The sequence below is a fragment of the Achromobacter insuavis genome (assembly GCF_902859645.1).
GTDB classification, from domain to species: Bacteria; Pseudomonadota; Gammaproteobacteria; order Burkholderiales; family Burkholderiaceae_B; genus Achromobacter; species Achromobacter insuavis.
This window is the reverse complement of record NZ_CADIJR010000028.1, coordinates 1-57,671: the sequence shown is the minus strand read 5'-3', so window position 1 is coordinate 57,671 and position 57,671 is coordinate 1. Positions and strand designations below refer to the sequence as shown.

Sequence of the window (57,671 nt, the reverse complement as noted above, 5' to 3'; positions counted from 1 at the left end):
TGTTCGGCTTCCGGCATGGCGCAGCCGGTGATGACATCGTCGATGCGCGCCGGATCCAGCCACGGCGTCTGCTTGAGCGCGCCCTGCAGCGCGGCCGCCAGCATGTCGTCGGGCCGGGTCGTGGCATACACCCCATTACGCTTGCCCACCGGCAACCGCGTCGCCGCAACGATGTAAGCCTCTTGAATCTGCTTGCTCATATCAATTCCTCGTATCCATAACAGTCACCCTACGTCCATCACGGTTTCTCACTAGCGGGGCCGCGCGGATCCGGCTCCGCCGGTCCGCCACCGGCGCCCCTGGGGGAGGCGCCGAAGGCGCTAGGGGGGGTCTAGTTCCGCAATGGCTTGCCGGTGTCCAGGGTGTGGCGGATGCGGGCCTGGGTCTCGGGCGTGCGCAGCAGCGCCACGAATTCCTTGCGCTCGACCGCCAGCAGCCATTCCTCGTCGACCTTGGCGCCGGTCTCGATCTCGCCGCCGCACAGCGCCACCGCGGCGCTGCGGGCCACGCGGTAGTCGTGGGCGCTGATCATGCCGCCCTCGCGCATGTTGACCAGCACCATCTCGAAGTTGGCGATGCCGTTGCGGCCGGCCACCGGCACGCCCTGCAGCCGCGGCGGCGGCACGTAGCCGGCGGTGGCGGCGGCGCGCGCCTGGCCGATGGCCACGAACAGCAGCTCGCCGGGATGGAACAGCACGATGTCCTGTTCGCGCGCGAAGCCCAGTTCGACGGCTTCGATGGCGCTCTTGGCGACCCGCGCCATGGCGATGGTCTGGAACACCGGCTGCAGGAACGGGAACACCTCGCCCGGCGTGGCGGTGGTGGCCGCCAGCGCCGCGGCGCGGCCGGCGAATTCCTTGCTGCCGCCGCCGGCCGGGATCAGGCCGACGCCGGCCTCGACCAGGCCGATGTAGCTTTCGAGCGCCAGCACGCGATGCGAGGCGTGCATCAGGAACTCGCAGCCGCCGCCCAGCGCCATGCCCTGCACGGCCGCCACGGTGGGGATCTGCGCGTACTTGAAGGACTGCGAGGTGCGCTGGAATTTCTCGACGGTGGCTTCCAGCATGTCCCATTGGCCCGCGGCGCAGGCTTCCGAGACCTGTTGCAGGTTGGCGCCCACGGCGAACGGCGCGTCATGCCAGATCACCAGGCCGTCGAACTCGCGCTCGGCGCGGGCCACGGCCTGCAGGATGCCTTCCAGCACCTCGGCGCCCAGCGTGTGGTTCTTGGAGGTGACCGACAGGATGGCGATGCCGGCGTCGACCTCGGGCAGGTTCCACAGGCGCACGCCTTCGTTTTCCCAGACCGTGACGCCGCGGTCGTCGGCGCCTTCGCCGAATACGCGCTCGGGGAACAGCTGGCGCTGGTAGACCGGCAGCGCCGAGCGCGGGTGCAGCTTGCCGCTGCGGGCGGAATACGAGCCGGCGGGCGTGTGCACGCCCTGGCGGTCCGGTTCCAGCGCCCAGGCGGGCAGCGGCGCGTCGCTCATGGCGCGGCCGGCGGCGATGTCCTCGGCCACGGCGCGGGCGATGGCCTGCCAGCCGGCGGCCTGCCAGGTCTCGAACGGACCCTGGGCCCAGCCGAAGCCCCAGCGCATGGCCAGGTCGAGGTCACGGGCGTTGTCGGCCACCTGGCCGAGCTGCGCCGCGCTGTAGTGGAAGATGTCGCGGAACAGGCTCCACAGGAACTGGGCCTGCGGATGCTCGCTGGCGCGCAGCGCGGCGAAGCGCTTGGCCGGATCGCGTTCCTTGAGCAGCGCGGCGACCTCGTCGGCCAGCTTGCCGGCGCTGGGGCGGTAGTCCTGCGCCTGCAGGTCCAGCACCTGGATTTCGCGGCCGGCCTTGCGGTAGACGCCGGCGCCGCTCTTCTGGCCCAGCGCGCCCTTGGAGATCAGGGCCGACAGCCAGGCGGGCAGCGTGAAATAGCGGTGCCAGGGATCGTCCGGCAGGTTCTTGTCCATGGTGCCGACCACGTGGGCCAGCGTGTCCAGGCCGACCACGTCGGCGGTGCGGTAGGTGGCGCTCTTGGGACGGCCGATCTTCGGGCCGGTGAGGGCGTCGACCTCGTCGAAGCCCAGTCCCAGGCGCTGGGTGTGGTGCATGGCCGCCAGGATCGAGAACACGCCGATGCGGTTGGCGACGAAATTGGGGGTGTCGAGCGCGCGGATCACGCCCTTGCCCAGCGTGGAGGTCAGCCAGGTCTCGAGCTGGTCCAGCACCGGCGCCTGGGTGTGCGAGGTGGCGATGATTTCCACCAGGCGCATGTAGCGCGGCGGATTGAAGAAGTGGATGCCGCAGAAGCGGTCGCGCAGGGCCGCCGGCAGGGCGTTGGCCAGCGCGTCGATCGACAGGCCGGAGGTATTGGAGGCGATGATGGCGCCGGGCGCGACGTGCGGCGCGATGCGCTCGTACAGCGCGGTCTTCCAGTCCATGCGCTCGGCGATGGCTTCGATGATCAGGTCGCAGCCGCGCAGCTGTTCGATATGGTCGTCGTAGTTGGCCGGGGTGATCAGGGCCAGGCGGGCGGGGCTGGCCAGCGGCGCCGGCTCGAGCTTCTTCAGGCCGGCCAGCGCTTTCTTGACGATGCCGTTGCGGTCGCCTTCGGGCGCCGCGAGATCGAACAGCGTGACGGGCACGCCGGCATTGGCCAGGTGGGCGGCGATCTGCGCGCCCATGACGCCGGCACCCAGCACGGCGACGTGTTTGACGACGAACTTGCTCAAGGAAGTCTCCTGAAAATGCGGGCGGAAGACGGGACCGGCCCGTCATCCGCCCCGGCAGGGCTAGAAGCGGGACGACAGTTGCAGGCCGAAGATGTGGCCGCTGCTGTCATAGGTGCCCGCGACGCGGCCCTTGGTCAGCTGGTTGCCGGACGTGGTGTCGATGTCCGTCTTGCGCAGGTAGAGATAGGTGTAGCCCAGATCGAGCGTGGTGTTCTTGGTGGCCTGCCACTGCACGCCGGTCGAGAACCAGTAGCGGTCGTTGTCGGGCAGCGAGGTCGGACGGTCTTCGGCCTTGTGGACCGGTGACTGATCGTAGGCCAGGCCGAACTTCCACTTCCAGTCGGGCGCGAACTTGTAGGACGTACCCACGGCGATGCGCCACGTGTCGCGGAAGTTCAGCGGCAGGTCGTCATCGCGCGCGCCGGTGCCGGAGTTGCGGATCTTCAGGTCGGGGATGCTGCTCCAGCCGGTCCACGAGATGTCGCCCAGCAGTTCCCATTTCTCGTTGAGCTGGTGGGTGGCGCTCAGGATCAGGGTGTCGGGCAGGTCGACCGAGGCCTTGGCGTCGAACGAGACCGACTGGCCGGTCGGGCCGATGTTGTCGATATCGGTATCGCCCTTGGCGGTGTGCTTGATCTTGGAGCGGTACGACAGGCCGATGCGGGTGTCTTCGGTGGGCTGCAGCATGAAGCCCACGTTCCAGCCCCACGCGTCGCCCTTCAGGTTGAGGTCGGCGTCGCCGTTGGTGATGAAGGTGCCGCCGCCGGGCAGGGCCACGGGCACCACGGTCTTCTTCTTGTAGGTGGCGTCGATGTGCTGCCAGTTGACGCCGAAGCCCATCGAGAATTTGTCGTTGACCTTGTAGGCGATCGACGGGTTGACGTTGATGGTCTTGATCTCGAACTTGTTCGAGTGGTACTGGCCTTCCCAGCCCTTGTCGTACTCGGTCATCAGGCCGAACGGGGCGCCGACGCCCAGGCCGATGAACCACTTCTCGCTCAGCTGCCACGAGCCGTACAGATTGGGCACGACGCCCAGGTTGCCGGCATCGCCGCCGTCGCCGCCGGTGGGACGGGTGCCGCCCAGCGCGGTCGGATTGCGGCTGTTGCCGTTGTCCGAAAACTTGAACGAGGGCTTGATCAGATTGACGCCGCCCGAGACATTGATGCCCGGCAGGTAGGTCATGCCCGCCGGGTTGTAGTAGATGATGCTGGCGTTTTCCGGATTTGCCGCCGAGCCCGCGTAAGCGTTGCCCAGGCCGCTGGCATTCTGCTCAAGGAGCTGAAAGCCGGCGCCGTGGGCGGCGCTGGTGGCGCCCAGGCCGACCACAATGGCGGACAGGGTGCTCAGGGACAATGAACGTCTGCTCATGGTACTGCCTCCTCATGTTGGATAGGTATGTCTCTATGGCACTGCCGGTCTCGTCGTCCCGGTCTATCCGGCTCAAGGGTATCCCGGCCGGTCTGTTGCTGCGCTAGGCACTGCGACTGCTTTGGTAATGCAGGGGTCCGCCCGTGAATGGCGCGAACCCGGTTCCGAAAATCACGCCGGCATCGGCCAGGTCGGCGTCGGCGACCACGCCGGCCTCGACCCGCTCGCGGGTGGCGTCGATCAAAGGCTGGATCAGGCGTTCGGCAAGGCCGGCTGGCGCCTGGCCGGGCTGGCCTTCCTTGACCGGCTTGCCGTCGCGCCAGGCGTAGAAGCCGCGGCCGCTCTTCTTGCCCAGGTCGCCGCGCGCCAGCTTCTCGGCCAGGCAGCGCGGCGGCTCGGCGCCGCCGGCCAGTTCCTGGCCCGCCGCGCGGGCGATGTCCAGGCCGACGGTGTCGGCCAGTTCCAGCGGCCCCATGGGCATGCCGAACGCCACCATGGCCGAGTCCACCGTGGCGGGCGACAGGCCTTCGTCGACGCTGCGCATGGCCTGCAGCATATAGGGCGCCAGCACCGCGTTGACCAGGAAGCCGGGCGCGCTGCGCACCGGCAGCGCGAGCTTGCCGATCTGGCCGACGAAGGCGCAGGCGCGCGCCAGCGTGGCCTCGGCGGTGCCATCGGCGTGCACCACTTCCACCAGCGGCATCTTGGCGACCGGATTGAAGAAGTGGATGCCCACCAGCCGTTCGGGCCGGGCCAGGCCGCCGCGCAGCGTTTCCAGCGACAGGCTGGAGGTGTTGGTGGCCAGCAGCGCGTCGGCCTTCATGCGGGGTTCCAGAGCCTGGTACAGGCCGCGCTTGGCCTCGGGGTTCTCGCTGATGGCCTCGATCACCAGATCGGCCAGCGGCACGCCGCCGCCGGCGGGGTCGGGCACCAGCCGGTCGAAAGCCGCGCGGGCGGCGCGGCGGTCCTTCAGGCGGCGCGAGAACAGCGTCGCGGCGCGCTTGATGGCGGGCGCGATGCGGGCCATGTCCTGGTCCTGCAGCGTCACGGTCATGCCCTTGAGCGCGCACCAGGCGGCGATGTCGCCGCCCATCACGCCGGCGCCCACCACGTGCACGTGGCGCACCGGCGGGGCGCCGGCCTGGCGGCCGTTGGCCTTGAGGCGTTCCTGCAGGCGGAACACGCGCAGCAGGTTGCGCGCGGTGTCCGAGGCAATGATGCCGTCGATCAGCGCCGGGGCCTGCAGGGCGTTGCCGCCGTGTTTTTCCCACAGGTCGACGATGGCGGGCGCGGCCGGGTAGTGGCGCAGCGGATCCTTGGCGGCGATCTGCTTGCGGGCGCGGTTGGCGGCCACCGCCTTGAGCGGCCAGCGGTTCAGCCAGGCGCCCAGGCCGCGCGCGCGGCGCGGCGGCTTGCCGGATAGCACCATGCCGCGCGCCGCGGCCTGCAGCAGGCGGGTCGGCACGCGCGCATCGACCAGCCCCAGCGTGGCGGCACGGCGCGCGTCGGCGCCGCGGCCGGTCAGCATCATGTCGAGCGCGGCGGGCGCGCCGATCAGCGCGGGCAGGCGCAGCATGCCGCCCCAGCCGGGGAAGATGCCCAGCATGACTTCGGGCAGCGCCAGCGAGGCGCCGGGCGCGTCCTCCACCAGCCGGTAGCGGCAGGCCAGCGCGAGTTCCAGGCCGCCGCCCAGGCAATGGCCCTGGATCAGCGCCAGCGTCGGATAGCGCACCGCCGCCAGGCGGTTGAACAGGTTCCAGCCGCGCGCCACCAGGGCGCGGCCCTGTTCCGGCGTGTTCAGTTCGGCGAATTCGTTGACGTCGGCGCCGACGATGAAGCCGGTCGGCTTGCCCGAGCGGATCACCAGGCCCTTGGGCGGCTGCGCGTCGAGCGCATCCAGCACCGTCGCCAGTTCGGCCATGGTGTCGGCGGACAGCGCGTTGACGGCGCTGCCGGCGCGGTCGAACGTCAGCCACGCCAGGCCGTCGGCGTCGCGGTCCAGGCGCCAATGGGAGAGCGAATCCAGCGTGGTCATTGGCGGTCCTCCAGGGTTTCGACCAGCATGGCGCCGCCGAGGCCGCCGCCGATGCAGATGGCGGCCATGCCGCGCCGCGCGCCGCGGCGCTTGAGCGCGTCCAGCAGGTGCAGCACGATGCGGGCGCCGGAGGCGCCGACCGGATGGCCGATGGCGATGGCGCCGCCGTCCACGTTCAGGCGGGCAGGGTCGAGCGCGCCCCAGGCCGGCGTGCCGAAGTGCTCCTGGCAATAGGCGTCGTCCTGCCAGGCCGCCAGGCAGCCTAGCACCTGGGCGGCGAAGGCCTCGTTGATTTCCCACAAGTCCAGGTCATTGAGGCCCAGGCCGTGGCGCTGCAGGATCGGGGTGGCGGCGTGCACCGGGCCCAGGCCCATCATGGCCGGGTCGAGGCCGGCCCACTGGCTGTCGACGATGCGGCCCAGCGGTTGCAGGTTCCAGCGCCGCACCGCCTCTTCGGAGGCCAGCACCAGCATCGCGGCGCCGTCGGTGACCTGCGAGCTGTTGCCGGCGGTGATGTTGCCCCAGGGCTTGTCGAACACCGGCTTGAGCTTGGCCAGCTTGTCGGGGGTGGAATCGGCGCGCACGCCGTCGTCCTCGGCGTACAGCTTGCCCTGGGTGTCGATCAGCGGCGCGATCTCGGCGAAGGCGCCGGCCTCGCGGCCGGCCAGCGCGCGCGCGTGGCTCTGCGCCGAATAGGCGTCCATGGCCTGGCGGCTGATGCCGAAGCGGGTGGCGACGTTTTCGGCGGTCTGGCCCATGGACAGGCCCACCACCGGGTCGGTCAGGCCCTTGAGCAGGCCGATGACCGGCGCCAGGTGGCGCAGGCGCAGGCGGCCGAGCGTGGCGAGCTTGGCGCCGAGGCCGCGCGCGGCGTACCAGCCGGCCAGCCAGCGCACCATGTCGTCGGAAAACAGCACCGGCGCGCGCGACAGCGCGTCGACGCCGCCGGCCAGCACCAGCTGCGAGCGTCCGGTCTGGATGTTGGCGATGGCCGAGTCCAGCGCCTGCATGCCCGAGGCGCAGTTGCGCATCACGGTCCAGCCGGGCACCTTGTCGCCGCAGCCCAGGCGCAGGGCGATCACGCGGCCGATGTTGACTTCGTCGGGCGACGGCGCGGCGCAGCCCACGATGACCTCGTCCAGGTCCGTGGGCGTGTAGGGTTGGCGCAACAGCAGGCCGCGGCCGGCCTGCACGGCCAGGTCGCCGGCCGCGAATGGGCCGGGGCCCGTGCGCGCCTTCAGGAAGGGCGTGCGGGCGCCGTCGACCACGTATACCGGTTTGAATGCCATCCGATCTCCTCTGCGTGTTGACTGGGGCCCTCAGGCGGCCTTGCGTTCGGCCGCCGGCTTGACCGCGCCGGTGGCGCCGAGGTCAAAGGGGAAATCATCCACTTTCACCACGGTATCGCGCAAGGCATTACGGCGCTTGACCACCGCATATTCTTCGGCGGTGATGCCGCCGGCGGCAAAGGCGGCGTCGGCCAGGTCGCGCACGTTGGCCTGCGGGTTGCCCTCGAGCGCGCCGCTTTTCTCGAATTCGCGGATCTTCGACTCGATCGGTTCGGCTTCGAGCGTGGCCGCCAGCGCCTGCTCGATCGCGCCGACCGGTTCGTCGGCGGTGGCGGGCAGGTGGCAGCCGGCGGTCAGGCGGTCGCGGGTCGCGCCCGGGTTGATCAGCAGCCGCGCCACGTCCTGGCCCAGCTGGTCGGACGGCAGCGACTGCGGCCGGCCCCAGGGGAAGACGATGCGGCGCAAGCTCCACGCCACCACGCGGTTGGGATAGTTTTCCAGCACGCCGTCGATGGCGTCCTGCAGGCGGAACAGCGCGTCCTGCACCGACCAGTGCACCAGCGGCGCGTCGGCGTCCTGGCGGCCTTCGTCCTCGAAGCGCTTGAGCGCGGCGCTGGCCAGGTACATCTGCGACAGGATGTCGCCCAGGCGCGCCGACAGGCGTTCGCGGCGCTTGAGGCTGCCGCCCAGCACCAGCATCGAGGTGTCGGCCAGCAGCGCGAAGGCGGCCGAATAGCGGCTCAGCAGCTGGTAGTAGCGCTTCATCGCGGGCGCGACGTCGGCGTCGATGCCGACGAAGCGGCCGCCGGTCAGCGACGTGCCCAGCGTGCGCAGTTTGTTGCGCGTCACGAAACCGACATGGCCCCAGAAGGCGCGGTCGAAATCGATCAGGCCCTGCTTGCGGTCGGGCGACTGCGCCGCGCGCATCTCGGCCAGCACATAGGGATGGCAGCGGATCGCGCCCTGGCCGAAGATGATCAGGCTGCGCGTCAGGATGTTGGCGCCTTCCACGGTGATGCCGATGGGGATCTGCTGGTAGGCGCGGCCCAGGAAGTTGGACGGCCCCAGGCAGATGCCCTTGCCGCCGATCACGTCCATGCCGTCATTGACGACCTGGCGCGCGCGCTCGGTGACGTGGTATTTGACGATGGCCGACACCACCGAGGGCTTCTCGCCCAGGTCGACGGCGCCGGCGGTCATGCTGCGGGCGGCGTCCATCATGTAGGTGTGGCCGCCGATGCGGGCCAGCGCTTCCTCGACCCCTTCGAACTTGCCGACCGGGGTGCGGAACTGGCTGCGCACGCGGGCGTAGCCGCCGACGGCGCGCGCGGTCAGCTTGGACATGCCGGTGTTGGACGAGGGCAGCGAGATCGAGCGGCCGGCCGCCAGGCATTCCATCAGCATGCGCCAGCCCTGGCCGGCCATGGCCGGGCCGCCGATGATGAAGTCCAGCGGCATGAAGACGTCGTGGCCGCGGGTCGGACCGTTCATGAACATGGCGTTCAGCGGGAAGTGGCGGCGGCCGGTGTCCACGCCCGGGTGGTCGTGCGGCACCAGCGCGCAGGTGATGCCCAGGTCCTTCTTGCCGCCCAGCAGGCCGTCCGGGTCGTACAGGCGGAAGGCCAGGCCCAGCAGCGTGCAGACCGGCGCCAGCGTGATGTAGCGCTTGTCCCAGCTGACGCGCATGCCGATCACTTCGCGGCCCTGCCATTCGCCCTTGCAGACGATGCCGCTATCGGGGATGGCGGCGGCGTCGGAACCGGCCCACGGGCTGGTCAGCGCGAAGGCCGGCACTTCCTCGCCGCGCGCCAGGCGCGGCAGGTAGTGGTTCTTCTGTTCGTCGGTGCCGTAGTGCAGCAGCAGTTCGGCGGGGCCGAGCGAGTTGGGCACCATCACCGACACCGCCAGCGCCGACGAGCGCGTCGACAGCTTGGTCACGATCTCGGAGTGGGCATAGGCCGAGAACGCCAGGCCGCCGTATTCCTTGGGGATGATCATGCCGAGAAAGCCGCTGCGCTTGAGGTAGTCCCAGACCTCGGCGGGCAGGTCGAAGCGTTCCTGCGTGATGTTCCAGTCGTTGACCATGCGGCAGGCCTCTTCGGCCTGGTGGTCGAGGAAGTGCTGCTCCTCGTCGGTCAGGCGCGGGCGCGGGTAGGCCAGCATGCGCTTCCAGTCGGGGCGGCCGCGGAACAGCTCGCCTTCCCACCACACCGTGCCGGCTTCGAGCGCGTCATGCTCGGTGTCCGACATCTGCGGCAGCACCTTGCGGTAGAGATTGAAGATCGGCGCCGACAGCAAGGCCCGCCTGACCGGGCGCACGCCCAGCAGGACGACGGCCAGCAGCGCGATGACGATCAGCGCGACGATGACTGCGTTCATTTCCTTGTCTCCTTTCTCGAATTCTCTGGAACCGCCGCACCGCGCTGACCTCGGGGCATGCCCTAGGTGGCGGGATGCTGCGGCAGGGGAGCGCGCAGGCCGCCGAGCAGGAAGCTCATCAGGCGGGGCAGCAGCAGCTCGGGGTTGTCGGGTTGCTCGGCTTCGTCCAGCGTCCAGCCGGTCACCGAGCGCAACAGGTCGGTGCCGATGATGGCGTAGGAGGTGGCGCCAAGCATGAATTGGAAACGCCACACGATCTCGGCGCGCGGCACGTCGGGCAGCGCGGCGAAGAAGGCATTGCGGTAGCGCTCGAGCACGTCGGCGTATTCCTCTGCGAACAGCGCGCGGATGAAGCCGGCCGGGTCGGTCATGGTGCGCTCGAGCAGCGGCAGGAAGGTGCTGCCGGCCTGTTCGGGATCGGCGGCCAGCCGCAGCAGCGTGCCGAAGAAGGCGTCGACGATCTGCGACGGCTTGAGCGGCTTGCCCTGGGCCTGCGCCTCCAGTTCGTCCAGCAGCCGCAGGCGTTCGCGGTTGAGGACTTCCAGGCGGCGCTTGAGCACGGCCTGCACCAGCGATTCCTTGGAACCGAAGTGGTAGTTGACCGAGGCCAGGTTGACGCCCGCCGCGCCGGTGATCTGGCGCATCGACGTGCCGTCGTGCCCCTGCTGCGCGAACAGGGCTTCGGCGGTGTCCAGGATCGATTCGCGGGTGCTGGAGGATCTGAGTTCTTGCATCGGGTTGAATTCAAACGTTCGTTTGAAAGAAGTATGCGCAAAAGATGACAAGGATGCGATCCCGGCAATCCCGAATAGGGTTTACCCCTAAAAATGGAGGGCATCCCGCCCGTCCGGCGGAGCCTGGCGCGGCGCTCGTTCCTTTGCATGAGGGCCCCTGCGGTTGGCCGAGGAGGAGCGCGCCGCGTCGTCCAAAAGGCCCTGCGCCGTTTGTCCTCGGACGTGCGCCCTAGGATGAAAGCCGTCTGGAAGGTCGGGCCGAAACGCCGCAGTATCACTGCGAGGACTTGAGAGCGTGGCACCGTGGATGCGCCTGGCGAGCCCGATCGCCGTTCCGGTGCCGCAGGCCATATCGACCTGACACAGGAGCAGGAGACATGAAGACCTACAGAGTGGGGCTGTTGATCGACGGGACCGACCAGCCCGGCTGGATCCACGACATGGCTGAGTGGCTCGCGCGCAGCCAGGATTTCGAACTGTCCGCACTGCTGGTCTTGGAGAAAGATACCGCCGATCGCGCGCCGCGACTGGGCGCCAAGGCGTTGTTCGGCACGCTGTCGCGGCTCGAATCGCGGCTGCTGCCAGCGCGGCAGCGGCAGATGCTGGCCTGCCGTGATCTGCGCGACGGCCTGCCCGCATCGACCGCCGTGCTGACCCTGCCGGCCGGCCCGCGGGACAGTGGGCGCGATGACGGCGTGGCGGCGCTGGGGCTGGACCTGGTGATCATGCTGGGCGCGCTGCCGCCGCCGCCGCGCGCGCGGGTGGCGGGCTGGGCGCGGCACGGCACCTGGCGGCTCAGTTATTCCGACATCGCCGTGTCCACCAGCCGCTACGCGGGTTTCTGGGAGGTCTACCAGCGCGAGGACCACACCACGGTGAAGCTTTGGCGCATGGGCGCGAGCGCGGATGAGGACGCGCTGCTGGACCAGCGCAGTTTCAATACCGAGGTGTTCTGGCTGAAGAACCAGACCCGCGCGTTCAGCCTGGGCAACTTCATGGTCTACGACGCGCTGCTGGCGCTGGCGCGCGCGCGGCCGGGCGCGGCGCCACCCGGCATGCAGATCATGAGCGGCCAGCGGCGCGACGATCCGGCGGAGTGGGACAGCGCCGCCTACATCGCGCGCCAGGCCTGGTTAATGACCGATTTGATTGTGCGGCGCGTCATGGGACGCAATGTGCGCTGGCGCATCGGTATGTTCGCGTCGACCCGGCAGCAGGCGGTGGTATCCGAGGCCATGGTGTTGCAACCACCCAAGGGGCGTTTTTTCGCGGATCCGTTCGTTTATATGCGGGGCGAGAATCCATATATATTTTTCGAAGATTACGATTTTCACTCGCGCAAGGGTACGATCTCCGTCGCCACCTATGAAAATGGGGCTTTCCAGCTGTTGGGGACGGCCTTGAATCTGCCTTACCATTTATCGTTTCCGTATATATTTGAATATGAAGGAACCACCTACATGGTGCCGGAAACGTGCGGAAATCGCAGTATAGAATTATGGAAATGCATCGAATTTCCATTGAAATGGGAATTGGATTTGACGCTGATGACCGATGTTTCGGCGGTCGATACCATTATTTTCAAACGTGGCGAATACTGGTGGCTATTAACCAATATCGACCGCGCCGACGGCCAGAATCACTGCGATGAATTGTTCGCGTTCTTCGCCGACTCGCCGCGCTCGAGCCACTGGACGCCACACGCCTGCAACCCCATCGTGCGCAACCCGATGCGGGCCCGCAACGCCGGAATCGTTGTCTCTCCTGGCGGAGAGGTGATCCGCTGCGCCCAGTACCAGGGCTTCTGCCACTACGGCAAGGGCGTCTCGCTCAACCGGATCGAAGAGCTGTCGCCGTCGACCTACGTCGAGACCGATGGCGAAATCCATTACGCCGGCTTCCTGAAAAAACGCCATGCTTCAATGCACCATTGGCATCATCAGGGTGGTCATACGGTATTCGACTTCGCGTATATGGAGTAAATGACGCAAGCTACCGGAAAATAAAAGTGTTACCTATATTTCGTTTGCGGCGGAAGGCCACGGGCATAATGTGTCGGTGGAAACATATAGACAAGTCTGCCGCCGAATCTGGCCAAGTCTTGCCTGCATTTCCGCTGGCGCCGGTCGCGCCCCTTCCCATCTGTGAGCGCCCTGGATACGGCCCTGCCGGCGTCGCCCCGCAGGCGTGGCAGCGGCCTGCCAAGCGGCTCTCCGTCCGGGCGGGGTCGGTGAAAACCCTAGCGGATAAAAGGATGAGAGGGGTGCCTCATCCTGTTTTATGAGAACGTTTACGGCTAACGAATGATTTCTGTTTTTGTCGGATTATATCGCTTGCCAACGTCTTGATTTTGCCAATTTCGAACCATAAGATGGGTTCATGCCATCCGTTATGTTGGCTACGAAAGTCTCCCAGCCCAAATGGCCCGGTGCAGCGTCATTAGATATTCCGGGAATCGCGGACCACCCCGCGGGGTTGGAAAAAAAATAGTCTTCAGCACAGCGAAGATCCCTTCTAGGCCTGTTGAACAACCGGGAGGAAACCATGGCCAAGATGGTCCTGATTGAAGCCCATCCGCTCCTGCGGCTGGGTTTGTGGCAGATTCTGAGCAAGTTGGACGATGTGTGGGAAATCGAGGGAATGGGGTTGGCCGATGTCTCGAAGGCCAACGGGGCGCATGCCGGCGCAGATCTTCTGATCTACGGCTTGCCGGTGGACAGCGAGGAAGCCTGGAGCACGCTGCATGAGATCCAGCGTGAACTCAGCCCGAAGCGCATCCTGCTCTTGACCGATGTCATGCCGCTGCCGATGCCGGTGCAGGGCCTGCCCGGCGCCAGCGTCTACGGTTGTCTGATGAAGACGGCCTCGGTGGAGATCCTGGAAGCGGCCATCCGCCTGGTCATGGCGGGCGGGCAGTGCTTCCCGAGCGAGCAGGCGTTGCAGATGCCGGCGCAGGCCAGCTGCGTGTTGCCGGCGCGCGAGGCCGACGACGCCGGCAAGGGCACCATGCCGATCAGCGCCGGCGCGCAGTTGCTGCAGATCACGCCGCGCCAGTACGAGGTGCTGGTGCTGCTGGCCAGGGGCTATCCCATCAAGACGGTCAGCCGCATGCTCAACATCTCGGTGGCCACCGCGAAGACGCATGCCTGCACGCTGTACCAACGCCTGCACGTCAAGAACAAGGGTGAAGCCGTGTACGCCGCGCTGCAACGCGGCGCCACGCTGGAATGGCATGAACCCAATGGTCGCGACGTGGACGCCGGGCAGCTGTACGGGCGCAAGCTGGGCTGACGCGCCGGGGCAGCCGGCCCCGGTTCGCGCCGCCTGCCCGGCGGTGCGAGGCCCTCGCCCTGCGGTCCGGCGGGATGCTCCCCCGCCATCCCGCCTAGGGCATTCACTGCAGCATCGGCGGTCGCCGTGCCGCAGCATTCCTCCTCCAATCATCCTCCTGCACGAGATTCAGCGAACGTAGCCGCTGATAGCATGGGTTGTGTCCGCAAGCATGGGTTGAGACGGCGAATCACAATGCCCGCCCGAGCAACCCCCCGCGGCGGACGAGATTCCCGTGAGCCGGGTGACGCGCCTGATCCGTCGTCGCTGCCGTGCGCCGCCTTGCCATGGGAACCGTGTCTGGGCCCTGTGTCACAAGGTTCCCCCCGGGATGACAACCGTTCTGATCGAAGACTACGCGCTGCTTCGTGTCGCTATCCAGCATGTGTTGGAGCGCGTGCGCAATGCCGAGGACATCCTGGCGATCTCGCCAGCCCATCTCTTGAACATGCCCGGCTCGATCAACCGGCCGGTGGAATTGCTGGTTGTCGGCTGCAGCGGCGTGGCCGAGCCCGACATCGGCCTGCTGTCGCAGGCGATGGCGCTGTTCATGCCGCGCCTGGTGCTGGCGCTGTACTCCGTGCTGGACCAGAGCGTCATGGCGGCCTGCGCCCGGGCCGGCGTGGCCGGCTACCTGCCCAAGGCCTCCAGCCCCGATGCGCTGGCGGCCGCCGTCAGCCTGGTGCTGGCGGGCGGGGAGTGTTATCCGCAGCCAGCGGCGCGCCTGCTGGGCGCCTCGCAGAACCCGGTGCAGGAATTGCGCGAGCTGACGCAGCGGCAGGAGGAGATCCTGCAATTGCTGGTGCAGGGCAAGACCATGCGAGAGATCGGCCAGCACGTGGGCATTTCGGTGGCCACCGTGAAGAGCCATGCGCGCACCCTGTACTGGAAGCTGAATGCGCGCAATCAGGCCGAGGCGGCCTACATCGCCGTGCAGATGGGCTTGGTGCGCGGCAGCGGCAAGCCTGGCGACTCCACATGAAATCCACCCATTGAACAATGGCGGCGCGCCCGGGAGCGCGCCGCCATGGATGCCGTCTGGTCGAGAGAGGGGCTCGTCAGCGGCCGCTGTCGCGGCGCACGGCGCTGGCGGGGCTGGGCGCGGCCGGCGCGGCGACGGGATCGACCACCGCGGCGAATTCCCGTTCGGCGGCCGCCAGCACCGCGTCGATGTGCAGATAGCGCAGCGCGTGGCGGCGCGCGGCGGTGCCGAGGGTTTCGCGGATCTGCGCGTTGTTGGCCAGCTTGCGCACCGCCTCGGCCATGGCCGCGGCATCCTCGGGCGGCGTGACCAGGCCGCAGTGCGCCACCACGCCGGCCAGCTCGGTGCCGCGCGCGGCGCCGCACACCACCGGTCGGCCGCTGGCCAGCATGCCGGTCAGCTTGGACGGCATGACCAGGTCGGCGGCGCCGGCGCGCTGCGGCAGCAGGTGGATGTCGGCGGTGTTCAGCAGCGCGCCCAGGCGTTCGCACGGCTGCAGGTCGAGAAAGCGCACCCGCGCCAGGCCCTCGCACTGCGCCTGCAGCGGCGCGCGTTCGGGGCCCTGGCCGCAGAACACGAACCACAGGCGCGGCTCGTGTTGCAGCAGCCGCGCCACCTGCGCCAGCGTCTGCAGGCCCTGCTTGCCGCCCATGTTGCCCGAGTACAGCGCCACCACCGCGTCGGCCGGAATGCCGAGCTCGGCGCGCAGGTTGCCGGCGCGATCGGGGGCGATGGCGTTGACGTCGATCCAGTTGGGCAGCAGCACCGCGCGTTGCGGGTCGATGCCCTTGTACAGCGCCAGGTCCTGCATGCGCCGCGAAATCGTCGAGACGCGGTCGAAGCGCCGCATCAGCCAACGTTCGGCGCGCTGCACCAGACCGCGCAGCCGCGCGCCCTTGAGCAGGCCCAGGTCGAAGGCGGCGTCCACCTCGTAGTCCTGGATGTGCAGCCAGGCGCGCGCGCCGCACAGCCGCGCCGCCAGCCATGCGGCCGGCGCGCAGAAGAGGGCGGGCTCGACCACGAGGATCAGGTCCGGCCGGCCGGCCGCCGCCCGCAGCAGCGACGGCAGGCTGGAGAGCGCGAAGCTGGCCAGGTGCACCAGGCGCTTGGCGCCGCCGGGCTTGCGCGGCACCCACAAGGGCGCGCGCCGGACGTCGACGCCGGCGCGCGTCTCGCGGCGGTAGCGGCCGGCCTGATAGCCGTCGTGGACCTGCCATTGGGGGTAGTAGGGCGGGGCGGTGACCACGCTGACCTGGTGGCCGCGGGCGGCCAGCCATTCGGCCATTTCCGCGTTGTACTTGCCGATGCCGGTCAGTTCCGGCGCGTAGTTGATGCTGTACAGAAGGATCTTCATGCTGGCGGCTCCACGCGGGGTTTGACGGGACGGCAGGGGTTGCCCAGGCACACCATGGCCGGCGGCAGGTTGCGGAACACCGAGCTGCGCGCGCCGACCACGGCCTCGCGGCCGATGGTGACGCCGGGGCCGACGAACACGTCGGTGGCGACCCAGGCGCCGTCCTCGATGCGGACGGCGCGTTCGCGCAGCGGGAAGTCGGGCTTGCCGGCGTCGTGGTCGGCCGCGCACAGGTAGCTGCGCTGCGACACCACGGCATGGGCGCCGATATGGATCGGTCCCAGGCTGTAGATCACCGTGTCGTCGCCGATCCAGGCGTAGTCGCCGATTTCCACCTTCCACGGATAGGTCACGGTGGCGCTGGGCCGGATCAGGACCTTGCGGCCGACGCGGGCGCCAAAGCAGCGCAGCAGCCAGCGCCGAAAGCCATAGGCCACCTGCGGCGACCAGCGGAACAGCGACCCCTGCACCAGCCACCACAGCTGCACCGTCAACGCCGAGCGGCCGCGCTGGCCGGGCGCCAGGGCGAACTGGTCGAGCCGCTGCAGGGCGCTCATTTGGCGGCTCCGGCGACCGTTCCCCCTTGTTGGCGTTCGGGCACGGCCAGCCGCGCCTTGCGGATTTCCTCGGTCTTGATGCGGATCTGCCAGTAGTACATGGCGCGGGCGATGGCGTAGTCGAAGCCGGCGCGGCCGTCGAGGAAGCCCAGGCGCAGCACGTAGGAATGCAGGAACGAGATCGGCGCCTTGAACGGCATGGCCTGGAACACGCGCTTGAGCAGCGCGCGCGCGCCGACGTTGGCCTCGCGCGGGTCGTTCATCAGGCCCTTGATGCGCAGGTTGGCCTCCCAGTCGGAGTAGCGGTTGTGCTTGTCGAAGTAGTGGTAGAGCGAGTCGTGGTCGTTGTGCACCATGCGCGCCCGCAGCGCGAAGGTCTCGCCCTGCACCTGGGGCTGGTAGTGGCCCTCGACCTCCCACATGTGGGCCACGTCCAGGTCGTCGTAGTCGAGAAAGCGCGAACGGTCGCGCGCCAGCAGCGCCAGCTTGTAGACGCGATGGCCGTGGCGCAGCTTCCTGCCGCAGAACACGTAGTCGAACGGCACGAAGGCGCCGCCGGCGCCGGCGGCGAAGCGCGGCAGCGCGGCGCGGATCTCGGCCGCCAGCTCGGGCGTCATCTCCTCGTCGGCGTCGACGTACAGCACCACCGGGTGGGTGAAGGGCAGTTGCTCCAGGCACCACTGCTTCTTCTTGGGGTACTTGCCGTTCCACTGGAAGTTGCTGACCTTGGCGCCGAGCGCGGCGGCCATGGCGCAGGTGGCGTCGGTGCTGTTGGAATCGACCACGAAGACTTCGTCGAAGTCGGCCAGCGCCTTCAGGCACTTGGCGATGTTGCGTTCCTCGTTCTTGGTCATGACGACCACGGATACCGGTATCTTGGACATGATGCTTTCCTTTCAGGAGGCGCCGCGCCGCATCAGCGGCTGGAACAGCTCGATGACGTCGCGGCAGTGCCGCTCCAGTGAAAAGGCGTCGGCGCGCCCGGGGCCGTCGGCCGCCAGTCTCGCGCGCATGTCGCCGTCGTAGGCCAGGCGGCGCACCGCCGCGGCCAGGGCCGCCGCGTCGCCCACCGGCACCAGCAGCCCGTAGCGGCCGGCGTCGAGGATCTCGGCCGGCCCGTGCGGACAATCGGTGGAGATGACGGGAACCCCCAGGCACAGGGCCTCGACCAGCACGTTGCCGAAGCTCTCGCGCACCGAGGTCAGCGCGAAAGCGCCGGCGCCGGCGATCACGGGAAACGGGTTGTCGATGTGGCCGGCCAGCGTCACCGGGCTGCGCGAGACGCGCGCGTCGATGCGCTTTTGCAGGGCGGCGTGTTCCGAGCCCTCGCCCAGGATGGTGAAGCGGATGCCGGGGTCGTCCAGCAGCGCGGCGGCGTCGATCAGGGTGGCATAGTCCTTGACGGCCTCCAGGCGGCCGACCGCGACCACGTGGTACGGCGTGGCCACCGGTTCGGACCCCGGCGGCGTCGCGCTCTGCTCGCGCACGTCGTCCAGCGGCACGCCGTTGTAGATGGTGCGCACCTTGCCGCGCAGCGGCGGGAACATGCTGACCAGGTCTTCCTTGACGCCGCGCGATACGCCGACGACGGCGTCGTGGCGCCGGTAGGTCTGGCTCACCAGCCAGCACTTGAGCCGCCGCATGCGCGAGGCGCCGTAATGGATGGCGGGGCTGCTGTGTTCGAAGGCGACGGTGGCGAACTTGCCGCGCAGCAGTTTCTTGGCCAGCACCACCAGCATGTTGCACAGCAGGCCGTGCGAGCAGACGATGGCGGGGCGGTCGCGGCGGATCTGCGCCAGCAGCCGCCAGAACGCCACCGGCAGCATCAGCCGCAGCGAGGTGGGCGATTCGATCACCGGCAGGGCCCGCGTCACGCGCGGATTGGCGACCGGGTATTCACGGTTGCGCGAACGCAGCAGGAACAGCGCGGCGTCCACGCCCCGTTCGGGCAGGGCATCGGCGATGAAGGCGACGCATCTTCCAACGCCGCCGTGCAGGTCGGGCGCGACGAACAGGACATCAGGCATGGGGCAGTACTCGCGGTGACGCCCGGTGCGTGGTGTCCGGACGGGGGCTGGGAGCCGCGGGTGCGGGCGTGGGCACGGGCATGGCCCGGGCATTGCGGATGAGCGACAGGCAGTAGCACAGCAGGAAGCCGGTGAAGGCGGTCTTGGGGGCGTACGCCAGGCCCCCCGAGAGCGAGTCGATGAAGATGTAGATCGGCGCCGTGGCGAGCAAGTAGCGCCGGTGCAGTTCGAGTCCGGGATGGGCGTAGCGCCGGAACAGCGACAGCAGCAGGATCAGCAACGGCGGCAGCATGATCATCACCGTGCCGACGATGCCGAACTTCATCAGGTAGAAGGCCCACGAGTTGTGCGCGAAGGTGCTCAGCTCGAAGCCGTTCTCGCCCATCACCCAGCTGCGAAAGCCGGCGCCCTTGCCGAACACCGGGCTTTCGGCGAACGAGTCCATCTGGCCCTGCATCTCCTGGATGCGGGCGCCGTAGCTGGAGTCCTCGTCCAGCCGCTCGACGCTGAAGACGCGGTTGGTCAGCACGTCCAGGTAGCCGATGCTGGCGAACACCAGGATGCCGGCCACGGCGGCCGGCGCGAAGATCATCACCACCCGGCGGCGCACATCGGAACCAGCCGCCAGCATCACCGCCAGCAGCACCGACACCATCAACTGCAGGTACTGGCTGCGGTTCAGCGAGAACACCAGCGCCAGCAGCATGTACACCGTCAGCGCGTAGGCCTTGGGGCCGGACACGTTGAGCGTCTTGCGGAAGTACAGCAGCGACACCACGCCGAACGGAATCGCCCAGACGCCGAGCCGCACGTTGCGCAGCGGGTTGGCGACGCTGAAGCCCTGCAACTGCTCCAGCAGCATCAGCGTGGCCACGGCCAGGCACGCCGCCACGATGTACTTCTGCAGCAGCGCGTAGGCCGCCGGACTGTCGATGTCCTTGTAGCAAAGGAACGGCACGCTCAGGAAATAGAACACGATGCGCAGGTCGCGCGCGACGTCGCCGGTCTCGATGCCGGGATGATGCAGCGACACCAGCAGCAGGTAGATCACCGTCAGCACCTGCAGGCCCAGCAGCATGCCGAGCGTGCCGCGCGGCAGGGCGTAGGCGGCGGGGTCCGCCAGCCGCAGCGCCTTGACCACCAGGATGGCGACGAACAGCACGTCGAACGGCGACAGCTTGAAGCTGCCCACCCCGAGGATGAAGTGGTCGTCGTTCAGCGCCAGCGCGGTGAAGGCGAACAGGCCCAGCAGGTGCAGCGTGGAAAGACGGCGGTGCGGATGCATGGCGGCTCCATGGCTGGGTGGGGTCAGTGCGCGGCCCAGTCGTCGCGTCCGAACAGCTTGATGGCCAGTTTCTCGACCAGGTACGACAGGTCGCCCTGGCGTGCGTGCGCCGCCACCTGCGAGGCGCGGCACGACAGGCCGAACAGCTTGCCCATGCCCGGTTCGGTGCGGCGGATGCGCTCGACGATCTGCTGGCGCTCCTCCAGCAGCACGTCCTGCATCAGCGCGGTCTTGGTCTCGTCATGGGCGGTGTAAACGCCCATCGCGTCCGGCACGATCTGGTTGCGGCCCTCGCGCAGCAGGCGGCTCCACAGTTCCAGGTCCATGCAGTAGCGCATGCTTTCCTGCAGCAGGCCGTGCTTGAGCAGCAGGTCGCGGCGGAAGATCGCCGACTGGTTCGGGATCGAGGCCTTGACCACGGTCAGCGTGCCGCGGTTGACGGGGGTGTAGTGGATCTTGCGGAAGATGTGGTTGTCGGCGTCGGCCACGAACAGGTTGCCGCTGACGATCGGCGCCCGGCCCCGCGCCGCCGCCGCGCCCAGCTTGCGCAGCGCGCCCGGGTAGTACAGGTCGTCGGAGTTCTGCCAGCCGACGTAGTCGCCGGTGGCGCGCTCGAAGCCCTTGTTGATGGCGTGCGACTGGCCGCGGTCAGGCGCGCTTTCCCAGTGGGTCAGGTAGCGCTCGTACTTGCGGATGATGTCGACGCTGCCATCGGTCGAGCCGCCATCGATGATGATGTACTCCAGCCGCGGATAGCCCTGGTTGAGCACCGACACGATGGTGCGTTCCAGGAAGCGGGCCTGGTTGAACGAGGGGGTCACGATGGTCAGCTTGGGCAACAGGCCGCCGGCGATCGGCGCGGGCGGGCGCAGCTCGCTCACGAAGTCGATCAGTTGACGCGAGTACTCGTTGTGACGCTTGCGCATATAAGACCTCAGCATGTTCACTACCGGGTGGCCGCAGGCATTGCGCCCGGGTAGTCGGGCCGGGATTGACGGATGGCGAGCGCCACGCCGGCCAGCGTGATCGCCGCATAGGCCATGCGGCCCCAGGCCGCGGCGTGCTCGCCCGCCGCTTGCACCAGGACGGCCATGACGCACAGCATGGCCAGGCCGCCCAGGCCGTTGAGAATGGCGACCGCGCGCGAATTGCCCAGCCCGAGCAGGGAAAAATGCGCCGCGGCATTCAGCGACAGCAGCCCGGAGGCGGCGATCAGCAGGCGGAAGGTGCCCAGGTGGCCTGCGGCCACCGCGTGGCCCAGCAGCAGGTCCAGCAGCGGCTGGCTGACCGCCAGCACCGCCACGGTGGCGCCGGCCGACAGCAGCAGGTTCCACCACATCAGGCGGCGGATTTCCTCTTCGGCGGCGCCGGGGTGCGGCGGCGCGGCGGCCAGGCGGCTGACGCGCGGCATGGCCTTCTGGAAGATCGCCACCGACGCGGTGTGGATCATCTGGCCGACCTGCACGCCGACCGTGTAGATGGCCAGCGCGGCCGGCCCCATCAGGCTGCCCACCAGCACCCGGTCGACCGAGCCGAACGCCAGCGCGCTCAGGCTGTTGAGCCAGGACCAGCGCGAGAACTTGAACGCCGCCAGCATGGCGCCGCGGTCGCGCACCGGGCGCACCAGCGCATGGCCGTAGCGGCGCGCGAACACGCGCATCTTGACCGAGCCGGCCAGCAGCAGGCCGACGGCCTGGGCCAGGCCGGTCCAGGTGGGCGAGGCGGTCAGCCAGGCGGTGGCGCAGGCCAGGGCCATGGTGCCGCTGCGGCTGAAGACCTCGCACAGCGCGGTGGCGCGGAAGTCCTCGCGGCCCTTCAGGCAGCCGGACATCAGCTGGTCGTATTGCTGCGTCAGGTAGACGGCCAGCGCCGGCATGGCCAGCAGCGTCACGGCCACGCCGCCGAAGGTGGCGGCGGGCCAGCCCAGCCACACCACGCCCCACAGCAGCGCCGCGGCCGCCGTCACCACGCCGAGCGCGCAGCCGATCAGCGACATGGCGACGCCAGCCGCGCGGTAGGCGCCGCCCGGTTCGTGCATGCGTTCGGACACCAGCTTGGTGGCGGTCACGGCGGCGCCCAGGTTGGCGGCGTTGCCGAAGCCGGCCAGCGCGATGATCATCGAGTACTGGCCGAAGCCCACCGTACCCAGCTGGCGGAACAGGATGGGCAGCGCCACCAGCGCCGCGACCGGGCCGATGCCATATTCCACCAGCCCCCAGAACGAGGCATTGCCGGCGACGTGCTGCCTGATGAGTCGGTACATCGGTAGGCCTGTGCTCGGTTGGCGTGGCGCTCAGGCCACGGGCAGCGGCGGACGCACCTGCTCGCGCAGGAAATGGCCATAGGCCAGCGTCACCCCATGGGTCAATGAGATCTCCGGTTTCCAGCCCAGCGCGCGCACCCTGGACGAGTCCATCAGCTTGCGCGGGGTGCCGTCGGGCTTGCTGGCGTCGTAGACGATGCTGCCCTGGTAGCCGACCACCTGCGCCACCACCCGCGCCAGTTCGGCGATGGACAGGTCCTGGCCGGCGCCGATGTTGTACATGCCCTCGGCCGACGGCGTTTCCATCAGCATCACGCAGGCCCGCGCCAGATCGTCGACGTACAGGAATTCGCGCAGCGGCTTGCCGCTGCCCCACAGCGTCACGCTGTCGTCGCCGGCCTCGCGGCCTTCGTGGAACTTGCGGATCAGCGCCGGCAGCACGTGGCTGCTGTGCAGGTCGTAGTTGTCGTGCGGGCCATACAGGTTGGTCGGCATGGCGCAGACGAAGTGCGCGCCGTATTCGCGCTGGTAGGCCTCGCACAGCTTCAGGCCGGCGATCTTGGCGATGGCGTAGGGCTCGTTGGTGGCTTCCAGCGGGCCGGTCAGCAGCGCGTCCTCGCGCAGCGGCTGCGCCGCGTCGCGCGGATAGATGCAGGACGAGCCCAGGAACAGCAGCTTGCGCACGCCGGCCGCGTAGGCGGCGCGGATCACGTTGCACTGGATCATCAGGTTGCGGTAGAGGAAGTCCACCGGATGGTTCTGGTTGGCCAGGATGCCGCCGACCTTGGCGGCCGCCAGGTACACCACGTCGACCGGCGTGGTCGAGAAGAAGCGGTGCACCTGGTTCTGGTTCTCCAGGTCCAGTTCGCTGTGGCTGCGCGTGATGACCTGGCGGTAGCCGCGCCCCTGGAGCTCGCGCACCAGCGCCGCGCCCACCATGCCGCGATGGCCGGCCACGAACACGCGTTGATCCTGATGGCTCATGGCGGGCTACTCCTTGTAGGCGTAGATTTCGTAGCCGTTCTGCTCCACCAGGGCATCGCGGCGCGCGTCCTTCAGGTCGCTCTCGACCATCTCCTTGACCAGCTGGGCGAAGGTGGTGCGGGGCGACCAGCCCAGCTTTTCGCGCGCCTTGGTCGGATCGCCCAGCAGGGTCTCGACCTCGGTCGGGCGGAAGTAGCGCGGGTCGACCCGCACGATCACCTGGCCGGCCTTGATGTCGTGCACCGGGCTGAACAGCACCGTGGCCGTCTCGTTCAGGCCTTCGCCCTCCCACGCCAGCAGGATGCCCAGTTCGCGCGCGGCGGTATTGATGAACTCGCGCACGCTGTACTGCATGCCGGTGGCGATGACGTAGTCCTCCGGCGTGTCCTGCTGCAGCATCAGCCACTGCATTTCGACGTAGTCGCGCGCATGGCCCCAGTCGCGCAGCGCCGACAGGTTGCCCAGGTACAGGCATTCCTGCAGGCCCAGCACGATGCGGGCCAGGCCGCGGGTGATCTTGCGCGTCACGAAGGTCTCGCCGCGCTTGGGCGATTCGTGGTTGAACAGGATCCCGTTGCAGGCATACATGCCGTAGGCCTCGCGGTAGTTCACGCTGATCCAGTAGGCGTACAGCTTGGCCGCGGCGTAGGGGCTGCGGGGATAGAACGGCGTGCTTTCGCGCTGCGGCGTTTCCTGCACCAGCCCGTACAGCTCGGAGGTCGAGGCCTGGTAGAAGCGCGCCTTGTCCTCCAGCTTGAGGATGCGGATGGCTTCCAGCAGGCGCAGGGTGCCCAGGCCGTCGGCGTTGGCGGTGTACTCCGGCTCTTCGAACGACACCCCGACGTGGCTCTGCGCCGCCAGGTTGTAGATCTCGTCGGGTTGCACCGATTGCACGATGCGGATCAGGCTGCAGGAGTCGGTCATGTCGCCGTGGTGCAGCACGAAGTTGCGCGGCTGGTCATGCGGATCCTGGTACAGGTGATCGATGCGCGCGGTATTGAACAGCGACGCGCGCCGCTTGATGCCATGGACTTCATAGCCCTTGGCCAGCAGGAACTCGGCCAGGTATGCGCCGTCCTGTCCGGTGACGCCGGTAATCAGTGCCCGTTTTGGCATGGTTTTATCCTTAAGACTTAGTCACTGCACGAAAGGAGCCGAAGGCTGCGGAACCGATGTTCAACGAGATTACTGTCGCACCCGCCGCGGAGATATCGGCCAGAAGGTCTAAGAGATCAGCTTGTCGATAGGCAAAAAAGGACTGGATGGTTTCGTCCAGCGCGCCCAGCGCCGTCACCGTCGCCAATGCCGTCAACGCGGGCCGGCGACGCACCGAGGCGTAGATCAGCACCGTCAGAAAGGCGTAGGCCGCAAGGTGCAGGCGCTTGTCGCCGAAGGTGGCCGACATTTCGGCCGCCAGGCCCGGCAGGTTGCCCACCGTGACCAGCGTCAGGAAGAACAGCGCCGCCGCGGGCAGGCAGACCCGCGCCACGCCCTGGCGCCAGAAGGAGGAGGCCGCGCGCCGGGGCTCAGACACGGCCGTACATATCCTGGAAACGGACGATGTCGTCCTCGCCCAGATAGGCGCCGGATTGCACCTCGATGATCTCCAGCGGGATCTTGCCGGGGTTCTCCAGGCTGTGGACCTCGCCCAGCGGAATGTAGGTCGACTGGTTCTCGGTCAGCAGGTACTGCTTGTCGCCGTTGTAGATGCGCGCGGTGCCCGACACCACCACCCAGTGCTCGGCGCGGTGATGGTGCATCTGCGACGACAGGCGCGCGCCCGGCTTCACGGTGATGCGCTTGACCTGGTAGCGCGGTCCCTGGCCCACCGAGTCGTAGGAGCCCCACGGCCGCTGCACTTCGCGGTGATGGTTCATCTCGCTGCGGTGCTGGACCTTGAAAGCCTCCACCAGCCGCTTGACGTCCTGCGAGCGGGACTTGTGCGCCACCAGCACGGCGTCGGCCGTTTCGATCACCACGATGTCGTCCAGTCCCACCGAGGCCACCAGCCGGCTGGTCGAATGGATGAGGCAGTTGCGCGAGTCCTCGACCATCACGTCGCCGCTGGTGGAATTGCCCTCGGCCGTCTTGCGGGCGATGCCCCAGACCGCGTCCCAGGCGCCGACGTCGCTCCACGGCGCGGCCAGCGGGATGACCACGGCGCTGTCGGTGCGTTCCATGATGGCGTAGTCCATCGAGTCGCTGGGGCAGGCCTCGAAGGCCGGGCCGTCCAGCTGGAACAGGCTGTTCTCGCCATGGCCGGCGGTCACCGCCGCGCGCACCTGCTCCAGGATGCGCGGCGCCAGCCGCTCCATTTCGGCCAGGAACACCGAGGCCTGGAAGGCGAACATGCCGCTGTTCCAGTAGTAGCTGCCGGTCTCGATGAAGCGCTGCGCCACTTCGGGCGAGGGCTTCTCGACAAAGCGGCGCACGCGCCGCGCCGGCGCCAGCGCGTCGGACTCGGCCGCCTGGATGTAACCGTAGCCGCTCAGCGGCGCCGTCGGCGTGATGCCGAAGGTCACCAGGGCGCCCTGGCGCGCGGCCTGGTAGGCCTCGGCGAAGGCGGCGGCCAGCACCGGGCCGTCCTCCAGCACGTGGTCGGACGGCATGATCAGCATGACCGGGTCCTCGCCGTCGCGCATCGCCCGCAGCGTGGCGGCGACGATGGCGGGCGCGGTGTTGCGGGCGTGCGGTTCGAGCACGATCTCGGCATCCTGGATGCCCAGTTCCTGCGCCTGCTCGGCCGCGATGTAACGGTGGGCGTCGTTGCACACCAGCATCGGCCGCGCCTGGGCGCCGGCCGAGCCGAGCCGCAGCAGGGTGTTCTGCAGCAAGCTGCGGTCATCGGTCAAACGGATGAACTGCTTCGGCAGCAGCTCGCGCGACAGGGGCCACAGGCGCGAACCCGAGCCGCCGCAGAGAATGACGGCCCGATAGGGGGGGTGGGGGTGGGTCATGGCGCTGACTCCTTGAAGTAGGCCTGGGTGTTCGGATGCGCGCCGGGATCGGTGGCGATGGCCGCCGGGGACTGCCAGCGGTAGCGGCGGTGCTGGCCCAGCGGCAGGCTGGCGGTGTCCAGCGTCAGGTCGGCCTCGTAGGCGAGGACGACGTAATGGGTGGCGCGGCCGGGCTCGCCGGCGAAATTGGTGTCATAGAAGTGTTCGTACACGCCGCGCGGCCGCCAGGCGTGAGGCGGCAGCGTCACGCCCAGTTCCTCGCGGGCGATGCGCTGCAGCGCGCGAGCCAGCGTCTCATTCTTGCGGATGCGGCCGCCGGGCACGAACCAGGCGCCCTGGGCCGGCGGATTGCTGCGCAGCCCGGTCAGGTAACGGCCCTCGGCGTCGCGCAGCAGCAGGTCGATGGACACCAGCGGCAGCATCTCCACCGCGCGGCGGAAGTCGTCCTCGGCCAGCAGGCCGGGGGCCGGCGCGGCCGGGCCGGGCGCGAAGCGCACGCGCGCCGGGACGATCAGGGGCCAGCCGAGCGGTTCAGTAGACATTTCGGCCCGTCCATCCGGAGACCGCCGTGCGGGCGATGATGATCAGGTCCATCCGGAACGTCCAGTGCTGGATGTAATAGATGTCGTGCTCGACGCGGTCGCTCATCTTGCGCAGCGTGTCGGTCTGGCCGCGCAGGCCGTTGACCTGGGCCCAGCCGGTGATGCCCGGCTTGACGCGGTGGCGCATCATGTAGCGCTGCACCAGGTCCTTGTAGAGCTCGTTGTGCTCCAGCGCGTGCGGGCGCGGGCCGACCACCGACATGTCGCCGCGCAGCACGTTCAGGAACTGCGGCAGTTCGTCCAGGCTGGTGCGGCGCAGGAAGCCGCCGATGCGGGTGATGCGGGCGTCGTTGCGGGTGGCCTGGGTGACCACGCCGTGCTCCTGGTGCACGGTCATGGTGCGGAACTTGTAGACGTGGAACACCTTGCCGTCCACGCCCAGGCGCGGCTGGGTGAACAGCACCGGGCCGCGCGAGGTCAGCTTCACCAGGCAGGCCACCGTCAGCATCACCGGCGACAGCCCCACCAGCGCGCACAGCGCGAAGGCGCGGTCGAAGGCTTCCTTGGCCAGGCCGCGCACGCCGGCGGCCGGCAGGCTGTTGAGCTGGATGGCGGGCAGGCCGAGGAATTCGCCGATGCGGTGGCCCAGCAGCTGGATCGACATCACGTCGGGGATCCAGCGGATGTCGACCAGGTCGTTGCGCAGGTGGTAGAGCACTTCGCGCAATTCCTGGCCGGCCTCCATCGGCAGCACGATCCAGACTTCTCGCACGTCGTTCTCGCGCACGAAGCCGTGCAACGCATCCAGCTCGTGCAGGCGCCGGACTTGCGGCGGCAGGTTCTCGTGGGCTTCGGCGTAGATGCCGGCGACCTCGTAGCCGGCCTCGCGGTAGCGTTCGACGCGGCGCCACAGGTCGTGGCCGAGCGCGCCGAAGCCGACCAGCAGCACGCGCTTGCGGTCCAGGCCGCGGTCGCGCGCCGCGCCCAGGACGGTGTAGGCCGCCAGGCGCACCCCGGCCAGCGCCAGGGCGACGGAGCCGAACCAGGTCGCCGCCCACAAGCGCGATACCGCCGCGCTCTGATGCATGAGAAAACTGACCAGGATGCCCAGCGCGAACACCAGGGCCCACGCCGCCAGGCTGCGCACCACCAGGTCGGTCAGGCGGCGGCCGCGCCAGGAGACATAGAGACGGAAGGCCGGGAACAGCGCGATGACGCCCAGGCCGCACAGGTAGATCAGGAACAGGTGGATCTGCGGAGGATCCGCCATCGCCTCATCCGAGAACTTCAGCTCGGTGACGGCGAGGCCGCAGATGATGACGATCGCGGCATCCAACAGCCGGTACAGATAGCTGGATCGATTCGATCTCGCCGACGTGTCCGTAAGGGACGGGTCCATCGCGTACTCCTTTGTTCGGGGAGTCGCCCTGCGGCCGCGCGAAAAACAACGGTGCACCGCCGCAAAGCATGTGGCTACCGTCGAAATCTTATTGAGTGCCCGGCGCACCCGAAACCTCCAAACGATGTAGGAGAAGGCTTAGGGCATCCGTCGAATGTGCGGGGGCTGGAAAAGAGAGTGGAATGTCGCAACCCGTTACGCATCGGGCTCCTTTCCAAGCAACGAAGTCATTCACAGTGGATTCGCCATGACGACATTTTTCGGAACGTTGAGCCGAGCCATCGCAGCCATTGCGCTCGTGTCCTCGCTGGGCGCCTGCGCCCTTTCTCCCGGCATGACCTTTGACGCCAAGCACCTGGTCGATCCCCTGGATCCGAACTCGGTGGCGCAGATCAAGGAGATCACGCCCTCCCTGGTGCTGGACGACAACCGCGCGCGTCAGGCGCTGCTGGACAACGACGGCGTTTCGCGGCTGGTCGACAAGGCCGAGCCCTATCGCATCGGCCCCGGGGACATCCTCTCGATCGTGGTCTGGGATCACCCCGAGCTCGTGCTTCCGACGCAAACCTACGCCATTGGCACTGGGGTGACCGAACTAGCCTTCGGGGACACCGCATCGGGCATTCCGGGGTATACGGTCTCCTCCACTGGATATATCCAATTTCCCTATACGGGACTGCTGAAAGTGGCGGGGTTGACTGAACTTCAGGCGCGCAATCTCATAGTCAATAGTTCGGGCAAATACATCCAGGACCCGCAGATCACGGTGCGCGTGCTGGGCTACCGCAGCAAGCGGGTCTACGTCGAAGGCGAGGTGAAGACGCCAGGCACGGTGGCGATCAACGACATTCCCATGACCTTGCTGGAAGCGATCAACCGCGCGGGCGGCGTACTGCCCACGGGTGACCGCAGCAGCGTCTATGTCATCCGCGAAGGCAAGAAGACGCGCGTGAATCTGCCCGCGCTGATCGACCGCGGCCAGGACTTGAACCAGGTCATGCTGAAGTCGGGCGACATCGTCCGGGTGACCCCGAGGGATGACAGCAAGGTGTTCGTGACCGGCGAAGTGACTACGCCGGCCACCATCGTGATGCGCGATGGCAGGTTGACGTTGAACGAGGCGCTGGGCGTGGCGGGAGGGCCCAACCAGCTGACCGCGGACTCGTCGCAAGTGTTCGTGGTGCGCAGCACCGAGCAGGCCACGCCGCTGGTGTTCCACCTGAATGCCGCCTCGCCGCAGGCTTACGCGGTGGCGGAGAAGTTCGAGTTGCAACCCAAGGATGTCGTCTTCGTGGATACGGCTGGACTGGTGCGGTGGAACCGCTTCATCAGCAATCTGTTCCCGAGCGCACAAACGGTACAGACCGTGCATTCCATCAAGTAACCCTGGAGAGCTGCATGCCGTTGCCCATCGAATCGTTCGAGCCCTCCGTCCCGGCTCGCCAGCAGGAAACCCCGCTGTCCTCGCACGTGGACGCCATCTTCTCCAACCGTTGGCTGATCATCGCCATCACCCTGATCGCGCTGCTGGGGGCCGTCGCCTACGTCATGGTGACCCCCTCGGTCTATTCGGCCGACATCATCGTCCAGGTGGAGGAGGAGCTGCCGCAAGGCCAGAACCGCAGCCTGCTGGGCGACGTCTCGGCCATCTTCGACACCAAGGCCGAGACCTCCGGCGAAATGGAGGTGCTGCGCTCGCGCATGGTGGTGGGGCCGGCCGTCGACAAGTTCATGCTGTACATCCACGCCAAGCCGCGCTATTTCCCGGTGGTGGGCGAGTGGCTGGCGCAGCGCCACGAAAGCCTGCCGTATCCGTCCGGGCTACCCCGCGGCGGCTACGCCTGGGGCGGCGAGTCGATCTCGATCTCGCAGCTGGACGTGCCCAACGAATGGCTGGGCAAGCCCTTTCGCATCACCAACCTGGGCGAAGGGGCCTACACCCTGAACGACAAGCTCACCGGCGCCACCTTCAACGGCACGGTCGGCAAGCCCGAGCATTTCCTGCTGCCCGGCGGCGGCGCGCTGGACGTGCACGTCGATGCGCTCAACGGCCGGCCCGGCACGGAGTACACCGTGTCGCGCACCTCGCGCCTGGCGGCGATCGAGGACGTGCAGTCGCGCCTGGGCATCTTCGAGCGCGGCCGCACCTCGGGCGTGATCGGGGTGACGCTGGAAGGCAACGATCCGGCGCTGACCACGGCGGTGCTGAACCAGATCGGCCAGGAGTACGTGCAGCAGAACGTCAACCGCAAGTCGGCGCAGGCCGAGAAGTCGCTGGCCTTCCTGGACCAGCAGCTGCCGCAGCTCAAGCGCGAACTGGACGCGGCCGAGACCAAGTACAACTCGCTGCGCAACAAGCGCGGCACCATCGACCTGAGCGAAGAGGCCAAGCTGATCCTGGCGCAATCGGTGGACGCCCAGACCAAGGTGATGGAACTGCGCGCCAAGCGCCAGGAGCTGATCACCCGGTTCGCGCCGACCCATCCGAGCATCGTCGCCATCGACCGCCAGATCGCCTCGCTGACCGGCGACGTCAACCGCATCGGCAACAACATCAAGCAGTTGCCTGACCTGGAGCAGGACGTGGTGCGGCTGGTGCGCGACGTGCGCGTCAACACCGAGCTGTACACGGGCCTCTTGAACAACGCCCAGCAGCTGCGCCTGATCCGCGCCGGCAAGGTCGGCAACGTGCGCATCCTGGACGCGGCGGTGCAGCCGGACAAGCCGGTTCGTCCCAAGGCCGCCATCATCATCGCCGTGGCCACGGCCATCGGCCTGATCTTCGGCGTGCTGTGCGCCTTCGTGCGCAACGCGCTGTTCGGCGGCCTGTCGGAGCCCGATGACGTCGAGCGCTACACCGGCCTGCCGGTGCTGGCCGCGATTCCCCATAGCGACCTGCAGGACAAGCTGTGGCGCCGCAGCCGGCGCAAGAACGCCACGGTGCCGGCGCTGCTGGCGCAAAGCCAGAGCACCGCGCCGCCGATCGAGAGCCTGCGCTCCTTCCGCAACGTGCTGCAGGCCTCGCTGCGCCAGTCGGCCAACAACATGGTCATGTTCACCGGCCCGGTGGCGGGCGTCGGCAAGTCGTTCCTGTCGGCCAACTTCGCCTTCATCCAGGGCGGGGTCGGCAAGCGCGTGCTGCTGATCGACGCCGACTTCCGCAAGGGCCAGCTGAACCGCTATTTCGGCGTGCCCAAGGAAGACGGCCTGTTCGAGGTGCTGTCCGGCACGCTGCCGCTGGAGCGCGTGCGCAAGCACAGCGTGTCGGAGGGGGTGGATTTCATTTCCACCGGCGCGGTCAGCTTCGATCCCTCGGAGCTGCTGGCCTCGCCGATCTTCGGCCAGACCCTGCGCGAACTGGCCAGCCAGTACGACATGGTCATCCTGGACACCGCGCCGGTGCTGTCCTCGCCCGACGCGGCGGTGGTCGGCACGCATGCGGCGGCGGTCATGGTGGTGGTGCGCTCCGGCATGAACACGGTGGGCGAGATCCGCGAAACCGCCAAGCGCCTGATCCAGGCCGGCGCCCCGGTCGACGGGGTGCTGTTCAACGGTCTGAAGCTGATGCCCGAGCGTTTCGGGTTCCGCTCCAAGTATGGCGGATACCGCTATTCGCGGGCGGCTTATTACGGTGATTTCAAGCAGAACGGCCCCAAGTAACCTCCGCGGAGAACTGGCATGCATGGAACGTTTGGCTGGGAAACCCCGCAGATCCTGGATGCGGTCTTCAAGGCGTATGACATACGCGGCACGGTGCCCGATGAAATCGACGCGCGCTTCGCCCACAGCCTGGGCATGGCGGCCGGCGTGCGGGCGCTGGAACTGGGCGCGCGCGCCATGGTGGTGGGGCGCGACGGGCGCCTGAGCAGCGTCGAACTGGCGGCGGCGCTGCAGGCCGGGCTGCGCTCGGCCGGCCTGCACGTGATCGACATCGGCATGGCGACCACGCCGATGGTCTATTTCGCGGCGCGCCTGATGGACACCGGCGCCGGCATCGCCGTCACCGGCAGCCACAATCCGCCGGCCCACAACGGCTTCAAGATCGTGCTGGACGGCGCGTCGCTGTATGGCGACGGCATCACCGCGCTGCGCGACGCCATGCGCCTGCCGATCGAGTCGGCCAGCGTGGCCGGCGGCCGCACGCAGATGCAGATCCAGCCGTGCTACGCGGCGCGGCTGGTGGGCGACATCCGCCTGGCGCGGCCGATGAAGATCGCCATCGATTGCGGCAGCGGCGTGGCCGGCGCGGTGGCGCCGGCGCTGTTCCGGGCGCTGGGCTGCGAGGTCACGGAGCTGTTCTGCGAGGTGGACGGCGCCTTTCCCGGGCACCACCCGGACCCGGCCGATCCGCAGAACCTGCAGGACCTGATCTATTGCCTGCGCTACTCCGACTGCGAAGTCGGGCTGGCGTTCGATGGCGATGGCGATCGGCTCGGCGTGGTGACCAAGTCGGGCCAGATCATCTGGCCCGACCGCCAGCTGATCCTGTTCGCCCGCGACGTGCTGGCGCGCAACCCGGGCGCCGAGATCCTCTACGACGTCAAGTGCAGCCGCCACGTCGCGCGCGCCATCACCGAGGCCGGCGGCAAGGCCACCATGTGGAAGACGGGCCATTCGCTGATCAAGGCCAAGATGCGCGAGACCGGCGCGCTGCTGGCCGGCGAGATGAGCGGCCACATCTTCTTCAAGGAGCGCTGGTACGGCTTCGACGACGGCATCTACGCCGCCGCCCGGCTGCTGGAGATCCTGTCCGGCGCGCCCAATCCGTCGGCGCTGCTGGAGAGCCTGCCGCAGTCCTGCGCCACTCCCGAAATCAAGCTGGAAACCACCCAGGGCGAGCAGTTCGAGCTGGTCGAGGCGTTGCGCGCCGGCGGCCAGTTCCCGGGCGCGCTGTCCATCAACGACCTGGATGGCGTGCGCGTCGACTACGCCGACGGCTTCGGCCTGGCGCGGCCGTCGAACACCACGCCCACGGTGGTGTTGCGCTTCGAAGGAGACTCCGTGGCCGCCCTGGCCCGCATCGAGGAGGACTTCCGCAATGCGTTCCGGCGCGTTGCCCCCCATATCCGTTTACCGTTCTAAGGAGCATCACGCGATGGGTAATGCGAATTTTGCGAGAGAGGCCGAGGCCGCGGCCGAGGCCGACAGCCTCGCCGCCAGCCACGAATGGCGCGCTTTCGCGCAAGCGGCGCACGGCGCCGCGCTGGATGCGGGCGCCTTGAAGGTGATCGAGGCGGCGGGCCTGTGCGTGGACCTGACCATGCAGCGGCAGTCGCCCGCGCTGGACGCCGCCGCGCTGGCGCTATTGCGCGCCCGCGGCCTGGATGCGGCGCGGCAGGCGCTGTTCTCCGGCGGACCGGTCAACTGGACCGAGGGCAAGCCGGCCTGGCACACCGCGCTGCGGGCCGGCCGCACCCGCGAGCAGCCGGACGGCCAGGACCGGGATTCGGTCTGCGAGTATTCGCGCATGGCCGATTTCGTGCGGCACGTCGACCAGAACGCCGACTTCGCCACCGTGCTGCACATCGGCATCGGCGGCAGCGACTGGGGCCCGCGCCTGGCGATCCAGGCCTTCGGCGGCCCGGGCCAGCGCCGCCAGATCCGCTTCGTCTCCAACATCGACGGCCATGCTTTCCATGACGCGGTGGCCGGGCTGGACCCGCGCCGCTGCCTGGTGGTGGTGTCGTCCAAGTCCTTCACCACCGCCGAGACCCTGCACAACGCCCGCGCCGCCATCGCCTGGCTGCGGCAGGGCGGGGTGGCCGATCCGTCCGCGCACCTGGCGGCGGTCACCGCCAACGCGCCCGCCGCGCGCGCCCTCGGGGTGCCGGCGAGCCAGGTGTTCCGCATGTGCGACTGGGTCGGCGGACGCTATTCGGTCTGGTCGGTGGCCGGGCTGTCGATCGCGCTGACCGTCGGCACGGACGTGCTGATCGGCATGCGCGCCGGCGCCGAGGCCATGGACCAGCATTTCCAGCAGGCGCCGCTGGGCGCCAACGCGCCGGTGCAGCTGGCGCTGGCCGGCCTGGTCAATTGCAGCGTGCTGGGCCACGGCTCGCTCAACATCGCGGCCTACAGCGCGCGTCTGCTGCACCTGGTGACCTATCTGCAGCAGCTGGAAATGGAATCGCTGGGCAAGCGCGTCGGCGGCGACGGCGCCGCGGTGGACGTGCCGACCGCGCCGATCATCTGGGGCATGCCGGGCACCGACGGCCAGCACACCTTCTTCCAATGGCTGCACCAGAGCGCGCATGGCGCGCCGGTCGATTTCATCGCCAGCCTGCAGGGCCATCCGGACAGCCCCGACGCCCACCGCATGCTGCTGGCCAATTGCCTGGCGCAGCGCCAGGCGCTGCTGCGCGGCAAGGACCTGGAGCAGGCGCTGCTGGACGTGGCCCATGTCGAGGATCCCGAGCAGGCGCTGACGCTGGCGCACCACATGGTGCATCCGGGCGGGCGGCCGTCCACGCTGATCGTGCTGCGCCAGCTGGAGCCGCGCGCGCTGGGCGCGTTGCTGGCGCTGTATGAACACAAGGTGTTCGTGCAGAGCGTGGTGTGGGGCGTCAATCCCTTCGACCAGTGGGGCGTGGAGCTGGGCAAGCGGCTGGCCACCGGCATCGAGCGCGAGCTGGCGGTGCCGGTGTCGGCCGGCGTGGTCGACTGGGGCCACGACGCGTCCACCTCGTACTGGATCGACCGCTACCGCGGCCACGCCCAGGCGCCACAGCCGCGCCATGCCTGGCTGCCTGGCGTGGCGGCGCATCTTTGACGGGGAGCCGGGCATGAGCGAGATGCGCGTGCTGGTCACGGGCGGCGCCGGCTACATCGGCGCCCATACCCTGGTGGCGATGCTGGCCGCCGGCCAGCGGCCGCTGGTGCTGGACAACTTCAGCAACGGCAGCCCGGAGGCGGTGCGGCGGGTCGAGCGCCTGTGCGGGACGCCGATCCCGCTGGTGCAGGGCGACATCCGCCAGACCGGTCTGGTGCAGGCGCTGCTGGCGCGCGAGGCGCGGCGCGGCGAGCCGGTGCAGGCGGTGCTGCACCTGGCCGGCTGCAAGGCCGTCGGCGAATCGGTGGCCGACCCGCTCAAGTATTACGACAACAACGTCGCGGGCTCGGTGGCGCTGCTGCGCGCCATGCGCGACGAGGGCGTGACGCGGGTGGTGTTCAGCTCGTCGGCCACCGTCTATGGCGAACCGCGCTCGCTGCCGTTCACCGAGGCGCATCCGCTGGCGCCGGCCAATCCGTATGGCCGCAGCAAGCTGATGGTCGAGCAGATGCTGCGCGACCTGTGCGCGGCCGAGCCGGCCTTCGGCGCGGTGACGCTGCGCTACTTCAATCCGATCGGCGCGCATCCCAGCGGCCAGATCGGCGAGAGCCCGCGCGACGTGCCCAACAACCTGTTCCCGTACATCACGCAGGTGGCGGTGGGGCGGCAGCCGTTCCTGAACGTGTTCGGCGACGATTACGCCACCGCGGACGGCACCGGCGTGCGCGATTACCTGCACGTCATGGACCTGGCGCAGGGCCACGTGCAGGCGCTGGCCTACGCCGCCGGCCATCCCGGCTTCGTGGCGGTCAACCTGGGCACGGGACGCGGCACCAGCGTGCTGGAGCTGGTGCATGCGTTCGAGCGCGTCAGCCAGCGCCGCATCCCGCTGCGCACCGGGCCGCGCCGCCCCGGCGATATCGAGCGGATGTGGGCCGACCCGGCGCTGGCGGCCTCGCTGCTGGGCTGGCACAGCACCCGCGGGGTCGAGGCCATGTGCGCCGATGGCTGGCGCTGGCAGCAGGGCAACCCGAGCGGCTACGACACCGATCCGCCGCCGCCATAACCCCTGCGCCGTGTCGGATGGGTTCCGCGAAGCGGGCCGAGCGGTTACAGTTGACGGATATATTGCAAAGCAGCATCGCCGCGCGGCCCCGCCGCCGCGGGCGATGCACCGTCATCGAGGCCCCCTCATGTTCGATTCTCTTTTGTCTGCCGTTCCGCCCGGCGCCCAGCAGGGGCTGTTCCTATGAGCGGCCCGGCCTACCTTCCTTCCGCCCACTGGAACCTGGATAGCATCGTCTCGGGCCTGCGCGAGGCGCGCGTGGCCTGGCGCGGTCCGCGCGGCCGCCTGCGCGAAGACGCCGGCCTGCGCGAGTTTCCGTCGCAGGAAAGCCTGCGCCAGATCATCAAGGATCTCTGTGGCGCCTTGTTCCCGATGCGCCTGGGGCCCATCGACCTGCGCGAGGAAGTCGAGGATTTCTACGTCGGCCACACCATCGGCGCGGCGCTGGACGCGCTGCTGCACCAGGTCGGCCTGGAGCTGCAGTACGTCGGCCGCGATGATCCGGCGCTGCTGGCCGATTCGCAGCTGCGCGCCATCGAGATCGTGCGCCAGTTCGGCGCCGAGCTGCCGCGCGTGCGCGCCGCGCTCGACCTGGACGTGACCGCCGCCTACCAGGGCGATCCGGCCGCGCACAGCGTCGACGAGGTGCTGCTGTGCTATCCCGGCGTGGCCGCCATGATCCACCACCGCCTGGCCAACGTGCTGTACCGCCTGGGCGTGCCGATGCTGGCGCGCATCGTGGCGGAGATCGCGCATGCCGACACCGGCATCGACATCCATCCGGGCGCGACCATCGGCCGCAGCTTCTTCATCGACCACGGCACCGGCGTGGTGATCGGCGAAACCGCCATCATCGGCGACCGCGTGCGGCTCTACCAGATGGTCACGCTGGGCGCCAAGCGCTTCCCGCCGGGCGAGAACGGCGAACTCAAGAAAGGCCTGGCGCGCCACCCGCTGATCGAAGATGATGTGGTCATCTACGCGGGCGCCACCATCCTGGGTCGCGTCACCATCGGCAAGGGCTCGACCATCGGCGGCAACGTCTGGCTCACGCGCAGCGTGCCGCCGGGCAGCAACGTGACCCAGGCCAGCCTGGTCAGCGACATGCCGGATTGTGGCCTGGGCGGCTGATACGGCGTCCGCGTTTCGGCTGGGCGGCCCTGGCGCCGCCCGTTTCTCGCCTGGGCGGCACTGACCCCCGGGATTCGATACGGGAGCCTGGATGGACACACGTGTTTCGGATCTGGCCGCGCTGCGCGGCTTCGTCGACCGCCACCCGCGGCTGTTCGTGCTGACCGGGGCGGGCGTCAGCACCGATTCCGGCATTCCCGACTACCGCGACACCGACGGCGAATGGAAACGTTCGCCGCCCATGACGCTGCAGACCTTCATGGGCGCCGAACTGGCGCGGGCGCGCTACTGGGCCCGCAGCATGGTGGGCTGGCGCCGTTTTGGCAAGGTACAGCCGAATGCCGCCCATCGCGCGCTGGCGCAGTTGCAGCAGCGCGGCCGGGTGTCGATCCTGGTGACGCAGAACGTCGATGGCCTGCACGAGGCCGCCGGCAGCCGCGACGTGGTCGACCTGCATGGCCGGCTCGACCAGGTGCGCTGCATGAATTGCGACTGGCGCGGCGGCCGCGACGCCTGGCAGGACGCGCTGCACCAGCGCAACCCCGGCTGGATCGCCTTCGAGGCCGACGATGCGCCCGACGGCGACGCCGACCTGGAGGGCGTGGACTTCGCCACGTTCCAGGTGCCGCCCTGTCCGGTTTGCGGCGGCATCGTCAAGCCCGACGTGGTGTTCTTCGGCGAGACCGTGCCGCGCGAGCGGGTCGACCGCGCCAACGCCGGCCTGATGGCGGCCGACGCGGTGCTGGTGGTGGGCTCGTCGCTGATGGTCTATTCGGGCTACCGCTTCGTCACGGCCGCCTCGCGCAATGGCATGCCGATCGCGGCCATCAACCTGGGCCGCACCCGGGCCGACAACCTGTTGACGCTCAAGGTCGAGCTGCCCAGCGCCATGGCGCTGGAGGCGCTGACGGCGGCATAAAAGCGGGACGGACAGCGGCCGGTTTTTGACCGGTTTAACCAAGTGCCCGCCCTGTAAGGATTTTTTTGCGCCGTTACAGACCTTTCCATAGGGTTGTCCACAGATACTGTGGATAATTCCTAGGGATTACCCCGATTTTGTGAGCATGTTGGGGCCATTTTCGACCAACGCGTGGTCATCTGGCCCCGGTATTCAGCCTTCGGCGTCGGGGATGTCATCGCCCAGCAGGGCCTTGCGCGCCGCGTGCCAGCTGCCCGCGTCCGGGGCGTACAGCAGGCCGCCGCTGCGGTGGGTGGGCTTGTACGGCGAGCCGTCGAAGCGCGCCGCGTAGCCGCCGGCCTCGCGGTGCAGCAGCCAGCCGGCCGCGTGGTCCCAGGCGGTCAGCTGGTTGTACAGGGCGACGTGGCTGTGGCCGGCCGCCAGCATGCGGTATTCATGGGCGGCGCAGCGCAGGTTGGCGGTGCTGCCCAGGCGCGACAGGTTGCCGTTGACCGTGGTGCGCAGCGGCTCGGGCAGGAAGCCGGTGGAGATCAGGCCGTCCATGTCCTCGGGCGGCGCGGGGCTGGCCACGGCCAGTTTCGCCTGCTTGCCGTTCTCGTACTCCATCCATGCGCCTTCGCCGCGCACCGCCAGCGCGCTGTCGCGGCTGACCGGGTCGTAGATCACGCCGGCGATCACGTCGCCGCGATGGCAGGCCGCGATCATCATGCCGAACAGCGGCAGGCCGGCGACGTAGTTGCGGGTGCCGTCGATGGGGTCGATCAGGAACGCCAGGTCGGCGTCCACCAGCATGTTCAGCAGGGCGGGGTTGCGGGTCGAGGCTTCCTCGCCGATCAGCACGGCGCCCGGGTGCAGCTTGGACAGGCGCGCGGCGATCAGGCGCTCGGCGGCCTCGTCGGCGTCGGTCACCAGGTCGCGCGGCGAGCTCTTGTCGCGCACGCTGCCCTCGGGCAGGTTGCGAAAGCGCGGCATGACCTCCGCCTGCGCGGCTTCGGCCAGGATGCCGGCCAGCTTGCGGGTGTCCTCACGGGTAAAGGTTCTGCTCATAGTCGCTCGTCCAGGGAACGCGCAAATCTATCACGCCTGGGCGGCATTTGATCGCGATTTATAACCGCATGAACTTAAAGGGGATTTTGTACCTGTGCAGGAGTTATCTGCCAGGTTGTCCACAATTCCTGGGGATAAACGGGACCGGAGCCCCGTTTATCTTCCCCCGGGCGGGCGCCCGGGGGAGGCAGGACGCGCTCAGGCGCCCAGGTCGACGCAGAGGTACTTGATCTCGAGGTATTCCTCGATGCCGTACTTCGAGCCCTCGCGGCCCAGGCCGGATTGCTTGACGCCGCCGAACGGGCCGACTTCGTTGGAGATCAGGCCGGTGTTGATGCCGACGATGCCGTACTCCAGCGCCTCCGACACGCGCCAGATGCGGGCGTAGTCGCGGGTGAAGAAGTAGGCGGCCAGGCCGAAGATGGTGTCGTTGGCCATGCCGATGACTTCCTCTTCGGACTCGAAGCGGAACAGCGGCGCCACCGGGCCGAAGGTTTCCTCGGTCGCGAAGCGCATCGACTGGGTCACGTCGCGCACCACGGTCGGCTCGAAGAACGTGCCGCCCAGCGCGTGCGGCTTGCCGCCGGCGATGACCTTGGCGCCGTGCGCGGTGGCGTCGGCGATGTGCTCCTGCACCTTCTCGACCGCGCTGGCGTCGATCAGCGGACCCTGCGTCACGCCGTCGCCGAAGCCGTCGCCGACCTTCATGGCGTTGACCTTGGCCACCAGGCGCTTGGCGATTTCCTCGTACACGCCGGCCTGCACGTAGATGCGGTTGGCGCATACGCAGGTCTGGCCGGCGTTGCGGTACTTCGAGGCCAGGATGCCGTCGACCGCGCGGTCCAGGTCGGCGTCGTCGAACACGATGAACGGCGCGTTGCCGCCCAGTTCCAGCGACAGCTTCTTGATGGTGGGGGCGCATTGCTCCATCAGCGTGCGGCCGACTTCGGTCGAGCCGGTGAAGCTCAGCTTGCGCACCACGTCGCTTTCGCACAGCGCCGCGCCGATCTCGCGCGAGCTGCCGGTGATGACGTGGAACACGCCGGCCGGCACGCCGGCTTCCTCGGCCAGCACCGCCAGCGCCAGCGCGGTCAGCGGCGTCTGCTGGGCGGGCTTGACCACCATGGTGCAGCCGGCGGCCAGGGCCGGGCCGACCTTGCGGGTGATCATGGCGGCGGGGAAGTTCCACGGCGTGATGGCGGCGGTGACGCCGATCGGCTGCTTGAGCGCCAGCAGGCGCTGGCCGGCCTTGGGGCTTTGCAGCACGTCGCCGTCGATGCGCTTGGCTTCCTCGGCGAACCACTCCAGGAACGAGGCGGCGTAGGCGATTTCACCGGCGGCCTCGGTCACGGGCTTGCCCTGTTCCGAGGTCATGATGGCGGCCAGGTCCTGCTGGTTCTGCATCATCAGCTGGGCCCACTTCAGCAGGATCGCGGCGCGTTCCTTGCCGGTCTTGGCGCTCCAGGCGGGCAGGGCGGCCTCGGCGCTGGCGATGGCCTGCTCGGTCTCCTTGCGGCCCAGCTTGGGCACCGACACGATGGTCTTGCCGGTGGAGGGGTTGTCCACGGGGATCGACGGGCCGTTGCCGGCGGATACCCACTTGCCGTCGATGTAGCAGGCGTCGCGCAGCAGTTCCGGGCGCGCCAGGGGATGGGTCAAAGAAGTCATTGCAATAGTCCTAAGAGTTAGGCCCACCCCCGAAGCGCTGCGCGCTTCCCCCTCAAGGGGGCATGCCCGCGGACCGGCGGAGCCGGATCCGCGGCATCCCGATGGGGGCGCCGGCTCAGGATTGTGGGATGGCGCGATAACGCCATGGAAAACGGATATCCGGCCGGGCGCGGCTCAAGCCCGTTGAGGCTGCCGCTACCGGCCGGATGAACGAAATGCGCCCGGTTCCTATGCTGCCAGGGCCTCGGACAGGATGGCCAGCGCGCGATCGAACTGGGCGTCGGGGATGGTCAAGGGGTACAGGAAGCGCAGGACGTTGCCGTACACGCCGCAGCTCAGCAAGATCAGGCCTTGCTCGATGGCGCGGGCCTGCACCTTCTTGACCGCCTCGGCGTCGGGCTTGCCGTTGGCGTCGTTCAGTTCCAGCGCCACCATCGAACCCAGGCCGCGCACGTCGGCGATGCCCGGCACCTTGGCGCGCAGGCCCTCGAGGTGGGCGCGCAGCTTGTCGCCCAGCTGCACCGCGCGTTCGCACAGCTTTTCTTCGGCAATCACGTCCAGCACGGCGTGGGCCGCGGCCACCGCCAGCGGGTTGCCGGCGTAGGTGCCGCCCAGGCCGCCCGCGGCCGGGCCGTCCATGACGTCGGCGCGGCCGACCACGCCCGAGATCGGGAAGCCGCCGCCCAGGCTCTTGGCCATGGTGATCAGGTCGGCCTGCACCGAGTGGTGCTCCATGGCGAACAGCTTGCCGGTGCGGCCGAAGCCGGTCTGCACTTCGTCGGCGATCAGCAGGATGCCGTGCTCGTCGCAGAGCTTGCGCAGGGCCACCATCAGTTCGGGCGGGGTGATGTTGAAGCCGCCTTCGCCCTGCACCGGTTCGATGATGATCGCGGCGACGCGCTTGGGATCGATGTCGACCTTGAACAGCAGGTCCAGCGCCTTGAGCGAGTCGGCCACGGTGATCGACTGGGTGCCGTTGGGGAACGGCACGTGGTAGATGTCGCCCGGCATCGGGCCGAACGACAGCTTGTAGGGGGCGACCTTGCCGGTCAGCGCCATGCCCAGCATGGTGCGACCGTGGAACGAGCCCGAGAAGGCGATGACGCCCGAACGGCCGGTGGCCGAGCGCGCGATCTTGATGGCGTTTTCAACGGCTTCGACGCCGGTGGTGAAGAAGGCGGACTTCTTCAGGCCGTCGATCGGGGCCAGGCGGTTGATGCGCTCGGCCAGCGAGACGTAGCCTTCGTACGGCACGATCTGGTAGGCCGTGTGGGTGAAGTTGTCGAGCTGGGCGCTGACGGCGGCCTTGACCTTGGGGTGCAGGTGGCCGGTGTTCAGCACCGCGATGCCGCCCGCGAAGTCGATGTATTCCTTGCCGTTGGCGTCCCACAGCGTGGCGTTCTCGGCGCGCACGGCATAGAAGTCGCACATGACGCCGACGCCGCGCGGCGTGGCCAGGGAACGGCGGGTATTCAAATCCTGATTCTTCATCTCAGCCTCGAATGGCAAGTGGGCGGTAAACCCTTACTTTAATGCTACTATGGCCCCATTGGTGGGAACCACTTTTATAAATCAGGTAGAACCAATTGCGGTCCATCGTCGGAGACTTGTTGCAGCTGCGCCTGGCCGATGCCGACGGCGGGCCGATGAACAAGCGCCTGTACCACGGCATCCGCGAGGCGATCCTGGAGGGTTCGATCGCCGCCGACTCGCGCCTGCCCGCCTCGCGCGACCTGGCCGCCGAGCTGGGCATCGCCCGCAACACCGTGGTGCACGTCTATGGCCAACTGCTGGCCGAGGGCTACACCCGCAGCCTGCAGGGCAATGGCACCTTCGTCAATGCCTCGCAGCCCGATTCCTACCTGGCCAGCGGCCGCCAGTCGCGCCGCGCGCCGGTGCCGCAACCGCGTCCGGCGCTGTCGGCGCGCGGCGCCGCCATCGTCGACGGCGTCTCGGCCTCGCCCTACCAGTGGGGCGCCTTCATGCCGGGCGTGCCCGACCTGACCGAATTCCCGCACAAGAAGTTCGGCCGCATCTTTTCCGCGCTGTGGCGCAATCCCGCGCCCGACCTGCTGACCTATGCCTACGGCGGCGGCCTGCCGGCGCTGCGCGAGGCGCTGGCCCAGCACCTGGCGCTGACGCGCTCGATCGACTGCGACCCCGACCAGATCCTCATCACCGAAGGCTCGCACCAGGCCATCGACCTGGCCACCCGCATCCTGGGCGAGGCCGGCGAGACCGCCTGGGTCGAGGACCCGGGCTACTGGGGCGCGCGCACGGTGCTGCAGGCCAACGGCCTGCACACGGTGCACCTGCCGGTCGACGAAGAGGGCATGCGCCTGCCGGACGCCGACGCCGCGCCCGGCATGGCGCCGCCGCGCTTCATCTTCGTGACGCCGTCGCACCAGTATCCGCTGGGGCCGGTGATGTCGCTGGCGCGGCGCCGGCAACTGCTGGCGGTGGCGCGCCGCCACGGCAGCTGGATCATCGAGGACGACTACGACAGCGAATTCCGCTTCTCGGGCCGGCCCATCGCCTCGCTGCTGGGCCTGGAGCCGGACGCGCCCGTGATCTACATGGGCACCTTCAGCAAGACACTGTATCCGGGCCTGCGGGTCGGCTACCTGGTGCTGCCCAAGCCGCTGACCGCGGCGTTCCAGGCGGCCCACGCCGAGCTCTACCGCGAAGGCCACCTGATGACGCACGCGGCGCTGGCCACCTTCATCGCCGAGGGCCACTACGCCGCCCACATCCGCCGCATGCGCATGCTGTACGCGCGTCGCCGCGCCATGCTGGTCAACCTGATCGAACGGCGCCTGGGGCCCGACTGGCTGCACCGCGACGCCAGCCTGGCCGGCCTGCACCTGGTGCTGACATTGCCGCCTCACATGGACGACCTGCGGGTGGTCGAGGTGGCGCGCCGCAAGGGCGTGCTGACGCGCGCGCTGTCGCGCTACTACGTCGGCGCCGAAGGCCGCCGGCCCGGCCTGCTGCTGGGCTACGCCTGCGTGCCGGAGCACGACATCGCGCGCAAGTTCGAGGTGCTGCTGGAAAGCCTGGCCGAAGTGGCGCGCATGACGCCCGCCGCGCCGGCGGTGGCGGCGCAGCCCGCGTAATTCAGGTCAGGGGGCGCCGCCCAGCGCCGCCGCGAAAGCCGTGGCGTTGCGCATGCCCTGGTCCTCGAAGTTGGTGTTGAACACGGCGTGCGCCTGCGCGCTCTGCCGCGCCAGGTCCTGGAAGCGGCGCGCCAGTTCGGCCAGCTCGGCCTCGGAATATTCATATTGGAAGCGCCCCGACGACGCGGCGCCGCTGGCGTTCCAGGTGGCGGCGTTGCGCCCGTGCAGGCGCAGCAGCGTCAGCTCGGGATGGGTGCAGGCCCACACGGCCGGCACGCTGTTCTCGAACCCCTGCGGCGCGTCCACCACGGTATGCACCACGCCCAGCTCGCGCTCGAACGCCAGCGTGGCGGCCGTGGCCTCGGACGAGTCGAACCAGCTGTGGTGGCGGAATTCGACCGACAGCAGGTGTTCCGGCAGGCGCCGCGCGCCTTCGGCCACCAGGGCGCGGCCGCGCGCGTCGCGCCGGATCCAGGGCGGGTACTGGAAGTGCACCGCGCCCAGCTTGCCGGCCATGCGCAGCGGTTCCAGCGCCAGCGTGTAGCGGCGCCAGAGCTCGTCGCGCAGATCCTCCGGCATGGCGTGGTGGTAGATGACCGGTTCGGGCCAGTCGGCCAGCTCGCGGCGGATGTCGGCGGGCAGCGAGGCCAGCGGCGTCTGGTGGCCGGTGAAGAGGCGGTAGGCCTTGATATTGAAGACGAAATCGTCGGGCGTGCGCTGCGCCCACAGGTAGGCGTTGTCGGCGCTGGGCAGGGCGTAGTAGCTGGAATCGACCTCGGCCAGCCCGAAGCGGGTGGCGTAGAAGCGCAGCCGTGACTGGGCGTCGTGCGCCTCGCGCGGGTAGAAGCGGCCGCACGCCAGCAGCGTGGGATCGGTCCAGGAAGCGGTGCCGGCAAGCAGGCGCATGGGGAAATCGGGCGTAGCGGGAGCGGGAGGCGATGCGGTTATGATACCTGGATATATCCCCAGGTATCGGACCGCGCCGACCGCGCCCGCCGCCCTCCATTTCACGCCCCATGTCCGACCAGAATCCCGTCAACCCGTCCAGCCGTCCCGATCCCCTGGCCGACCTCAACCCCGCCCAGCGCGAGGCCGCCGAGTTCGGCGTCGGCGGGGCGGGCGGCGACGGGCCGCTGCTGGTGATCGCCGGCGCCGGTTCGGGCAAGACCAACACCCTGGCGCACCGTGTCGCCCACCTGATCCTGAACGGCGCCGATCCGCAGCGCATGCTGCTGCTGACCTTCTCGCGCCGCGCCGCCCAGGAAATGGAACGCCGCGTCGGCAGCGTGCTGCAGCGGGTCATGAACCTGCGCGGCGGCCAGCAGGCGCCGTCGCTGCCCTGGGCCGGCACCTTCCACGCCATCGGCGCGCGGCTGCTGCGCGATTGCGCCCAGCGCATCGGCCTGTCCGAGGCCTTCACCATCCACGACCGCGGCGACGCCGAGGACCTGATGGGCATGGTGCGGCACGAACTCGGCCTGTCGTCCACCAAGTCGCGCTTTCCGCTCAAGGGCACCTGCCTGGCGATCTACTCGCGCGTGGTCAACAGCCAGACGCCGGTGGCCGACGTGCTGCACGCCACCTTCCCGTGGTGCGCGCAATGGGAAGACGAACTCAAGAGCCTGTTCCGCGCCTACGTCGCCGCCAAGCAGGACCAGCAGGTGCTCGACTACGACGACCTGCTGCTGTACTGGGCCGAGATGATGGGCGACGCGGCCATCGCCGCCGACGTCGGCGCGCGCTTCGACCACGTGCTGGTCGATGAATACCAGGACACCAACCGGCTGCAGGCCGCCATCCTGCTGGCCATGAAGCCCGATGGCCGCGGCCTGACCGTGGTGGGCGACGACGCGCAGTCGATCTATTCGTTCCGCGCGGCCACGGTGCGCAACATCCTCGATTTCCCGGCGCAGTTTCCGCAGCCGGCGCGCGTCATCACGCTGGACCGCAACTACCGCTCGACCCAGCCCATCCTGAACGCCTCCAACGCCGTCATCGGCCTGGCGGCCGAGCGCTATGCCAAGGATCTCTGGAGCGACCGGCCGTCGTCGCAGCTGCCCGAGCTGGTCACCGTCAGCGACGAAGGCGGCCAGGCCCGCTGGGTCGCCGACCAGGTGCTGGCGCAGCGCGAGGGCGGCGCCACGCTCAAGTCGCAGGCGGCGCTGTTCCGCACCTCCAGCCACAGCGCCGCGCTGGAACTGGAGCTGACCCGGCGCAACATCCCCTTCGTCAAGTTCGGCGGCCTGCGCTTTCTGGAAGCGGCGCACGTCAAGGACCTGCTGTCGCTGCTGCGCTGGGCCGAGAATCCGCGCGGGCGCATGGCGGGGTTCCGCGTGGCGCAACTGCTGCCCGGCATCGGCCCGGCCACCGCCGGCAAGCTGATGGACGCCATGGCGCAATCGGCCGAGCCGCTGCGCGCGCTGCGCGAATTCAAGCCGGGCGCGGCGGCGCAGGCGGAGTGGGGCGCGTTCGCCGACACCTACGCGGCGCTGGCCGACCCCAAGCTGCGCTGGCCCGCCGACGTCGACCTGGCGCTGCGCTGGTACGCCGGCCAGCTCGAACGGCTGTACGACGATGCGCGGGTGCGCAAGACCGACCTGGACCAGCTGGTGCGCATCGCCGCGGGCTACCCGTCGCGCGAGCGCTTCCTGACCGAACTGACGCTGGATCCTCCCGACGCCACCAGCGACGAATCCGGCGCGCCCTCGCGCGACGAGGACTACATGATCCTGTCCACCATCCACTCGGCCAAGGGCCAGGAATGGAAGGCGGTCTATGTGCTGAACGTGGTCGACGGCTGTATTCCGTCCGACATGAGCACCGGCACCGCCGAAGAGATCGAGGAAGAGCGGCGGCTCCTGTACGTGGCCATGACGCGCGCCAAGGAACGCCTGCAGCTGATCGTGCCGCAGCGCTTCTACGTGCACCAGCAGACCGGCATGGGCGACCGCCACGTCTACGGCTCGCGCACCCGCTACATCACCAACGCCATGCTGCCGCTGTTCGACCACCTGCCCAAGCTGCCGGACCTGCCGGCGCGCGAGGCCAAGGCGCCGCAGGCGCCGAGCGTGGACGTGGCCAAGCGCGTGCGCAACCTGTTCGCATAGCGCGCGCGGTCCGGCGGGTTCGCGCGCCGCGCCCGCCGGGCGGCGCGCGGCCGCGCCCATGCGCCGGTGGGCTATCATCGGCCGATACGCTGGATACACGTTGCACCCGCAGGGCTCGCATCGCCAAAGGATGTCTATGTCTACCGAAGAGAATGCCGCCGCCGCTGCGCCCAAGAGCGAAGTCGTGGCGTCCATCGCCTATGTGAATGGCCGGCGCGACCACGAGGTGCCCATCGAGGAGGTGGGCAAGCACGTCGATGCCAAGCGCAGCATGCTGTGGATCGGCCTGCGCAATCCCAGCCCGGAGCGGCTGGCCGACGTGGTCAACCAGCTCGGCGCCTGCGACAAGAACCAGGAAGAGATGCTGGAGTCGCACCGCCGGCCCAAGATCATCGACTACGGCAACATGGTGCTGATCGTCGCCATCACCGTCGAGGTCGAGGCCGAGCGTCCCATCTTCGGTGAAACCCAGTTCCTGATCGGCGAGGGCTTCCTGGTCACCGTGCGGCGCGGCGCCACCGCCGGCCACAGCCCCTTGCGCGAACGGCTGGAGTCCTCGCCCGACCTGCTCAAGCGCGGCAGCGACTACGTCGCCTCCGAACTGCTGGACTGGCTGGTGGACCGCTACGTGGCGGCGGCCGGCAAGATCGAGTCGGTGGTCGAGGGCGCCGAACAGAAGCTGCTGATCCGCGGCGCCAAGGATTCCGACATCCGCAGGCTGTATCGCCAGCGCCGCGACCTCCTGCGCATCCACACCGTGGTGTCGCCGCTGGCCGAGATCTGCCGGCGCCTGGCGCGGGTCGAGATGTCGGCGGTGGACGAGCATGCCCGGCCGTATTTCGGCGAGGTGGCCGACCGCGTGCTGCGGGTCGATGAACTGTTCAATTCGCTGCGCGAGTCGCTGGCCTTCGCCTTCGAAGCCAGCCTGATGATCGGCCAGGCCGCGCAGAACGACACCACCCGCAAGCTGGCCTCCTGGGCCGCCATCCTGGCGGTGCCCACGGCCATCGCCGGCATCTACGGCATGAACTTCAAGTTCATGCCCGAGCTGGAATCGCCGTTCGGCTATCCGGTCACGCTGGGCGTGATCGCGTCGGTCTGTTCGTTCCTGTACTGGCGTTTTCGCAAGTCGGGCTGGCTGTAGGACTACGCCCGCCGGGAGCATGGCGGCGACGACGCGCTTTGCCGCGCGGCGCCGGCGCGGCTGTGGCAAACTGCCTGCGTTTTCCTCTTCGGAGCGCGGCCCGTGCGCGGCAAATCTCCCCTTGGCGGCGGCAGCAGGCTGACCGCCCTCGTCGTCGCCGTGATCCTGGCGGCGGCCGGCGCCCTCGTCAACTGGCTGCAACCGTCCCGCCAGGGCGGCGAGCGCCCGGCCGAACGGCCTGGCGCCAGCGCACCGGCGGCAACCGGCAAGTCCGGCGCGGCCCCGGCCGGCGGCGTCCCCGCCGGCAGCTATACCCTGACCGGCATGATCGTCAACGTCGCCGACGGCGACACCGTGACGCTGCGCGCGCCCGACGGCCAGCGCCGCATCCGCATGGACAGCATCGACGCGCCCGAGGAGGGCCACGGCGCCGACCAGCCCGGCCAGCCTTACGCCGAGGCCGCGCGCCAGCACCTGGCCAGCCTGGTGGCCGGCAAGACCCTGACCGCCCAGTGCTACCTGAAGGACCAGTACGGCCGCGACGTCTGCGCGCTGATCCTGGACGATGGCCGCTCGGCCAACCGCCTGCAGGTCGAGGCCGGCTACGCCTGGGCCTACACCGCGCGCCAGGGCGAGTACCTGAACGACAAGGCCATGCCCGACCTGCAGCGCCAGGCCAAGGCCGCCGGCCGCGGCCTGTGGGCCGGCAAGGAGCCAATGCAGCCCTGGAAGTGGCGCTACGACTGCTGGCGCCAGCGCCAGTGCGGGTGATGGCCGCGGACCCGCAAGTTCCCTAGGGGGATGCCAGGGTACTGGGGCGGATGCACCTTTGCTATCCTCTGTCGCACTGAATAGAAGGAAAGGTTTCCATGCGTGCTTTGATGCGGCTCTGGGCGGCGGCCATGATGCTGTTGCTGGCGTTGGCGGGCTGCTCCCGGGAGGGCAGTCCCATCAACAGCCCCTATCCGGCCGGCGCCGAAAGCCAGAACACGCTGTATTCCGCCTTCGTCAAGCGTTCGCCCAAGTACCTGGATCCGGCCAGTTCTTATTCCGGCGATGAAACCCCTTATACCTACAGCATCTATGAGACGCTGTACGGCTACCACTACCTCAAGCGGCCTTACGAACTGATCCCGCGCGCCGCGGCCTCGATCGACCCGCCGGTCTACCTGGATGCGCAGGGCAAGGTGCTGCCGGCCGACGCGCCGGGCGAGCAGATCGCCGAAAGCGTCTACGACATCAAGATCAAGCCCGGCATGCGTTTCGCGCCGCACCCGGCCTTCGCCCGCAAGACCGACGGCAGCTACGACTACTTCCCGATCGCGCCGGAGGACCTGGCCGACAAGTACGCCATCCCCGATTTCCCGCGCACCGGCACCCGCGAACTCACCGCCGACGATTACGTCTACGCCTTCCGCCGCCTGGCCAGCCCGCGCGTGGTGTCGCCGATCTATTCACTGATGGCCGAATACGTCAGCGGCCTGAAGGACTACGGCGACCGCCTGCGCGAGCGCGACAAGGCGTTGCGCCGCGACCTGCCGGGCGGCGCCGGCGCCTCGTGGCTGGACCTGCGCGAGGCCGACGGCTTCACCGGCGTGCAGGCGCTCGACCCGCACACGCTGCGCATCCGCGTCAACGGCAAGTACCCGCAGTTCAAGTACTGGCTGGCCATGACCTTCACCGCGCCCGTGCCCTGGGAGGCCGACCGCTTCTACAACCAGCCCGGCATGGCCGATCACGACCTGTCGCTCAACACCTGGCCCGTCGGCACCGGACCCTACATGCTGGCCGAGTCGCTGCAGAACCGCCGCCACGTGCTGGCGCGCAATCCCAACTTCCACGGCGAACCCTATCCCTGCGAAGGCGAGCCGGGCGACCGCGCCGCGGGCCTGCTGGCCGATTGCGGCAAGCCCACGCCCTTCATCGACCGCGCCGTCTTCAGCGTCGAGAAGGAAGCCATTCCGCTGACCGGCAAGTTCATGCAGGGCTACTACGACGTGCCGCAGATCGAGCGCGGCGAGTACGGCGTGGCCATGCTGGTGGCCGCCGGCGACAGCCAGGACAAGGCGCGCAAGTATGCCGAGCACGGCATCCGCCTGCCCACCACGGTCGAGACCGCCAACTGGTACATGGGCTTCAACTGGCTCGATCCGGTGGTGGGCAAGGGCGACACGCCCGAGCAGGCCGAGAAGAACCGCAAGCTGCGCCAGGCCATCAGCATCGCCTTCGACTGGGAGGAATACGTGGCGGTGTTCGAGAACAGCCAGGCCTCGGTGGCCTACGGCCCGGTGCCGCCCGGCGTGCTGGGCTACCGCGAGCCGCCCGAGGGCGTGAACCCGGTGGTCTACGACCTGGTCGACGGCAAGCCGGTGCGCAAGTCCATCGACACCGCACGCAAGCTGCTGGCCGAGGCCGGCTATCCCGACGGCCGCAACGCCGTCACCGGCGCGCCGCTGGTGCTGTACTACGACTCCATGACCGGCGGCGGCTCCAATCCGCAGTTCGACTGGATGCGGCGGCAGATGGCCAAGATCGGCGTGCAGATGGACGTGCGCTCGACCGACTACAACCGCTTCCAGGACAAGATGCGGCGCGGCTCGGCGCAGATCTTCCTGTGGGGCTGGAACGCCGACTACCCCGACGCCGAGAACTTCCTGTTCCTGCTGTACGGTCCCAACGCCAAGGCCAAGAACGGCGGCGAGAACGCCGCCAACTACGACAGCCCCGAGTACGACAAGCTGTTCGAGCAGATGAAGTTCCTGGACGACGGTCCCGAAAAGGAAGCCCTGATCCAGCGCATGGTCGCCATCGTGCAGCGCGACGCGCCCTGGATGTTCGGCTACTTCCCGATGTCGGGCGGCGCCTACCAGCAGTGGGTCGGCAACGCCAAGCCGACCCAGATGGTGCGCAACACGCTGCAGTACATGAAGATCGACCCGGTCCTGCGCGAGCGCAAGATCGACGAGTGGAATTCCCCCATCTGGTGGCCGGTGGGCCTGTTCGCGCTGCTGATCGCGCTGGCGATCTGGCCGTCGTACGTGGCGCTCAAGCGACGCGAGCGGCAGACCGCCTTCGTCCCGGCCGCGCGCAAGGAGCATCAATCATGATCGGCTACGTCATCCGCCGGCTGCTATATGGCGTGCTGATCCTGATCGGCGTGAACCTCTTCACCTTCATCCTGTTCTTCGCGGTCAACACGCCCGACGACATGGCGCGCCTGGCCATCGGCGGCCAGCGCATCAGCCAGGACGCGGTCGAGAAATGGAAGGTCGAGCACGGCTACGACAAGCCGCTGTTCTACAACGCCCAGGCCAAGGGCGCGGCGCAACTGACCGACACCGTGTTCTACCAGCGCTCGGTGCCGCTGTTGGCGATGGACTTCGGCGCCTCCGATGGCGGCCGCGACATCGGCCGCGAAATCCAGACCCGCATGGGGCCGAGCCTGGCGCTGGCGGTGCCGACCTTTTTCCTGGGGCTGTTCGCCAGCATCGTGTTCTCGCTGACGCTGGTGTATTTCCGCGCCACCCGGCTGGATTTCTGGGGCGTGGTGGTGTGCGTCATATTGCTGTCGATCTCCAGCCTGTTCTACATCATCGCGGGGCAGTGGATGTTCGCCAAGCTGCTGCGGCTGGTGCCGTTCTCGGGCTTCGAGGGCGGCCTGGACATGGTCAAGTTCCTGGCGCTGCCGGTGCTGGTGGCGATCGTCTCGCGCCTGGGGCCCGAGGCGCGCTTCTACCGCACCCTGTTCCTGGAAGAGATCGGCAAGGACTACGTGCGCACCGCGCGCGCCAAGGGGCTGGCCGAGCGCGTGGTGCTGTTCCGCCACGTGCTGCGCAACGCCATGCTGCCGATCCTGACCAGCACGGTTGCCGCCTTGCCGCTGCTGTTCATGGGCAGCCTGATCGCCGAATCGTTCTTCGGCATCCCGGGCCTGGGCAGCTACACCATCGACGCCATCAACGCGCAGGATTTCTCCATCGTGCGCGCCATGGTGTTCCTGGGGGCGTCGCTGTACATCGTGGGGCTGATCCTGGCCGACATTTCCTACACGCTGGCTGACCCCCGCGTCCGATTCGAGTAGCCGCCATGCCCAAGTTCGTATTCCTCTGGACCGACATTGCGCTGTGGCTGATGGTGCTGGGCGCGCTGGCCTATGCCTGGCACGTGCGGCGCAGCCCGAACCTGCGTTCGACCTGGGCGCGGGTGGCGCGCGACACGCCGGCGATGTGCTCGGCCGTGGTGCTGGCCGCGTTCGCGCTGGTCGGCCTGCTCGATTCCGTCCACTACCGCCCGCAATTGCCGCCCGCGCCGGGCGCCGCCGCCGACGCCGCGCCGGTCTACGCGCCGGCGGTCAAGTCGGCGCTGGACGGCCTGCTGGGCGGCAGCGTGCTGACCCAGCCCGAAAAAACCTATTCCAGCCCGCTGGCGGTGCGCCAGTTCACCAAGGAGACCCTGCTGGTCGACGACAAGCCGGTGCGCGACTTCCCGCGCCTGCGGGCGGCCGGCACGCACCTGGCCGATCCCGACCGCGACCACCTGGGCGACGTCTACTACCGCCTGGGCCTCGGCCTGGCGGCCGGCCTGGCGGTGTCGCTGGTCGGCGCCGGCCTGCTGTTCGCCTGCCTGGCGCGGCGCCAGGGCGCCGCGGCGGCGGCCGAGGCCCTGCTGGGCGGACGCGCCGAGGTGCCGTGGCGCGCCATGGCGATCACCTTCACCCTGCTGTGCCTGGTGGCGGGGGCGCTGGCCGGGCTGTCCAGCGGCTACCACGCCCTGGGCACCGACCGCATCGGCAACGACGTGCTGTGGCAGGCGCTCAAGAGCATCCGCACCGCGCTCGTCATCGGCAGCCTGACCACGCTCGCCATGCTGCCGCCGGCCATCGTCTTCGGCATCGCGGCCGGCTATTTCAAGGGCAGGGTGGACGACGCCATCCAGTATCTGTACACCACCATCACCTCGATCCCGGGCGTGCTGCTGGTGGCCGCCTGCGCGCTGATGATGCAGGTCTACATCGACAACCACGCCGAGCTGTTCGACACCTCGGCGGCGCGCGCCGACCTGCGCCTGTTCCTGTTGTGCATGATCCTCGGCTTCACCGGCTGGGCCGGCCTGTGCCGCCTGCTGCGCGCCGAGACCCTCAAGCTGCGCGAGCTGGAATACGTGCAGGCCGCGCGCGCCTTCGGCGTGTCGCACTGGCGCATCATGACACGCCACCTGCTGCCCAACGTCGCGCACCTGGTGCTGATCACCGTGGTGCTGGAATTCTCCGGGCTGGTGCTGTACGAGGCGGTGCTGTCGTACCTGGGCATCGGCGTCGATCCCAGCATGAATTCCTTCGGCTCGATGATCGACGGCGCGCGCCTGGAAATGTCGCGCGACCCGATGATCTGGTGGAACCTGATGACCGCCTTCCTGTTCATGCTGGCGCTGGTGCTGGCCGCCAACCTGTTCGCCGACGCCGTGCGCGACGCCTTCGATCCGCGCACCCGCCGCTACAAGCCGGGCCGCCTGCCCGGCATGGGCTGGTTCGGCCGCCGCCCGGGCGCCGCGCTGGCGGCCGACGCCCGATCCACCAAACCGGGAGACGCGCCATGAGCCAGGATATCCGGCAGGACACCCCCTTGCTGGCCGTGCGCGGCCTGGACGTCGACATCGCCGGCGAGAGCGGCATGACGCACGCGGTCAAGCGCCTGCAGCTGGCCATTTCGCAGCGCGAGACCTTTGCCCTGGTGGGCGAGTCCGGCTGCGGCAAGAGCATGACCGCGCTGGCGCTGCTGCGCCTGCTGCCGGACGCCGGCCGCATCGTCGGCGGCCAGATCGACCTGGATGGCGAGGACCTCAACCGCCTGCCCGAGAGCGCCATGCGCGGCGTGCGCGGCGGCCGCATCGGCATCATCTTCCAGGAACCGTCCACCAGCCTCAACCCGGTCATGCGGGTCGGCGACCAGATCATCGAGACGCTGGTGGCGCACACGCCGCTGCGCGGCGCCGCGGCCCGCGCCCGCGCCATCGACTGGCTGCGGCGGGTCGGCATCCCCGAGCCCGAGCGGCGCGTGGACGACTACCCGTTCCAGTTCTCCGGCGGGCAGAAGCAGCGCGTCATGATCGCCATTGCGCTGGCGGCGGAACCCTTGCTGCTGATCGCCGACGAGCCCACCACCGCGCTCGACGTCACCGTGCAGGCGCAGGTGCTGGCGCTGCTGGCCGACATCCAGCGCGAGATCGGCATGGCGGTGCTGCTCATCACCCACGATCTGGCGGTGGTGCGCAACGTCGCCCACCACGTGGCCCTGATGCGCGGCGGCGAGATCGTCGAAAGCGCCAGCGCCGAGGAATTCTTCCGCGCGCCCAAGCATCCCTACGCGCGCCAGCTGTTCGACGCCATTCCCACTTTCGAGAAGCGCGGCGTGCCGCTGAGCGAGGCCGGCCGCGCCGCCCTGGGCGCGGACGCGGCCGTGGCGCGCAAGCGTGCGCGCGAACCCGGCGTGGTGCTGGACGTGCAGGACCTGAAAGTCCATTACCCGGTGCGCAAGGGCCCGTTGCGGCGCGTGGCGTCATGGGTCAAGGCGGTCGACGGCGTGACTTTCAGCCTGCGCGCCGGCGAGACCCTGGCGCTGCTGGGCGAGTCGGGTTGCGGCAAGACCACCACCGGCAAGGCCTTGCTGCGGCTGATCGACGGCGCCCGCATCTCCGGCCGCGCGATGCTGCAGGGGCAGGATCTGCTGACCGCCGACCGTGCCCGGCTGCAGCGTCTGCGCCAGGACATCCAGATCGTGTTCCAGGATCCCTACGCCTCGCTCGATCCGCGCATGCGGGTCGGCGACATCCTCGACGAAGGCCTGGAATCGCTGCGCCGCGGCATGGGCGCGCAGGCGCGCCGCGACCGCGCCGTCCGGCTGGTCGAACGGGTCGGCCTGCCGGCCAATACGCTGGCGCGCTATCCGCACGAGTTCTCGGGCGGCCAGCGCCAGCGCATCGCCATCGCCCGGGCGTTGGCGGTCGAACCCAAGGTGCTGATCTGCGACGAGCCGACCTCGGCGCTGGACGTGTCGGTGCAGGCGCAGATCCTGGACCTGTTGCGCGAGCTGCAGGACGAGCTGGGCATCGCCTACCTGTTCATCACCCACAACTTCGGCGTGGTCGAATACCTGGCCGACCGCATCGCGGTGATGGAGGGCGGCCGCATCGTCGAACTGGGCGAGGCCGACGCGGTGCTGCACGCGCCGCGCCAGGACATGACGCGCCGGCTGCTGGAAGCCGTGCCCAGGCTGCAATTCGGCCAGGCCTGAGCCGGGTCCTCCCCTTGCCGCCGGGGCGGGGGACGGCCGGAATCATGCGATACTGTCTCTTCGAACACCGCGAAAAACGATCTTGCGCGTGACGCCGCCAGCCGGCCGCGCCCGCACAGGATCGCGCACACGTCACCCGGCCCGCCAGGCCAGGTCGGCCAGCGATTCCCCGACATCCGTCGGAACGTCCCGAGTCATCGCGCCGTTGGCGCGCATGGCTCGTTTCACCGGAATACGCCATGCACCGACCTTTTTCTCCCGCCATTCCCCTTGTTCACGCCACCATCGCCATTGTCGGCGCCGGCCTCGGCGGCCTGACGTTGGCCCGCGTCCTGCACCGCCACGGCATCGCCGCCACGGTCTACGAGGCCGACGCCTCGCCCGCGGCGCGCACGCAGGGCGGATTGCTGGATATCCACCCGCACAACGGCCAGGCCGCGCTGCGCGCCGCCGGTCTGTACGAGGCCTTCCTGCCCCTGGTGCGGCCGGGCGAGGATGCCAAGCGCGTGGTCGACCGCCACGGCCGCGTGCTGCTCGACCGGCCGGGGCAGGGCCAGGCGCGGCCGGAGGTCGACCGCGGCGACCTGCGCCGGCTGCTGATCGATTCGTTGCCGCCGGCCGCCATCCGCTGGGGCCACAAGCTCACCGCCGCCGCGCCCCTCGCGTCTGGCCGTCACCGGCTGGCGTTCGCCAATGGCGCGACGGACACGGCCGACCTGTTGGTCGGCGCCGACGGGGCCTGGTCGCGGATCCGTCCGCTGCTGTCCGGCGCCGCGCCGGCCTACGTCGGCACGACCTTCTTCGAGAGCACGCTGTTCGACGGCGACCGCCGCTATCCGGACAGCGCGCGCGCGATCGGCCATGGCACGCTGATGGCGGTCGAACCCGGCCAGGGCATCCTGGCGCATCGCTACGCCGATGGCACCCTGCGCAGCTACGCGGCCGTGAACTGGCCGCTGGCGGCGGTCGACGCGCTGGTCCGCGATGGCCAGGCCGCCGTGCGCCAACGCATCGCCGCCGCATTCGCGGACTGGGCGCCGGCGCTGCGCGCGCTGGTCATCGAGAGTGATGGGGCGGTCATCGCCCGGCCCCTGCATGCATTGCCGGTCGAGCATCGTTGGCCGCGCATCGCCGGCGTCACGCTGGTGGGCGACGCGGCGCACCTGATGTCGCCGTTCGCGGGGGAGGGCGCCAACCTGGCCCTGTTCGACGGCGCCGAGCTGGGCCTGGCGCTGTGCCGGCATCCCGCCGACCTCGGCGCGGCGCTGGCGGCGTACGAACAGGCCCTGTTCCCGCGCAGCGCGGCGGTGGCGGCGCGAACGGCGCGGAACCTCCAGCGCTTCTTCGGCCCCGACGCGCCTGGCAGCGTGGCGGCGCTGTTCGCCGCCCAATGAAAACCGCGCCCGGATCCTTGCGGATCGGGGCGCGGCGCGTCGAGGCTGGCGCCTCAGTCGTGGGCGTTGCGGGTCTCGAGCCAGACCAGGGTGTCGTGCCTCAGGGCGCGCACGCATTGCGCCAGGAAGGCATGCACCACCTCCAGTTCGCCGGCGTCGTAGCGCCGGGCCATCAACACCACCGCCTCGGCCACCCACTGGCGTTCCTGGGCCAGTTGCTGGCACTGCTCCTCCACCGGCCGGATCACGATCATGCGGCGATCCAGCGGATGGCGGCCCCGTTGCACATAGCCAGCCGCTTCCAGGCGGTTGATCAGCGCGGTGGCGCCGCCGGAGCTGATGCCCATCAGCTGGGCCAGTTGGCCGGTGGGCAGGGCATCGAACTCCATCACCAGTTCCAGCGCTTTCAGATCCGCCAGGGGGATACCCATTTTCTCCGCCAGGGCCGATTGGCAGGCCGCGTTGTACACGGCGAACTGTCGGCCCAGCATCAGGGCGATATCGTCAAGCATTCCGGGCCGCAGATCGTTGTTGCGAGATTCAGGCATCACGGTCACATGCTCGTGGTGAACGATGGATTCTTGTTGCAGCATGGCGTCGCTCCCTCACGGATCCGGTTGATTACTTCTTGGCCGTCAGGCCGCCGAGCAGGCCGCCCAGCAGACCGCCGTTGTTGCCGCCGGTGCTGGCGCCGCCGCTGACGCCGGCCGTCACGCCGCCCAGCAAGCCGCCCAACAGGCCGCCGTTGTTGGCCGAACCCGAGGCCCCCGCACCCGCGCCCGCTCCGGCACTGGCGCCGGCCGAGGCGCCG

The 57,671-nt window shown here is 69.0% G+C and carries 44 protein-coding genes and 1 pseudogene (1 of these 45 running past the window's edge); 19 read left to right on the top strand and 26 right to left on the bottom strand.

Annotated elements, in window-relative coordinates; translation table 11 throughout:
• The 7 genes from H0523_RS15820 to H0523_RS15790 form a co-directional block, all read right to left on the bottom strand.
• On the bottom strand, positions 1–200 hold the 5' end (the start) of the coding sequence (locus tag H0523_RS15820; RefSeq protein WP_054431471.1) for an acetyl-CoA C-acyltransferase. It extends 1,000 nt beyond the left edge of the window; only the first 200 of its 1,200 coding nucleotides appear in the window; the start codon lies at positions 198–200; its stop codon lies beyond the left edge, outside the window.
• A 131-nt stretch (positions 201–331) separates the two neighbouring features.
• On the bottom strand, positions 332–2,722 hold the full coding sequence (locus tag H0523_RS15815) for a 3-hydroxyacyl-CoA dehydrogenase/enoyl-CoA hydratase family protein (RefSeq protein WP_054431470.1): 2,391 nt from the start codon (positions 2,720–2,722) through the stop codon (positions 332–334).
• A 60-nt stretch (positions 2,723–2,782) separates the two neighbouring features.
• Positions 2,783–4,093 carry an OmpP1/FadL family transporter gene (locus H0523_RS15810; RefSeq protein ID WP_054431469.1) on the bottom strand — a complete coding sequence of 437 codons (1,311 nt, stop codon included), beginning with the start codon at positions 4,091–4,093 and terminating at the stop codon, positions 2,783–2,785.
• A gap of 103 nt (positions 4,094–4,196) precedes the next feature.
• On the bottom strand, positions 4,197–6,128 hold the full coding sequence (locus H0523_RS15805) for a 3-hydroxyacyl-CoA dehydrogenase NAD-binding domain-containing protein (RefSeq protein WP_054431468.1): 1,932 nt from the start codon (positions 6,126–6,128) through the stop codon (positions 4,197–4,199).
• The gene (locus tag H0523_RS15800) at positions 6,125–7,417 is read right to left on the bottom strand and encodes an acetyl-CoA C-acetyltransferase (protein ID WP_054431467.1); all 1,293 of its coding nucleotides are present in this window, start codon (positions 7,415–7,417) and stop codon (positions 6,125–6,127) included. Before H0523_RS15800 ends, H0523_RS15805 begins: the two co-directional genes overlap by 4 nt.
• Positions 7,418–7,447: 30 nt before the next feature.
• A complete protein-coding gene (locus tag H0523_RS15795; RefSeq protein ID WP_054431466.1) occupies positions 7,448–9,796 on the bottom strand; it encodes an acyl-CoA dehydrogenase in 2,349 nt (782 codons plus the stop codon).
• A gap of 62 nt (positions 9,797–9,858) precedes the next feature.
• Complete coding sequence (locus H0523_RS15790; RefSeq protein WP_006387729.1) at positions 9,859–10,530, bottom strand: TetR/AcrR family transcriptional regulator; 672 nt, start codon at positions 10,528–10,530, stop codon at positions 9,859–9,861.
• 377 nt (positions 10,531–10,907) lie between these two features.
• On the opposite strand from H0523_RS15790, the gene H0523_RS15785 reads away from it, so the two are divergent.
• The 3 genes from H0523_RS15785 (at position 10,908) to H0523_RS15775 (ending at position 14,842) form a co-directional block, all read left to right on the top strand.
• Entirely contained in the window at positions 10,908–12,512 is a 1,605-nt protein-coding gene (locus tag H0523_RS15785; RefSeq protein ID WP_054431465.1) for a glucosamine inositolphosphorylceramide transferase family protein, read from the top strand.
• A 562-nt stretch (positions 12,513–13,074) separates the two neighbouring features.
• On the top strand, positions 13,075–13,821 hold the full coding sequence (locus H0523_RS15780) for a response regulator transcription factor (protein ID WP_054431961.1): 747 nt from the start codon (positions 13,075–13,077) through the stop codon (positions 13,819–13,821).
• Positions 13,822–14,191: 370 nt separating this feature from the next.
• Positions 14,192–14,842 carry a response regulator transcription factor gene (locus H0523_RS15775; protein ID WP_054431960.1) on the top strand — a complete coding sequence of 217 codons (651 nt, stop codon included), beginning with the start codon at positions 14,192–14,194 and terminating at the stop codon, positions 14,840–14,842.
• Positions 14,843–14,918: 76 nt separating this feature from the next.
• On the opposite strand, the gene H0523_RS15770 is transcribed toward H0523_RS15775, so the two are convergent.
• The 13 genes from H0523_RS15770 to H0523_RS15710 form a co-directional block, all read right to left on the bottom strand.
• Positions 14,919–16,196, bottom strand: coding sequence for a glycosyltransferase WbuB (locus H0523_RS15770; RefSeq protein WP_054431959.1), 1,278 nt, complete (start codon positions 16,194–16,196; stop codon positions 14,919–14,921).
• Positions 16,193–16,753 carry a putative colanic acid biosynthesis acetyltransferase gene (locus H0523_RS15765; protein ID WP_054431958.1) on the bottom strand — a complete coding sequence of 187 codons (561 nt, stop codon included), beginning with the start codon at positions 16,751–16,753 and terminating at the stop codon, positions 16,193–16,195. Before H0523_RS15765 ends, H0523_RS15770 begins: the two co-directional genes overlap by 4 nt.
• On the bottom strand, positions 16,750–17,637 hold the full coding sequence (locus H0523_RS15760) for a glycosyltransferase family 2 protein (RefSeq protein WP_082380279.1): 888 nt from the start codon (positions 17,635–17,637) through the stop codon (positions 16,750–16,752). The genes H0523_RS15765 and H0523_RS15760 overlap by 4 nt, the downstream gene beginning before the upstream one ends.
• A 12-nt stretch (positions 17,638–17,649) precedes the next feature.
• A complete protein-coding gene (locus H0523_RS15755; RefSeq protein ID WP_054431956.1) occupies positions 17,650–18,780 on the bottom strand; it encodes a glycosyltransferase in 1,131 nt (376 codons plus the stop codon).
• Positions 18,773–20,065 (bottom strand): O-antigen ligase family protein, encoded by a 1,293-nt coding sequence (locus H0523_RS15750; RefSeq protein WP_054431955.1) that lies wholly within the window; start codon positions 20,063–20,065, stop codon positions 18,773–18,775. Before H0523_RS15750 ends, H0523_RS15755 begins: the two co-directional genes overlap by 8 nt.
• A 23-nt stretch (positions 20,066–20,088) precedes the next feature.
• On the bottom strand, positions 20,089–20,991 hold the full coding sequence (locus H0523_RS15745; protein WP_006390298.1) for a glycosyltransferase family 2 protein: 903 nt from the start codon (positions 20,989–20,991) through the stop codon (positions 20,089–20,091).
• A 20-nt stretch (positions 20,992–21,011) separates the two neighbouring features.
• Positions 21,012–22,328 carry a lipopolysaccharide biosynthesis protein gene (locus tag H0523_RS15740; RefSeq protein ID WP_054431954.1) on the bottom strand — a complete coding sequence of 439 codons (1,317 nt, stop codon included), beginning with the start codon at positions 22,326–22,328 and terminating at the stop codon, positions 21,012–21,014.
• Between the two features lie 30 nt (positions 22,329–22,358).
• On the bottom strand, positions 22,359–23,312 hold the full coding sequence (locus H0523_RS15735) for a GDP-L-fucose synthase family protein (protein ID WP_054431953.1): 954 nt from the start codon (positions 23,310–23,312) through the stop codon (positions 22,359–22,361).
• Between the two features lie 6 nt (positions 23,313–23,318).
• Positions 23,319–24,428 carry a GDP-mannose 4,6-dehydratase gene (gmd, locus tag H0523_RS15730; protein ID WP_054431952.1) on the bottom strand — a complete coding sequence of 370 codons (1,110 nt, stop codon included), beginning with the start codon at positions 24,426–24,428 and terminating at the stop codon, positions 23,319–23,321.
• Positions 24,429–24,438: 10 nt separating this feature from the next.
• Positions 24,439–24,846, bottom strand: coding sequence for a VanZ family protein (locus H0523_RS15725; protein ID WP_156350126.1), 408 nt, complete (start codon positions 24,844–24,846; stop codon positions 24,439–24,441).
• Positions 24,839–26,269, bottom strand: a complete 1,431-nt coding sequence (locus H0523_RS15720) for a mannose-1-phosphate guanylyltransferase/mannose-6-phosphate isomerase (protein ID WP_054431951.1) — start codon at positions 26,267–26,269, stop codon at positions 24,839–24,841. Before H0523_RS15720 ends, H0523_RS15725 begins: the two co-directional genes overlap by 8 nt.
• A complete protein-coding gene (locus H0523_RS15715) occupies positions 26,266–26,727 on the bottom strand; it encodes a GDP-mannose mannosyl hydrolase (protein WP_156350132.1) in 462 nt (153 codons plus the stop codon). The genes H0523_RS15720 and H0523_RS15715 overlap by 4 nt, the downstream gene beginning before the upstream one ends.
• A gap of 73 nt (positions 26,728–26,800) precedes the next feature.
• Entirely contained in the window at positions 26,801–28,210 is a 1,410-nt protein-coding gene (locus tag H0523_RS15710; RefSeq protein ID WP_054431950.1) for an undecaprenyl-phosphate glucose phosphotransferase, read from the bottom strand.
• 247 nt (positions 28,211–28,457) lie between these two features.
• Between H0523_RS15710 and H0523_RS15705 the strand changes: the two genes are divergently transcribed.
• The 7 genes from H0523_RS15705 (at position 28,458) to H0523_RS15675 (ending at position 38,095) form a co-directional block, all read left to right on the top strand.
• Positions 28,458–29,594, top strand: a complete 1,137-nt coding sequence (locus H0523_RS15705; protein ID WP_054431949.1) for a polysaccharide biosynthesis/export family protein — start codon at positions 28,458–28,460, stop codon at positions 29,592–29,594.
• A 14-nt stretch (positions 29,595–29,608) separates the two neighbouring features.
• Positions 29,609–31,870, top strand: a complete 2,262-nt coding sequence (locus H0523_RS15700; RefSeq protein ID WP_054431948.1) for a GNVR domain-containing protein — start codon at positions 29,609–29,611, stop codon at positions 31,868–31,870.
• 18 nt (positions 31,871–31,888) lie between these two features.
• Positions 31,889–33,292, top strand: a complete 1,404-nt coding sequence (locus tag H0523_RS15695) for a phosphomannomutase/phosphoglucomutase (protein ID WP_006390288.1) — start codon at positions 31,889–31,891, stop codon at positions 33,290–33,292.
• Between the two features lie 13 nt (positions 33,293–33,305).
• Positions 33,306–34,979: a glucose-6-phosphate isomerase gene (pgi, locus tag H0523_RS15690; RefSeq protein ID WP_054431947.1), complete on the top strand. Its 1,674-nt coding sequence runs from the start codon at positions 33,306–33,308 to the stop codon at positions 34,977–34,979.
• Between the two features lie 13 nt (positions 34,980–34,992).
• The gene (galE, locus tag H0523_RS15685) at positions 34,993–36,045 is read left to right on the top strand and encodes a UDP-glucose 4-epimerase GalE (RefSeq protein ID WP_054431946.1); all 1,053 of its coding nucleotides are present in this window, start codon (positions 34,993–34,995) and stop codon (positions 36,043–36,045) included.
• 183 nt (positions 36,046–36,228) lie between these two features.
• Positions 36,229–37,176, top strand: coding sequence for a serine O-acetyltransferase EpsC (gene epsC / locus H0523_RS15680; RefSeq protein WP_054431945.1), 948 nt, complete (start codon positions 36,229–36,231; stop codon positions 37,174–37,176).
• A 91-nt stretch (positions 37,177–37,267) separates the two neighbouring features.
• Positions 37,268–38,095: an NAD-dependent protein deacetylase gene (locus H0523_RS15675; RefSeq protein WP_054431944.1), complete on the top strand. Its 828-nt coding sequence runs from the start codon at positions 37,268–37,270 to the stop codon at positions 38,093–38,095.
• 192 nt (positions 38,096–38,287) lie between these two features.
• Here the strand turns inward: H0523_RS15675 and H0523_RS15670 are convergent, their stop codons facing one another.
• From H0523_RS15670 to gabT, 3 genes are all read right to left on the bottom strand, one after another.
• Positions 38,288–39,142 (bottom strand): inositol monophosphatase family protein, encoded by an 855-nt coding sequence (locus tag H0523_RS15670; RefSeq protein ID WP_054431943.1) that lies wholly within the window; start codon positions 39,140–39,142, stop codon positions 38,288–38,290.
• 198 nt (positions 39,143–39,340) lie between these two features.
• Positions 39,341–40,810, bottom strand: a complete 1,470-nt coding sequence (locus tag H0523_RS15665; protein ID WP_054431942.1) for an NAD-dependent succinate-semialdehyde dehydrogenase — start codon at positions 40,808–40,810, stop codon at positions 39,341–39,343.
• 228 nt (positions 40,811–41,038) lie between these two features.
• Positions 41,039–42,301: a 4-aminobutyrate--2-oxoglutarate transaminase gene (gabT, locus tag H0523_RS15660; protein WP_054431941.1), complete on the bottom strand. Its 1,263-nt coding sequence runs from the start codon at positions 42,299–42,301 to the stop codon at positions 41,039–41,041.
• 95 nt (positions 42,302–42,396) lie between these two features.
• Here gabT and pdxR point away from each other — a divergent pair, with 95 nt between their 5' ends.
• Complete coding sequence (pdxR, locus tag H0523_RS15655) at positions 42,397–43,926, top strand: MocR-like pyridoxine biosynthesis transcription factor PdxR (RefSeq protein ID WP_353739089.1); 1,530 nt, start codon at positions 42,397–42,399, stop codon at positions 43,924–43,926.
• A gap of 6 nt (positions 43,927–43,932) precedes the next feature.
• Here pdxR and H0523_RS15650 read toward each other — a convergent pair whose 3' ends face one another.
• A complete protein-coding gene (locus tag H0523_RS15650; protein WP_054431940.1) occupies positions 43,933–44,832 on the bottom strand; it encodes a DUF72 domain-containing protein in 900 nt (299 codons plus the stop codon).
• Positions 44,833–44,942: 110 nt separating this feature from the next.
• Between H0523_RS15650 and H0523_RS15645 the strand changes: the two genes are divergently transcribed.
• The 8 genes from H0523_RS15645 (at position 44,943) to H0523_RS15610 (ending at position 56,860) form a co-directional block, all read left to right on the top strand.
• Complete coding sequence (locus tag H0523_RS15645) at positions 44,943–47,033, top strand: ATP-dependent helicase (RefSeq protein ID WP_054431939.1); 2,091 nt, start codon at positions 44,943–44,945, stop codon at positions 47,031–47,033.
• Between the two features lie 136 nt (positions 47,034–47,169).
• Positions 47,170–48,177: a magnesium and cobalt transport protein CorA gene (locus tag H0523_RS15640; protein WP_054431938.1), complete on the top strand. Its 1,008-nt coding sequence runs from the start codon at positions 47,170–47,172 to the stop codon at positions 48,175–48,177.
• Positions 48,178–48,279: 102 nt separating this feature from the next.
• On the top strand, positions 48,280–48,948 hold the full coding sequence (locus tag H0523_RS15635; RefSeq protein WP_054431937.1) for a thermonuclease family protein: 669 nt from the start codon (positions 48,280–48,282) through the stop codon (positions 48,946–48,948).
• A gap of 98 nt (positions 48,949–49,046) precedes the next feature.
• Entirely contained in the window at positions 49,047–51,284 is a 2,238-nt protein-coding gene (locus tag H0523_RS15630; RefSeq protein WP_156350124.1) for an ABC transporter substrate-binding protein, read from the top strand.
• The gene (locus H0523_RS15625) at positions 51,281–52,258 is read left to right on the top strand and encodes an ABC transporter permease (RefSeq protein ID WP_054431935.1); all 978 of its coding nucleotides are present in this window, start codon (positions 51,281–51,283) and stop codon (positions 52,256–52,258) included. The genes H0523_RS15630 and H0523_RS15625 overlap by 4 nt, the downstream gene beginning before the upstream one ends.
• A gap of 5 nt (positions 52,259–52,263) precedes the next feature.
• A complete protein-coding gene (locus tag H0523_RS15620) occupies positions 52,264–53,772 on the top strand; it encodes an ABC transporter permease (RefSeq protein WP_054431934.1) in 1,509 nt (502 codons plus the stop codon).
• A complete protein-coding gene (locus H0523_RS15615; protein WP_054431933.1) occupies positions 53,769–55,466 on the top strand; it encodes an ABC transporter ATP-binding protein in 1,698 nt (565 codons plus the stop codon). Before H0523_RS15620 ends, H0523_RS15615 begins: the two co-directional genes overlap by 4 nt.
• 239 nt (positions 55,467–55,705) lie before the next feature.
• Positions 55,706–56,860 carry an FAD-dependent oxidoreductase gene (locus H0523_RS15610; RefSeq protein WP_054431932.1) on the top strand — a complete coding sequence of 385 codons (1,155 nt, stop codon included), beginning with the start codon at positions 55,706–55,708 and terminating at the stop codon, positions 56,858–56,860.
• A gap of 53 nt (positions 56,861–56,913) precedes the next feature.
• Here the strand turns inward: H0523_RS15610 and H0523_RS15605 are convergent, their stop codons facing one another.
• Positions 56,914–57,453 (bottom strand): MarR family winged helix-turn-helix transcriptional regulator, encoded by a 540-nt coding sequence (locus H0523_RS15605; protein ID WP_006390271.1) that lies wholly within the window; start codon positions 57,451–57,453, stop codon positions 56,914–56,916.
• A gap of 28 nt (positions 57,454–57,481) precedes the next feature.
• Positions 57,482–57,671 (bottom strand): annotated as a pseudogene (locus H0523_RS15600) (collagen-like triple helix repeat-containing protein); the annotation flags it as partial.

Coding starts and splice junctions, on each gene's coding strand:
- H0523_RS15810 (WP_054431469.1), bottom strand. CDS start 4,093: ATGAGCAGACGTTCATTGTCCCTGAGCACCCTGTCCGCCATTGTGGTC.
- H0523_RS15805 (WP_054431468.1), bottom strand. CDS start 6,128: ATGACCACGCTGGATTCGCTCTCCCATTGGCGCCTGGACCGCGACGCC.
- H0523_RS15800 (WP_054431467.1), bottom strand. CDS start 7,417: ATGGCATTCAAACCGGTATACGTGGTCGACGGCGCCCGCACGCCCTTC.
- H0523_RS15795 (WP_054431466.1), bottom strand. CDS start 9,796: ATGAACGCAGTCATCGTCGCGCTGATCGTCATCGCGCTGCTGGCCGTC.
- H0523_RS15790 (WP_006387729.1), bottom strand. CDS start 10,530: ATGCAAGAACTCAGATCCTCCAGCACCCGCGAATCGATCCTGGACACC.
- H0523_RS15785 (WP_054431465.1), top strand. CDS start 10,908: ATGAAGACCTACAGAGTGGGGCTGTTGATCGACGGGACCGACCAGCCC.
- H0523_RS15780 (WP_054431961.1), top strand. CDS start 13,075: ATGGCCAAGATGGTCCTGATTGAAGCCCATCCGCTCCTGCGGCTGGGT.
- H0523_RS15775 (WP_054431960.1), top strand. CDS start 14,192: ATGACAACCGTTCTGATCGAAGACTACGCGCTGCTTCGTGTCGCTATC.
- H0523_RS15770 (WP_054431959.1), bottom strand. CDS start 16,196: ATGAAGATCCTTCTGTACAGCATCAACTACGCGCCGGAACTGACCGGC.
- H0523_RS15765 (WP_054431958.1), bottom strand. CDS start 16,753: ATGAGCGCCCTGCAGCGGCTCGACCAGTTCGCCCTGGCGCCCGGCCAG.
- H0523_RS15760 (WP_082380279.1), bottom strand. CDS start 17,637: ATGTCCAAGATACCGGTATCCGTGGTCGTCATGACCAAGAACGAGGAA.
- H0523_RS15755 (WP_054431956.1), bottom strand. CDS start 18,780: ATGCCTGATGTCCTGTTCGTCGCGCCCGACCTGCACGGCGGCGTTGGA.
- H0523_RS15750 (WP_054431955.1), bottom strand. CDS start 20,065: ATGCATCCGCACCGCCGTCTTTCCACGCTGCACCTGCTGGGCCTGTTC.
- H0523_RS15745 (WP_006390298.1), bottom strand. CDS start 20,991: ATGCGCAAGCGTCACAACGAGTACTCGCGTCAACTGATCGACTTCGTG.
- H0523_RS15740 (WP_054431954.1), bottom strand. CDS start 22,328: ATGTACCGACTCATCAGGCAGCACGTCGCCGGCAATGCCTCGTTCTGG.
- H0523_RS15735 (WP_054431953.1), bottom strand. CDS start 23,312: ATGAGCCATCAGGATCAACGCGTGTTCGTGGCCGGCCATCGCGGCATG.
- gmd (WP_054431952.1), bottom strand. CDS start 24,428: ATGCCAAAACGGGCACTGATTACCGGCGTCACCGGACAGGACGGCGCA.
- H0523_RS15720 (WP_054431951.1), bottom strand. CDS start 26,269: ATGACCCACCCCCACCCCCCCTATCGGGCCGTCATTCTCTGCGGCGGC.
- H0523_RS15710 (WP_054431950.1), bottom strand. CDS start 28,210: ATGGACCCGTCCCTTACGGACACGTCGGCGAGATCGAATCGATCCAGC.
- H0523_RS15705 (WP_054431949.1), top strand. CDS start 28,458: ATGACGACATTTTTCGGAACGTTGAGCCGAGCCATCGCAGCCATTGCG.
- H0523_RS15700 (WP_054431948.1), top strand. CDS start 29,609: ATGCCGTTGCCCATCGAATCGTTCGAGCCCTCCGTCCCGGCTCGCCAG.
- H0523_RS15695 (WP_006390288.1), top strand. CDS start 31,889: ATGCATGGAACGTTTGGCTGGGAAACCCCGCAGATCCTGGATGCGGTC.
- pgi (WP_054431947.1), top strand. CDS start 33,306: ATGGGTAATGCGAATTTTGCGAGAGAGGCCGAGGCCGCGGCCGAGGCC.
- galE (WP_054431946.1), top strand. CDS start 34,993: ATGAGCGAGATGCGCGTGCTGGTCACGGGCGGCGCCGGCTACATCGGC.
- epsC (WP_054431945.1), top strand. CDS start 36,229: ATGAGCGGCCCGGCCTACCTTCCTTCCGCCCACTGGAACCTGGATAGC.
- H0523_RS15675 (WP_054431944.1), top strand. CDS start 37,268: ATGGACACACGTGTTTCGGATCTGGCCGCGCTGCGCGGCTTCGTCGAC.
- H0523_RS15670 (WP_054431943.1), bottom strand. CDS start 39,142: ATGAGCAGAACCTTTACCCGTGAGGACACCCGCAAGCTGGCCGGCATC.
- H0523_RS15665 (WP_054431942.1), bottom strand. CDS start 40,810: ATGACTTCTTTGACCCATCCCCTGGCGCGCCCGGAACTGCTGCGCGAC.
- gabT (WP_054431941.1), bottom strand. CDS start 42,301: ATGAAGAATCAGGATTTGAATACCCGCCGTTCCCTGGCCACGCCGCGC.
- H0523_RS15650 (WP_054431940.1), bottom strand. CDS start 44,832: ATGCGCCTGCTTGCCGGCACCGCTTCCTGGACCGATCCCACGCTGCTG.
- H0523_RS15645 (WP_054431939.1), top strand. CDS start 44,943: ATGTCCGACCAGAATCCCGTCAACCCGTCCAGCCGTCCCGATCCCCTG.
- H0523_RS15640 (WP_054431938.1), top strand. CDS start 47,170: ATGTCTACCGAAGAGAATGCCGCCGCCGCTGCGCCCAAGAGCGAAGTC.
- H0523_RS15630 (WP_156350124.1), top strand. CDS start 49,047: ATGCGTGCTTTGATGCGGCTCTGGGCGGCGGCCATGATGCTGTTGCTG.
- H0523_RS15625 (WP_054431935.1), top strand. CDS start 51,281: ATGATCGGCTACGTCATCCGCCGGCTGCTATATGGCGTGCTGATCCTG.
- H0523_RS15620 (WP_054431934.1), top strand. CDS start 52,264: ATGCCCAAGTTCGTATTCCTCTGGACCGACATTGCGCTGTGGCTGATG.
- H0523_RS15615 (WP_054431933.1), top strand. CDS start 53,769: ATGAGCCAGGATATCCGGCAGGACACCCCCTTGCTGGCCGTGCGCGGC.
- H0523_RS15610 (WP_054431932.1), top strand. CDS start 55,706: ATGCACCGACCTTTTTCTCCCGCCATTCCCCTTGTTCACGCCACCATC.
- H0523_RS15605 (WP_006390271.1), bottom strand. CDS start 57,453: ATGCTGCAACAAGAATCCATCGTTCACCACGAGCATGTGACCGTGATG.